Source organism: Micromonospora sp. NPDC005324, from assembly GCF_040607155.1.
GTDB classification, from domain to species: Bacteria; Actinomycetota; Actinomycetes; order Mycobacteriales; family Micromonosporaceae; genus Micromonospora; species Micromonospora trifolii.
Window position 1 is genome coordinate 1 of record NZ_JBEXGE010000039.1, and the last position, 57,671, is coordinate 57,671.

General features: G+C 69.6%; 46 protein-coding genes, 1 tRNA gene and 1 pseudogene (1 of these 48 running past the window's edge). 16 read left to right on the top strand and 32 right to left on the bottom strand.

The annotated features are described in order from the left end of the window. Nucleotides 1–156, top strand: a pseudogene (locus ABZS40_RS29810) (IS5/IS1182 family transposase); the annotation flags it as partial. A 298-nt stretch (nucleotides 157–454) separates the two neighbouring features. Here the strand turns inward: ABZS40_RS29810 and ABZS40_RS29815 are convergent. The 13 genes from ABZS40_RS29815 to ABZS40_RS29875 all read right to left on the bottom strand — a co-directional run bounded on the left by ABZS40_RS29815 (nucleotide 455) and on the right by ABZS40_RS29875 (nucleotide 15,959). Beyond that, the gene (locus tag ABZS40_RS29815; RefSeq protein WP_354946992.1) at nucleotides 455–1,051 is read right to left on the bottom strand and encodes a hypothetical protein; all 597 of its coding nucleotides are present in this window, start codon (nucleotides 1,049–1,051) and stop codon (nucleotides 455–457) included. Nucleotides 1,052–1,133: 82 nt separating this feature from the next. After that, the gene (locus tag ABZS40_RS29820; protein ID WP_354946994.1) at nucleotides 1,134–1,769 is read right to left on the bottom strand and encodes a GGDEF domain-containing protein; all 636 of its coding nucleotides are present in this window, start codon (nucleotides 1,767–1,769) and stop codon (nucleotides 1,134–1,136) included. A 99-nt stretch (nucleotides 1,770–1,868) separates the two neighbouring features. Next, on the bottom strand, nucleotides 1,869–2,681 hold the full coding sequence (locus ABZS40_RS29825) for a MarR family transcriptional regulator (RefSeq protein ID WP_354946996.1): 813 nt from the start codon (nucleotides 2,679–2,681) through the stop codon (nucleotides 1,869–1,871). A gap of 124 nt (nucleotides 2,682–2,805) precedes the next feature. Then, a complete protein-coding gene (locus ABZS40_RS29830; RefSeq protein WP_354946998.1) occupies nucleotides 2,806–3,729 on the bottom strand; it encodes a hypothetical protein in 924 nt (307 codons plus the stop codon). A gap of 380 nt (nucleotides 3,730–4,109) precedes the next feature. Next, on the bottom strand, nucleotides 4,110–4,685 hold the full coding sequence (locus ABZS40_RS29835) for a hypothetical protein (protein ID WP_354947000.1): 576 nt from the start codon (nucleotides 4,683–4,685) through the stop codon (nucleotides 4,110–4,112). A 106-nt stretch (nucleotides 4,686–4,791) separates the two neighbouring features. Then, a complete protein-coding gene (locus ABZS40_RS29840; RefSeq protein ID WP_354947002.1) occupies nucleotides 4,792–5,628 on the bottom strand; it encodes a hypothetical protein in 837 nt (278 codons plus the stop codon). 566 nt (nucleotides 5,629–6,194) lie between these two features. After that, entirely contained in the window at nucleotides 6,195–7,130 is a 936-nt protein-coding gene (locus tag ABZS40_RS29845; protein ID WP_354947004.1) for a replication-relaxation family protein, read from the bottom strand. 759 nt (nucleotides 7,131–7,889) lie between these two features. After that, a complete protein-coding gene (locus ABZS40_RS29850; protein WP_354947099.1) occupies nucleotides 7,890–10,355 on the bottom strand; it encodes a DUF87 domain-containing protein in 2,466 nt (821 codons plus the stop codon). Between the two features lie 71 nt (nucleotides 10,356–10,426). After that, nucleotides 10,427–12,217 (bottom strand): DUF87 domain-containing protein, encoded by a 1,791-nt coding sequence (locus tag ABZS40_RS29855; protein ID WP_354947006.1) that lies wholly within the window; start codon nucleotides 12,215–12,217, stop codon nucleotides 10,427–10,429. Beyond that, the gene (locus tag ABZS40_RS29860) at nucleotides 12,217–13,137 is read right to left on the bottom strand and encodes a PrgI family protein (RefSeq protein WP_354947101.1); all 921 of its coding nucleotides are present in this window, start codon (nucleotides 13,135–13,137) and stop codon (nucleotides 12,217–12,219) included. Before ABZS40_RS29860 ends, ABZS40_RS29855 begins: the two co-directional genes overlap by 1 nt. A gap of 35 nt (nucleotides 13,138–13,172) precedes the next feature. Beyond that, entirely contained in the window at nucleotides 13,173–14,090 is a 918-nt protein-coding gene (locus tag ABZS40_RS29865) for a type IV secretion system protein (protein WP_354947008.1), read from the bottom strand. Beyond that, a complete protein-coding gene (locus tag ABZS40_RS29870) occupies nucleotides 14,087–14,479 on the bottom strand; it encodes a pilin (protein ID WP_354947010.1) in 393 nt (130 codons plus the stop codon). The genes ABZS40_RS29865 and ABZS40_RS29870 overlap by 4 nt, the downstream gene beginning before the upstream one ends. Before the next feature lie 613 nt (nucleotides 14,480–15,092). After that, nucleotides 15,093–15,959, bottom strand: a complete 867-nt coding sequence (locus ABZS40_RS29875; RefSeq protein ID WP_354947012.1) for a hypothetical protein — start codon at nucleotides 15,957–15,959, stop codon at nucleotides 15,093–15,095. Between the two features lie 1,217 nt (nucleotides 15,960–17,176). Here ABZS40_RS29875 and ABZS40_RS29880 point away from each other — a divergent pair. The 12 genes from ABZS40_RS29880 to ABZS40_RS29935 all read left to right on the top strand — a co-directional run bounded on the left by ABZS40_RS29880 (nucleotide 17,177) and on the right by ABZS40_RS29935 (nucleotide 26,747). Beyond that, the gene (locus ABZS40_RS29880) at nucleotides 17,177–18,085 is read left to right on the top strand and encodes a hypothetical protein (protein WP_354947014.1); all 909 of its coding nucleotides are present in this window, start codon (nucleotides 17,177–17,179) and stop codon (nucleotides 18,083–18,085) included. Nucleotides 18,086–18,131: 46 nt separating this feature from the next. Then, on the top strand, nucleotides 18,132–19,055 hold the full coding sequence (locus ABZS40_RS29885; RefSeq protein ID WP_354947103.1) for a DNA methyltransferase: 924 nt from the start codon (nucleotides 18,132–18,134) through the stop codon (nucleotides 19,053–19,055). Next, nucleotides 19,052–19,930: a hypothetical protein gene (locus tag ABZS40_RS29890; RefSeq protein WP_354947016.1), complete on the top strand. Its 879-nt coding sequence runs from the start codon at nucleotides 19,052–19,054 to the stop codon at nucleotides 19,928–19,930. Before ABZS40_RS29885 ends, ABZS40_RS29890 begins: the two co-directional genes overlap by 4 nt. A 19-nt stretch (nucleotides 19,931–19,949) precedes the next feature. Beyond that, a complete protein-coding gene (dcm, locus tag ABZS40_RS29895) occupies nucleotides 19,950–20,471 on the top strand; it encodes a DNA (cytosine-5-)-methyltransferase (protein WP_354947105.1) in 522 nt (173 codons plus the stop codon). Continuing rightward, on the top strand, nucleotides 20,440–21,321 hold the full coding sequence (locus tag ABZS40_RS29900) for a hypothetical protein (protein ID WP_354947018.1): 882 nt from the start codon (nucleotides 20,440–20,442) through the stop codon (nucleotides 21,319–21,321). The genes dcm and ABZS40_RS29900 overlap by 32 nt, the downstream gene beginning before the upstream one ends. Further along, the gene (locus ABZS40_RS29905; RefSeq protein ID WP_354947020.1) at nucleotides 21,318–22,475 is read left to right on the top strand and encodes a site-specific DNA-methyltransferase; all 1,158 of its coding nucleotides are present in this window, start codon (nucleotides 21,318–21,320) and stop codon (nucleotides 22,473–22,475) included. The genes ABZS40_RS29900 and ABZS40_RS29905 overlap by 4 nt, the downstream gene beginning before the upstream one ends. Beyond that, entirely contained in the window at nucleotides 22,472–22,924 is a 453-nt protein-coding gene (locus tag ABZS40_RS29910) for an XF1762 family protein (RefSeq protein WP_354947022.1), read from the top strand. The genes ABZS40_RS29905 and ABZS40_RS29910 overlap by 4 nt, the downstream gene beginning before the upstream one ends. A 111-nt stretch (nucleotides 22,925–23,035) precedes the next feature. Further along, complete coding sequence (locus tag ABZS40_RS29915; protein ID WP_354947024.1) at nucleotides 23,036–23,239, top strand: hypothetical protein; 204 nt, start codon at nucleotides 23,036–23,038, stop codon at nucleotides 23,237–23,239. A 49-nt stretch (nucleotides 23,240–23,288) separates the two neighbouring features. Beyond that, entirely contained in the window at nucleotides 23,289–23,432 is a 144-nt protein-coding gene (locus tag ABZS40_RS29920) for a hypothetical protein (RefSeq protein WP_354947026.1), read from the top strand. A gap of 188 nt (nucleotides 23,433–23,620) precedes the next feature. Further along, the gene (locus tag ABZS40_RS29925) at nucleotides 23,621–24,187 is read left to right on the top strand and encodes a hypothetical protein (RefSeq protein WP_354947028.1); all 567 of its coding nucleotides are present in this window, start codon (nucleotides 23,621–23,623) and stop codon (nucleotides 24,185–24,187) included. A gap of 690 nt (nucleotides 24,188–24,877) precedes the next feature. Next, the gene (locus ABZS40_RS29930) at nucleotides 24,878–25,183 is read left to right on the top strand and encodes a helix-turn-helix domain-containing protein (protein WP_354947030.1); all 306 of its coding nucleotides are present in this window, start codon (nucleotides 24,878–24,880) and stop codon (nucleotides 25,181–25,183) included. An 85-nt stretch (nucleotides 25,184–25,268) separates the two neighbouring features. Then, nucleotides 25,269–26,747, top strand: coding sequence for a tyrosine-type recombinase/integrase (locus tag ABZS40_RS29935; RefSeq protein WP_354947032.1), 1,479 nt, complete (start codon nucleotides 25,269–25,271; stop codon nucleotides 26,745–26,747). Nucleotides 26,748–27,029: 282 nt separating this feature from the next. Here the strand turns inward: ABZS40_RS29935 and ABZS40_RS29940 are convergent, their stop codons facing one another. From ABZS40_RS29940 to ABZS40_RS29955, 4 genes are all read right to left on the bottom strand, one after another. Next, a complete protein-coding gene (locus ABZS40_RS29940) occupies nucleotides 27,030–28,523 on the bottom strand; it encodes an IMP dehydrogenase (RefSeq protein ID WP_354947034.1) in 1,494 nt (497 codons plus the stop codon). A gap of 211 nt (nucleotides 28,524–28,734) precedes the next feature. Further along, nucleotides 28,735–35,976 carry an amino acid adenylation domain-containing protein gene (locus tag ABZS40_RS29945; protein ID WP_354947036.1) on the bottom strand — a complete coding sequence of 2,414 codons (7,242 nt, stop codon included), beginning with the start codon at nucleotides 35,974–35,976 and terminating at the stop codon, nucleotides 28,735–28,737. Then, entirely contained in the window at nucleotides 35,973–36,680 is a 708-nt protein-coding gene (locus tag ABZS40_RS29950; protein WP_354947038.1) for a DUF6875 domain-containing protein, read from the bottom strand. Before ABZS40_RS29950 ends, ABZS40_RS29945 begins: the two co-directional genes overlap by 4 nt. A gap of 11 nt (nucleotides 36,681–36,691) precedes the next feature. Beyond that, entirely contained in the window at nucleotides 36,692–37,669 is a 978-nt protein-coding gene (locus tag ABZS40_RS29955) for a TauD/TfdA family dioxygenase (RefSeq protein ID WP_354947107.1), read from the bottom strand. Between the two features lie 439 nt (nucleotides 37,670–38,108). On the opposite strand from ABZS40_RS29955, the gene ABZS40_RS29960 reads away from it, so the two are divergent. Then, nucleotides 38,109–39,479, top strand: coding sequence for a hypothetical protein (locus tag ABZS40_RS29960; protein WP_354947040.1), 1,371 nt, complete (start codon nucleotides 38,109–38,111; stop codon nucleotides 39,477–39,479). Nucleotides 39,480–39,915: 436 nt separating this feature from the next. On the opposite strand, the gene ABZS40_RS29965 is transcribed toward ABZS40_RS29960, so the two are convergent. Further along, nucleotides 39,916–39,988: transfer RNA gene (locus ABZS40_RS29965), tRNA-Lys, on the bottom strand. Nucleotides 39,989–40,887: 899 nt separating this feature from the next. Next, nucleotides 40,888–41,499: a hypothetical protein gene (locus ABZS40_RS29970; RefSeq protein ID WP_354947042.1), complete on the bottom strand. Its 612-nt coding sequence runs from the start codon at nucleotides 41,497–41,499 to the stop codon at nucleotides 40,888–40,890. 280 nt (nucleotides 41,500–41,779) lie between these two features. On the opposite strand from ABZS40_RS29970, the gene ABZS40_RS29975 reads away from it, so the two are divergent. Further along, complete coding sequence (locus ABZS40_RS29975; RefSeq protein ID WP_354947044.1) at nucleotides 41,780–42,874, top strand: HNH endonuclease signature motif containing protein; 1,095 nt, start codon at nucleotides 41,780–41,782, stop codon at nucleotides 42,872–42,874. Between the two features lie 33 nt (nucleotides 42,875–42,907). Here ABZS40_RS29975 and ABZS40_RS29980 read toward each other — a convergent pair whose 3' ends face one another. The 13 genes from ABZS40_RS29980 to ABZS40_RS30040 all read right to left on the bottom strand — a co-directional run bounded on the left by ABZS40_RS29980 (nucleotide 42,908) and on the right by ABZS40_RS30040 (nucleotide 56,426). Then, nucleotides 42,908–43,645, bottom strand: coding sequence for a hypothetical protein (locus ABZS40_RS29980; RefSeq protein ID WP_354947045.1), 738 nt, complete (start codon nucleotides 43,643–43,645; stop codon nucleotides 42,908–42,910). Beyond that, nucleotides 43,642–44,601: a tetratricopeptide repeat protein gene (locus tag ABZS40_RS29985; RefSeq protein WP_354947047.1), complete on the bottom strand. Its 960-nt coding sequence runs from the start codon at nucleotides 44,599–44,601 to the stop codon at nucleotides 43,642–43,644. Before ABZS40_RS29985 ends, ABZS40_RS29980 begins: the two co-directional genes overlap by 4 nt. 755 nt (nucleotides 44,602–45,356) lie before the next feature. Next, nucleotides 45,357–46,148: a methyltransferase domain-containing protein gene (locus ABZS40_RS29990; RefSeq protein ID WP_354947049.1), complete on the bottom strand. Its 792-nt coding sequence runs from the start codon at nucleotides 46,146–46,148 to the stop codon at nucleotides 45,357–45,359. Next, entirely contained in the window at nucleotides 46,145–47,941 is a 1,797-nt protein-coding gene (locus ABZS40_RS29995; RefSeq protein WP_354947051.1) for an ATP-binding cassette domain-containing protein, read from the bottom strand. The genes ABZS40_RS29990 and ABZS40_RS29995 overlap by 4 nt, the downstream gene beginning before the upstream one ends. Then, nucleotides 47,938–48,072: a hypothetical protein gene (locus tag ABZS40_RS30000; protein ID WP_354947053.1), complete on the bottom strand. Its 135-nt coding sequence runs from the start codon at nucleotides 48,070–48,072 to the stop codon at nucleotides 47,938–47,940. The genes ABZS40_RS29995 and ABZS40_RS30000 overlap by 4 nt, the downstream gene beginning before the upstream one ends. A 36-nt stretch (nucleotides 48,073–48,108) precedes the next feature. Then, nucleotides 48,109–48,729 carry an ATP/GTP-binding protein gene (locus ABZS40_RS30005; protein WP_354947055.1) on the bottom strand — a complete coding sequence of 207 codons (621 nt, stop codon included), beginning with the start codon at nucleotides 48,727–48,729 and terminating at the stop codon, nucleotides 48,109–48,111. After that, complete coding sequence (locus ABZS40_RS30010) at nucleotides 48,726–49,136, bottom strand: roadblock/LC7 domain-containing protein (protein WP_354947057.1); 411 nt, start codon at nucleotides 49,134–49,136, stop codon at nucleotides 48,726–48,728. Before ABZS40_RS30010 ends, ABZS40_RS30005 begins: the two co-directional genes overlap by 4 nt. Further along, complete coding sequence (locus ABZS40_RS30015) at nucleotides 49,133–51,514, bottom strand: ATP-binding protein (RefSeq protein WP_354947059.1); 2,382 nt, start codon at nucleotides 51,512–51,514, stop codon at nucleotides 49,133–49,135. The genes ABZS40_RS30010 and ABZS40_RS30015 overlap by 4 nt, the downstream gene beginning before the upstream one ends. A 54-nt stretch (nucleotides 51,515–51,568) precedes the next feature. Continuing rightward, nucleotides 51,569–52,225 carry an N-acetyltransferase gene (locus tag ABZS40_RS30020; RefSeq protein WP_354947061.1) on the bottom strand — a complete coding sequence of 219 codons (657 nt, stop codon included), beginning with the start codon at nucleotides 52,223–52,225 and terminating at the stop codon, nucleotides 51,569–51,571. 51 nt (nucleotides 52,226–52,276) lie between these two features. Beyond that, nucleotides 52,277–52,957 carry a GPP34 family phosphoprotein gene (locus ABZS40_RS30025; RefSeq protein WP_354947063.1) on the bottom strand — a complete coding sequence of 227 codons (681 nt, stop codon included), beginning with the start codon at nucleotides 52,955–52,957 and terminating at the stop codon, nucleotides 52,277–52,279. A gap of 17 nt (nucleotides 52,958–52,974) precedes the next feature. Further along, complete coding sequence (locus ABZS40_RS30030; protein WP_354947065.1) at nucleotides 52,975–53,988, bottom strand: acetamidase/formamidase family protein; 1,014 nt, start codon at nucleotides 53,986–53,988, stop codon at nucleotides 52,975–52,977. Further along, complete coding sequence (locus ABZS40_RS30035) at nucleotides 53,985–55,418, bottom strand: APC family permease (protein ID WP_354947067.1); 1,434 nt, start codon at nucleotides 55,416–55,418, stop codon at nucleotides 53,985–53,987. The genes ABZS40_RS30030 and ABZS40_RS30035 overlap by 4 nt, the downstream gene beginning before the upstream one ends. A gap of 150 nt (nucleotides 55,419–55,568) precedes the next feature. Continuing rightward, nucleotides 55,569–56,426, bottom strand: coding sequence for an SAM-dependent methyltransferase (locus tag ABZS40_RS30040; protein WP_354947069.1), 858 nt, complete (start codon nucleotides 56,424–56,426; stop codon nucleotides 55,569–55,571). Between the two features lie 245 nt (nucleotides 56,427–56,671). Here ABZS40_RS30040 and ABZS40_RS30045 point away from each other — a divergent pair, with 245 nt between their 5' ends. After that, nucleotides 56,672–57,671, top strand: the 5' portion of a protein-coding gene (locus ABZS40_RS30045) for a helix-turn-helix transcriptional regulator (protein ID WP_354947071.1). 368 nt of this gene lie beyond the right edge of the window; the window shows 1,000 of its 1,368 coding nt (coding positions 1–1,000); the start codon lies at nucleotides 56,672–56,674; its stop codon lies off the right edge, out of view.

Consider the following 57,671-nt stretch of genomic DNA (forward strand, 5'->3'; position numbering starts at 1 on the left):
GAACGCACCCTCGGCTGGCTCATGCACCACCGCCGACTCGTACGCGACTACGAAGCCCGACCCGACAACTCCGCCAGCATGATCACCATCGCCATGATCGACAACCTCGCCAAACGCCTCACCACCGAAACCACCCCAACCTGGCGAGACGACTAAAACCACAACACACACAAAATACGTGAATCAGACGTCCTCTCAGATGGGGCATGGTCGAGGGCAGGCGGCGTGGTGGGCCTGGCGCGCCAGCCGTAGACCGGGTCGCTGGTCTCGCTCGACCCGCAGCGCAAGCAGCGGGCCGTGGAGTTCTCGCCGTAAGCGGCCATCGACCTTGGCAGTTCCGTGACGACGACCTCGTCAACGGCGCAGCAGACCCGGCACCTGATGGACCCGCCGTCGGGTCCGCAGCGGCTGAAGATCGGTTCGTCTGCGCTGGTGTCGGCGGCAGCGGCCGGGGTCATGCCTTGGTCCCGGCGGACGCGGGTTGGGCGTAGCGGGCGGTGGCGGCCAGCAACGCGACCAGGCCGGGGTAGGTGGCGGGCAGGTCGCGGGGTTCGGGGGTGTCGTCGACGAGCACCAGGGGGTGGTCCTCGCCGTTGAGGTGGGTGAGCTGGTAGAGCCTTCCGTCGGTGTCGACAGCGTCGACGCGGCGGACTTGTCGGGGCTCGCCCTCGAGCGTGTGAACGTCTGCGTAGCAGGCGGCCCAGGCCACAAGGCGCGTGCCCGGGGCGGCGTCGCGGATCCGGGTGATGATCGTGTCGAGGGTGCGGTGGTAAGGCGTGACCCTTGGGGTGCTGCGCAGGGTGGCCGCGAGGTGGTGCAGGAGGGCGGGTAGTCCGGCCGGGTTGTCGAGCATGTCGTCGGGGTGCGGCGGGAACTCCACGCTGCGCATCACCGGGCCCCGCGGTGGTGCGGCGGTGATCAGCGGCCAGTCGTGGACGAGCAGCAGTGTTGGCGGCTGGTCCCAGTCGAATCGGGCTGAGTCGGTGGACGCCTCGATGAGGCAGGTGCAGAGGTTGTGGACGGCGGTGAAGGACAGCACGGGGTCTCCCATCTCCGGGGTGCACGACGGCAAGGACCCCGCGGCCGGATTGGCTGCGGGGTCCTTGGCGCGTGAGGGTTGGGCGGGGCGAGGTTCAGTGGCGCTGCCGGTCGCGGCTGCGCACCGTCGCGGTGCGGTGGGGCAGGTACTCGCGGACCCGACCGTCGGCGGTCTTGGCCTCGTACATCGCGCTGTCGGCTTCAGTCAGCAACTGCCGTGGGCTGACGTTGGCGTGGTGGGTGTGGGTGTAGCCGACCGACGCTGTCACGGGCAGGTCGGCGTTGACCACGAGGATCGTGCCGGCGGTGATCGCTTGCCAGGCGGCGTGGGCCGCGGCGGCGGTGTCCTCGCGGGTACCACGGACGAGCAGCGCGAATTCGTCGCCGGAGAGCCTCGCGGCGATTCGCACGTTCCCGGTGAGGCTGGTCAGGCGGCGGCCGACCTGGTCGAGCAGGTCGTTGCCGACTTCGTGGCCGAGGGCGTCGTTGACGCTTTTGAAGTTGTTGAGGTCCAGCAGCACAACCCCGACCGGTGTGTTGTCGGCCAGGGCGGCGCGCAGCCGGGTGTGGAACAGCCGCCGGTTGGGCAGGCCGGTGATGTCGTCGTGGTTTGCCATCCAGCGAGCCCTGATGAGGGCCCGCTGCTGTCCCCATAGCGCGGGGGCGGCGACGGCGAGGCCGGCGAGGACTCCGCCGGCGCAGGTGAGTATCTGTTGCACGGTTTGCGACACTGGTATGGCTCCTTGTCTACGAAGGAGCACCGGGGGCGGGCGAGCAGCGTCCAACTTCACGCCCGCCCCCGGGCTGCCTGATGTGTGAGGTGTGGCCGGCTACTGGGCTGCGGGGGCGAGTTGGAAGGTCGCTGGCTTGTCGACGGTCTGCACGGCCGTGCCCGCGGCGACCAACTTGATTGCCGCGTTCACGACCGCGCCGGGGCGGGCCTTCAGCACGCCGGTGCCGGCCTCGGCGGCGTCGATGAGCTTGCACAACTCGCCGGTCTTGTAGGCCCGGTCGGGGTGCGCTTCGAGGATGTCCAGCACCGCCGCGCGCAGAGAGCCCTTCGCCCGGTGGCTGCGCCCAGGTGCCGTGGTCGCCGCGTCCGAGGTGGCGGCAGCCTCCGCTTCGCTGTCGTCGAGCGCGCTGGCGTGCGGTGGGTCGTCGGCGACGGTCGGTGCGGGGTCGTCGTCGACTGCGGGCGGCTCGTCGGCACGAGCGTGCGGGTCGGCGGCGGAGGTGGGAGGTTCGCCGTCGGCAGCGCTGTCGGGCGGCGTGGTGGGCTGTTCGCCGGGCTGCTCGGTGTCGCTGGTTGCGCCGGGATCGTCGTCAACGGCGTCGCCGGTGCTTGGCGAGTCGTCGGGTGGCGATTCGGGGCCGGAGGAGGTGATCGTTGGTAAGGCGGTGCGGCCGGCGCCGACGGTGGCGTGGCCGGATTCGGTCAGCCGCCACACGGCGCGCTTGTCCTCGCCTTGGACGCGTTCGGTCTGTCCGGTCCCTTCCCAGACGCGCAGCTTGGCCGTGGCTGTGGAGTAGCCGAGGCCGGCGTGCTCGGCCACGGCGGCGGCGGTGGCGTCGCCGAGATCAGCGAGGGCGGCGAGCACTTTGAATAGGGCGTGCGGTGGCACGGTTTCCGGTTGGTCGGACATGGGCGTCTCCTTGTCGTGTGAGGTCAGCACTGATCCACGCTTCGATCGCGGGACGAATCAAGTGCGATGGCCGGATCTGCGGACGAGCGAGATCCGGCGGGGCTCGGGGCGGGGGCGCCGCCGGTTAGAACGGCGGATCGGTGACCGCGGGGGGTTCCTGCCGAGGCGGCAGGTGAGTGGCGGCTCTGGCGCGCAGCCGACCTGCCAGAGCGGTCAGGTGCAGGCGCATCCGGGCACGCCGCGGCATGCGGGTCCAGGTGTCGTCGGTCCAGAACCAGCGGTGGGCGCCGATGCTGTAGTAGCCGTCCCGATCGGGGTGGCAACGCTCGTCGAGATCGAGGACGATGTCGCCGCTGCCGGTGTCGCGTTCCTCCAGTAGCGCCGCGATGTCACCGTCGAAGCGCAGCAGTGGGTATTCCCCGGGCATGCTGCCCATCCGCCACCGGCCGGTGAGGTCTTCAGCGATCCGTCGGGCGGTGATCGGGTCGAAACGGCAGACGAGACCACCGGCGTCCGTGCTGCAGTCGTCGGCCACCAGGGCCGGATAGCTGTGATTGCGGACTTGCCGCGAGGAAACCATCACGGGCCGCCAGCGCGCGTCGGGTGGCGCGATGTCGCCGCGATAGTCGAAAGACTGCACATGTGCCGCGTCGAGAGCTGCGACGGGCCACACCGGGGTGTCGATGGCCAGCCAGTTGCGCTCGAGGTGGCGCGCGCCGCGCAGAACATCGATCAGCCGCCGCTCGGCGGCGGTCGACGAGCCCAACGGCAGGTAGAGGTGTTGTACTCGCTGGCGTTCAGGGCTAGCGGTGGTGGTGCGGCGCCAGGAGGCGCTGAAGGCGATCTGCTCGTCGCCGTCGTGGGTGTACCAGACGGGGACGCCGTTGGACCGGATGTGTGCGCGCTCGCCGTAGCGGGTGAGGCTCAGCGCCGGGCCGTTGACCTCGCCGGCGGCGATCTGCCCTGCGGTGAGGCGATGGGTGGGGCAGGCGAGGGCGTGCTCTGCCAGGGGCAGGACATCCTCGATGCGGAACCACAGTCGGGACATGGTGAAGAAACCTCCGTGAGGGTGTGTTGGGCGGGAAGAGGAATAGGGCGGCCTGTCTCAGGCCGGTGCTGCGAAAGCCCCATGCCCGGGGCGCCTGGCACAGCGGGGCGCGAGCTGCGGCGCTACCGGTGCGAGCAGCACGGGCGCGGCCCTGCCAGTGGCGGCGCGCTGAGGTGCGCAAAGAGGCCGGCAGCGGCGATGAGTGCCACCCGGCATCGGGCCGCGGGTGCATTCGCGTTGACTGCGACTGCTTTGGCCCGTGGTAAGAGCATCTGGCGTGACTCTCTTCCGGACGCGGCCGAGGCGCGGGCCCGATCGGCTGAAGTGCCTTGCTGATGGAGCGGTCGAGCGTCCGGGCTGGGTTGGTTGGCCGCCGCAGGTTAGGCGTGGATGGTGCTGAGCAAACGGCGCACATCGGCCGAGATTCCGCGGTCTCGGATCTCAGCCGGCGGGTCGTCCAGCACGACGCTGGTGATGGTGGCGGCGCCGCGGTGGCGCAGGACCTGGTAGTGGCGCCCGTCGACGTCGCAGGCGGTCAGTGCCCGTACCGGGATGCCGTCGTCGGTGCTCGGTAGTCCGAGGGCGGTGGCGTCGCGGCGGCCGGATTCGCTGGTGTCGAGTCCTTCGCCAAGGAAGGCCAGGGCGAGGATGGGCCCGATCTGGGCGCGGGTCCACGCCCGCAGTTCGGGGGCCTTGGCGGTGGTCATCACTGCGGTGATGGTGCGAAGGCCGAGCCAGTAGGGCACCGTCGCGCGGGCGCCGGGCATCGTGTGCATCCGCCAAATCGACGAGTCGATGGGCAGTTCGTCGACGTAGAGGCTTCCCACGCCGGTGTGGGCGGTGGATTCGAACACGCCGAGCAGCGCGGGGAGGGCGTCCCAGCCTCGCTCGTCGGCGAAGGCTTCGACAGCGGTCAGCGCGGCCGTGATGGCGGCGGCGCGACGTTCTGGGTTCAAGGTGTGTCTCCTTGGCATAGGTGGGTGGGGCAGGAACCGGCGCCGCCGGGCGGCGCGCCTGGGGTCCCCTGGGTGCAGGGATCAGGGCGCGCCGTCCGGACGGCTGTCATGCGGTGGTGTCGAGGGCTACCGCGAGGAGCCGTTGGCCGGGCTCGAGGGTGTCGAGGTGGCGCAGGGCCTGCTCGAGGTAGGTCACCCGGTGGGAGAGGGCATCGCTGAGCGGGGCCAGTTTGTGGCCGTCGATGGTGAGCATCGCGTCGCCGACGACGGCGCTGGCTGCTCGGTGGTGCTGGTAGGCCATCTGGCCTGCCTGGTACATCTCCAGTTCTCCGACGCCGGGTTGGCCGGGGCCGGGGGTGACGGCCGCGTGCAGACGCATGGCGTTGACACGGGGTTGAGCGTGGAAATCCGCCACCGCACTGTCGTACGGGTACTTCTGCGGGTCGGTCAGGTGGCGGGTTTCGAAGGTCGGCCACGGGGTGGCCGCCCGGGTGCCATGCACCGCCTGCTCCCAGATCTGGTAGCGGATGGCGGCGCCGATGGCGGCGGCGTGACGCATGCCCTGCAGGTCGAGCAGCCGCAACGGTCCTCCCGCGCACGGGATGGGACGGCCCTTACGCAGGCCGATCATCTGGCGGCGCTGCCACGGCCGCAGCTGCGGTACCGCCCAGAACAGCGGGGTGAGGGTGCCGGTGACACCGAAGTGGGTGCGCAGCTGGTGCGCGGTGAGCGCTTCGGCGGGCACCTCGTTGGGCAGGCAGATGACCATCGTGGCGATGGTCGGCGGCGGCGTGACCGTCGCGGGCACGATGGTGATGGTGGCCTTCGCGGGGGCCTGTGGGCGCGGCTGCGCCTGGGCGGCCTTCGCGGGGGCCTGTCGGATGGGGGTGGTGGGCACACGGCTGCCGTGAGCGGTCAGTGGGGTGCCATTGGCAGCGGACATGGTGAGGTCCTCCTTTGAGTGGGGTGATGAGGTGTCGGGGCGCGCGGATCTGACCGGCTCACCGGGATCGTGGGTCGGAGTCAGGTCGGCGGGCAGGTCGCGCGTGGGCGCGGAGGTGACCAGGCCACTGGGTTCGTGGGTGAGGTCGGTGGTGCGGGGCGCGTGGTGCGCTGGTGCGGGTGGTTGGGTGCGACCGTGGGGGTCGCCGCGGGTGCGCGTGCCGACCGGCGTAGGCGGGTGGGCGTGGCGTACCGGATGTGCGGCGAGGATCCCTGCGGTGGGACCGAACCGGGTGGAGATATGTGGGTGATGTAGTGCCGTGAACGGTAGCCCGGGGCACTCACAGCGGCGGTTAGCCGCCGCAGCCGTCGGCAGGTGGGTTGACCTGCACTGTGAGAGATCAACAGCCGCTGCGGGTGTTTCTGGTGTGAGTGGCTGTGAGTCGCTGTGAGTGGCGGGCCCGCTCACAGACGCCCCGCTGAGACCAGAGCGCCCCGGCCGCCGATGAGGGTGCGGGTGGGGCGGTGACCTGCGCTGTGAGCGGCTGTGAGCGAGCCGGCGAGCTGTCAGACGTCGTCGGGACGGTGGGTTGTCAGTGGATGAGACGGGGTGGGGATCCGGGTCGGCCAGGCGAGGTCGGCGATCTGGTCGACGTCGGGTGCGGGTTCGCCGAGGTCGGCCAGGTCCAGCAGCCGGCGCGGCGCGTCGTCCGCACCGACGACCAGCCAGACGGCATCGGCCGCGCAGGCCCCGTCAGGCACGCTGTCGCGGGCAGCGGTGGCCACCGGCACCGGGCTGCGCATACCGGTCAGCAGGTCGTGCAGAGCGCGTTCTTGGGCGGTGTTGGGCAGCCAGAACAGCACCGGCCAGGCGGGGCCGCCCATGGCGGCGTGGACGGTGTAGCTGCTCACCTTGTTCAGCAGCACGCGGGGCCGCTCGAGGCCACTGTCAAACTCGGCGAAGAACGCCACTCGACGGTCTCCTTCGCTGAACACGCCGTGCCCGTCCGGACGAACCGGGGAGAGCAGTGTGGTGTCGAACGCGCCTGGCTCAGCGCACCGTTGCTCCGACCACCACCGCTCTAGCTGCGCCTGCGGGGCAGTACGTGCCCGCCCGGCGAGGTCGGTGAAGAACTGGTTGACCCCCAGCAGGTGATCCAGCGTCCGACTGGCGGCCAGTCGGCGCTTGCGCACCACCGTTTGCCCGGCTCGAGGCGGTGTGTGGTCTCGGGTCGCGGCGACGCATTCCGCGCCGATCTGGTCGAGGACGTAGTGCCAGGGATACGAGCCGCCGCCGGCCCGCAGCGGCCGGAACCGGTCCACGAGGCCGAGTTGGTGCAGCTTCAGCAGCCGCCGCTGGGCGAAGTCGAGCGACCCGAACAGGGCATGGCTGATCTGGAACGTGGTGAGAACCTTGTGATCGGATAGCCAGTCGAGAAGCAGACGATCACGATCGGTGAGTTGAGCTTGGACACGCAGAACACGGTCTTGGCTTTTACGCATGGCGATTACCCCCACAGGAGAGACCCCTGAGGGTCTTTTGCAGCAGAGCGGATTGGTCGGCGCACCGGCGGTGCGCTGCGGATGTCGCCCGTCGGGGCGGTCGGTCTCGGTATCCGCCTCTACACGCACACCCACACCGCCCCCAAGCCGTGGCGCGGCACCGACGCCAACACGAGGGCCGCTGGCGGGCCGTTGACCGCGGCAGGCCGAGGTCGTCGCGGTCTTCGGTGGTGGCGGGGTGCCGAGGTCTGGGGTGCGGACCTGCGGTCGGTGACGTGGCGGGTGTGGTTCTGGCCGTCGCGACGGCGGCGGCGTCGTGCTGGCCACTGTCGACGCCGGTGACGGCGGTGAAAGCCCCTCGTGCGGTGGCTCGTTGTGGGGCGAGGTGTTGCCTCGGTGCGCCCTCCGCCGGGTGCGGCAGGTGGGTTGTCCTCGGCCGGCGAGGGTGCCGGGACAGTCGGTGAACGGTGAGCGGTCGGCCGGCCCTGTACAGATGGGTCGGCGGTGTCCAGTGTGGCTCGGATGGCTGGCATTCGGGAGTCGATGATCGCGCTGACATGTGAGTGTCCTCGGGAAGAGAGAAGTCGATGGCGCCTCGGGTGAGGGACCTGTAATCGCGTAGTAGTGCTGTCTGGGCCAGGGACGTGTTGTCCTCCTTTCGCGAAGCTGGATGCGCTGGGCGTCGGCGACGAGGAACCCGGATCCGTCATCGGCCCGCTGGGTGCCCGTGGTCGCGCCTGCGGGGCAGGGGTGCGCCCGTCAGGGCCGGCGCGAGGGGTGGCCAGCTGTTTTGTCGTTGCGGGTGTCGCCGCCGCGTCGCCGGCTGTCGTCCTTGTTCGGCTGCGACAACTGCTCGACGAGATCGTCGATGGCGCTGGTGTCCTGTGGCTCGACCTTGCGCGCAGCGGTCTGCCGGATGACGGTGGCGGCACCGACGACGGGTTTCGGGGGACGGGTGCGCATGGTGAACGCCGGAGCCTGGCGCCCATCGGTGATCAGGCGGGCCACCGCGGTGTAGGCATCAAGGTGGGTCAGGTCGTGCTCGTCGAGTTCGGGCAGGGTGTGCCTGGCCAGCACGGCGGCGTCCTCCGGCGCGCAGGAGAAGTAGATCTTGTTGCGGGCGTTCGCTGACGCGGCGGCGAGGAGGTCCTTGGGGAACTGGGCGAGGTCCTGGTGGGACAGGACCAGCGACAGCCGGTACTTGCGGGCCTCGGCGAGCATCGTGTCCAGGCTGTTGGCGAGGGTGAGGAAGTTCTGCGCCTCGTCGATGATCAAAGTGGCGTCGCGGCGCTGGTCGGGTGCGATGCGAGCGCGGGCGGTGGCGGCCTGCCACACCTGCGCCAGGATCAGCGAACCCAGCAGTTTGCTGGTGTCCTCCCCCAGTTGGCCCTTGGGGATGCGCACCAGCAGCGCCCCGCCGTCGAGGATCTGGCCGATGTCGAAGCTCGACTGGGGGAAGCCCATGGTGCGTTTGACGAAGTCCCGGAGAAGGAAGGCGCGCAGGCGGGCGAGGACGGGTCCGATGACCTGGGCGCGTAGGGCGGGGTTTAGTTCGTCGTACCACTGCCAGAAGCCCTGCAGTCCGGCCGGGTCGTCGAGCTGGACGGTCATGGCGGAGCGGAACTGCGCCGAGTTGAGCAGCGGTGGGATGTGCTGCAGGGTGACGTTGGCGTGCCGCAGCAGAGTGAGGCAGGCCACCCGCATGACGTCGTCCATGCGCGGTCCCCACGCCTTCGAGAAGATGCTCCCGAAGATCGACACGAGGTTGTCGACGACCAGGTCGGGATCGTCGCCCGATAGGGGGTTGATCGTCGGCGGGTTGGGCTGATCGGGGTCGAAGAGCACCACCCGGTCCGCCACCTCGGCGGGTAGCCGGTCGAGGATGTCCAGGACCAGGTCGCCGTGCGGGTCGATGACGACAGTGCCGCGACCGGCGATGATGTCGTCGACGGCCATGTTCACCAGCAGCGTTGTTTTGCCGCTGCCCGTCGATCCGATCACATGGGTGTGGTACCGGGCGTCCGGCACCGCGAGGGCCACGGCGTGGCCGTCGACTTCCGCGTCGCCGAGGACCTTCTCACCGCGACCGCCGGAAGACACCGCGACCGGTGCCGGCATCGACTTGGCCCTTGCGCGGTCCAAGCCGGGCACCGCCAGGTCGCGAGGAAGAGAGGCGAGCACGGCCAGCTCCGGGGTGCAGGTGAGAAAGCCTGCCCCAAGGCGCCGTTGGGCGATAACCGCAGCTGGCGACGACATGCGCACGCGGTGGGTGACCCGGTTGCGGCCGGAGTACACGGCGAACGCCGCCGCGATCGTGTCCGCTGTGCCCCGCAGTCGCGGACGCTGGTCGGTGTTGGCGCGGTGGGTGTCCTTACCGACGGCGTAACGCACGGCGGTCTCCCACAGCGGGTGGGCGATCTTGTCGAGGATGGCGCGCACGTCGCGTTCCACGCTCGGATCCCGGCGGGCCGTCGGCGTGGCGCGGGTGGTGCTGGCGGAGCGCCCGGGTAGGAACGCCTCGATGAGCCAGAGCAGCGGGGCGGCCGGGTTGATGGTGGGCAGGGCGGTCGTGCCGTCGCGCAGCCGGCTCGCGGCGCGGCGGGCCCGTTGCACGCGGCGTGTGGTGGCGGGGCGGGTGAGGATCTGCACGCAGGCGTGCTCGTCGGCGCGCAGGCTGGAGCCTGCGGACATCAGGGCGCGCAGCGGGTCGTTGTCGTGGTCGGTGCGCAGCGGCAGCCATTCGGCGGCGGTGGGCAGCAGGTGCCCGCCCACGGCGGCCGTGTCGAGAGGGATCGGTGGGCCGGGGTTGTCATCGGTGGTGCAGGCGGCGCCGGGCCACGCGGCGCGCACGGCGGCTTCAACGGCGCCGGGTGGGACGGTGCCGGGCACCCACACGCCGATCAGCAGCCGCCGCCCAGTCCAGGTGTACTGCCACACGACGTGCGGGCTGCCGTAGAACAGCCGCCGCCGCCGCGAGGGGGTGAGGGTGCCGGCCAGGTTGGACCACAGCGCGGCGCTGCTGTGCGGGTCCACCTCGGGTGGCGGGGCGATGGTCACCAGGCGCGCGCCGTCGGCGTGATGGCGGTGTCGCCACATGGCGAGGAGGTTGCGGGCCGCCACGAAGGCGACCAGCGCGCTCGCGGCGACCGCGAGGAGCCACGGTCGCTGCGCCGCCCACTCGGCGGCGTCGAGCAGGAATCGAGTCGCGCCCGTGGGGGGCGCGATGCTTGTGGGCGGGGCGATACCTGTGGGGGGTGCGCTGGGTGCGGGAACGGTGGCGAGGTGGGCGGTGAGGTTCACAGGTCCTCCTCGTCGTCGAGGCCGGCCAGGTCGCCGGGGCGGGTGGTGGCGAGTTGGTGTTCGCTGTCGGAGGCGATCGCCTCGAAGCTGGTGCGGTTGGTGCCGGAGATCAGCAGGCCGGTGCCGACGCGGGCGGCGAGCAGCAGCCGGCGTTCGCCGGCGGTGAGGCCAAACGCGTCGCCGATGGCGTCGATGGCCTGCGGGGCCTGCTTGAGCAGCACCTGGGTGGCGGCGTTGGCGACGACGGCTTGCCCGAGGTCGGTGCCGAGGACGTCGGCGACGTCTTGGGTGATCACGGCCAGGCCGGCGTGACGTTTCCGCGCGGCTTTCGACATGCGGAACAGAAAGCGGGCGCCTTCGCCGTCGCGCATGAGCAGCCACGCCTCGTCGACCACGACCAGTCGCCTGGTCTCTGACCGGCCGGGTGCGTCGACCTGCCGCCAGATCGCGTCGAGGGCCAGGAGGGTGCCGACGGTGCGCAGTTCGTCGGGCAGTTGCCGCAGCGACCACACGACCAGGTGCCCGTCGAGGCGGGTGGTGGAGGGGCCGTCGAACAGCTGGGAGAACGATCCCTGCACCCACGGTGCGAGGCGGGCGGCGAGCTGCCCGGCGGCCGGATCGCTGTCGTCGTCCAGGCGAGCGGCGAGGTCGCGCAGCAGCGGCGCGGGCCGGTGGTGGGTCGCCGGGTCGGCGGTGATGCCGGCGTGGCGGTAGACGGCGAGGATCGCCCGGTCGAGCGCCGCGCGTTCGGCCGGTGGCGGTTGGTGGCCGACTAGGACGGCGATGAGGGTGTGTAGGAACAGCCCGCGGCGGGTCAGCACGTCGGGTCGGGTGTCCCCGGCGGGCAGATCCAGGGGGTTGATCTTCACGCCGGTGGCGCCGAGGCGCACCACCGTGCCGCCGACGGCGTCGGCGAGGCGCAGGTATTCGTCTTCGGGGTCGATGACGGCGATCTGCACCTGTTGGTAGAGGTTGCGCAGGATCTCCAGCTTCACGAAGTAGCTCTTGCCGGCGCCGGAGCGGGCTAGGACGACGGAGTTGTGGTTTTCCTGCGCCCAGCGGTCCCACCACACGATGCCCTGCGAGTCGGGGTTGACGCCGTAGAGCACTCCGCCTTCGGCGGGTGGGTCGCCGGGCAGCGGTGCGGGCAGGTCGGCCGAGGCGAGGGGGAACGCGGCGGCGAGGGCTTGGGTGTCCATGGTGCGGCGCATCTGCAGCGAGTCCGTGCACAGGGGCAGGGTGGTGGTCCATCCGGCGAGGTGGCGCCAGGTCGCGGGCTGTACCTCGATGAGCGTGGACGCGGCGGCGGCCTTCACCTGCGCGCAGGCCTGCAGTAGTTCGTCCTCGGTGCGGGCGTGCACGGTCAGGTACAGCCCGACGCGGAACAGTTTCGCCGCGCCGCGGGCCAGGCGCTGGGCCAGGTCGGCGGCGTCCTCGGCCGCCGCCTCGACGTAGGGGTCGGGCAGCTTCCCGCTCTCGGCGCCGGCCCGACGGGTGGACTCGAAGCGGGCGCGCTGGTTGCGCAGCCGGGACGCCGCGATCGGTGCGGGCAGCGGGTCGATGTGCAGGGCCAGGTCGAGGCGGCCCGGCCAGGACAGCAGCGGCTCCAGCCAGGCGTGGCCGACCTCGGCGGGGTAGCCGGTGACGACGAGGGTCGCGGCGTACCCGTCGCCGACGCGCAGCATCCGCGGGGTCACCTCCACTGAGGCGGGCGTGACGGCGCCCGCCAGCGACGACGGCGGGCGGACGCCGCCAGTACCGGCGCGGGGGCGTTTACGGAGTTTCATCAGCGTGCCTTCTTCCTGGTGTCGGGGCGGGTGTCTGGGCCGGTGATGACGGCGTCGGGGGCGGCGAGCCCACCTGGGCGAGAGGGCCGGTACGGGTCGGCCGCTGCGGCGATCGCCGCGGTGACCGCCGCCCCGTCCAGGGCGCGGGTGGTGACCCCGAGGCCAGACAGAGACCGGACGGTGTCGTCGGCGCGTCGGCGCGCCGCGTGGTCTCCGCGTTCGCCCGCGCTGCTGCGGGTGACGATGAGGACCTGTCGGCGCAGCGGATCCCGCCGGGTCGCGAGGTCGTCGAGGAAGCTGGCGTGATCGGCCGCCGCGTCTACCAGCGCCGGGTGAGGCAGCGATTCCACGGCCTGCGACAGCGTGTTGGCGGCGGAGTGCAGGTCGACCGGCTGCGCGGACACGACGATCTGCGTCGGCGTGGACAGGCTGTTGAGCCAGCGGCCGAACGTGTCGACCAGGGCGGCCTGCTCGTCGGCGGTGCGTAGCGCCAGGTTGACGCTGGTCGCGGCGACCATCGCCGCCCGCGCCCCGCCCAGGTGGATTTCTCCCTCGTCGTCGATCGCGTCGGCGGGCAGCGTCAACGGTGCCGGCACCATGACTCTGCTCTTCGGTGCCTGGACCCAGTCCGGCGTCGTCGACGTCGTGTCCGTCGTCGACAGCGCCCGGGGCGCCCGGGCGTGCCGGACGGCGGCGAGCAGCCACACGTCCAGCGGCAGGCCGTCGCGGCGGCCGACGGCGACACCGAACACGAGGCCGCCGAGGACCACTGCGGCGCCGACGAGGACCAGCGCCGGCACGAGGTGGTGCAGGGCACGCCACGCGCCGTAGAAGGCCAGGGCGGCGACGGCGAGGATCGCCAGCTGACGGAAGGTCAGCCCATAGAGCACCTTGTCCGGGGCGTCCACGTCGGATGGCATCCGCGCACGGCCTGCCTCGGTGCGGTCGATGGCGGTCATCGGCGCACCGCCCTCAGCCCGCGGCCGAGGCCGGGAATCGAGCGGGTGGCCTGCTGCACCACGACCACTCGCACCGCGGCGCCGATCATGTTCGCGCCGCGGCCGTTGCCGGTGGAGATGAAGCTTTTCATCATCGCGGGCACCCGCAGGGTGGTCCACAGCATGACCATCACGACGAACAGGTTGATCACCCCGCCCGGGTCGACCGGCAGCCCGAGCACGGGCAGCAGGTTGTCGGGGTCGGTGAGCATCCACTGCCCGGCGTAGAGGGTGAAGCCCTGCACGATCGGCACCGCGAGGGTCCCGGCGTAGGCCTTCCACCACATTCGGGCTATCGCATCGGTCTGCGGCAAGGCGTGACAGGCCAGCACGAGCGGGGCGAACGCTGTCAGGACGAGCACGGTCGCGAAACGTACGATCACGCTGAACGCGGTGGAGGCCAGCAGCACCGCGATGATCGCCACGCAGACCACGAACAGCAGCACCGCGGTCTTGTCCTGCCCCGCACTGATGTGCGTCTTGATTGCCCGCAACGCGCCGTCGCTGTCTCCCTCAGCAGTGGTCAGGGCGCCGGTGAGGGCATTGGCGAGATCGATGAGCATGCCGCACCACAACTGGCTGAAGTGGGCGGCGACGAATCCCACGATCAGCCGAGGGAGCAGGTCCTTGACTGTGTATTGGGAGCGTTCGTCGCCGCCGCCGGTCATGGTGAGCACGCCGGCGGCGACGAACGCCAAGACGAACACGGTGTCCACGACGAGGATCGAACGGCCGGTCAGGGCCTGCACCTGCGGCAGGGCGGTGACGTCCGGGGTGATCAGCAGCGCGCTGCTGATCACCCCGATCAGGGCATCGAGGGTCGCCAGGATTGCCGCGGCGAGCCAGTCGAGAATCTGGCCGAGCAGGTAATTCATGACGGCGGTCCGACGATGCCCTTAACGACCCCAAGCAGGATCGGGGCTAGCACGGCGAGGCCGTAGCCGATCAGGGCGTTCTTCAGCGCGCTCTTGGCCTTGTCGACCTGCGCGGGGTCACCTCCAGCGGTTGCCCAGTAGACGCCGGCGAGGACGAGGAAGAGGGTGGCGACGGCCGCGAGGATGCCGATCAGCCATGCCTGCAGGTTGGCGATGACGGTCGGCAGGTCGTTCGCCGCCAGGACAACTTCCACGCCGGTGTCGGCGTACGCGGCGGCGGGCACGGACAGAAACAGCAGCACCTCGCCGGTCACGGCGGCAACGCGGCCGACCTGACGGGCGGTGCGGGAGCGGGTGAGGGCACGAAGACGTGCCGGAATGCGGGACATTGAGCGTTCACCTCCGGCCCCGGCCGGGTGAGGGCGGGGCGGTTGTCGGCGGTCCGGGTGGGTGGACCGCCGCCAGAGGGGCGCGGGCGCGGACAGCGCCTCGAAGCACGACCGTCCCCGGGAGGAGCACGTCCTCCCTTATCGGGTAGCGATCTGTTCGGTGTGGTGTCAGCGCACCAAATTGCGCGGCACCCGGAGACGTCCGGTGCATGGGGCGGCCCGGTGTGGGCCCGGCCCTCTGGCGGCGGGCGGGACCGTCACGCCCACTTGATGGCGGGTGAAGTGGTCTCGCACTTGTAAACCGCCGCCTGTGTGCTCTGGCGAACGCCTGTCGTTCTCACAGCGACTCACACGGACTCACAGCCGCTCACACACAGCAGGTCTTCTCGCGCCTGACCTGCACTTTGTCGATTTCTGCTCCGAAGGCCGGTTCTCTGAGTCGAGATGATCTGGGCGCCGGTGCTTCTTCCCCGGCGCTTCATTGGGTGGAGGCGTTCCCGCGACAGGTTCTCAAGCCCTGTCCGGGGGATGCCGTCGGCGCAGCGTGGACATGGCCGCGGCGCCCGCACCGGGGATCCGGTGGGGCGCCGCGAGAACGCGTGCGGGGCGGGTCTCAGGCGGCGGCTGCCGCCTGACTCGTGTCCTGACGGGCAGGGCGGCGGCTGGCAGCACGCAGTTTGCTGCGCCGTTCAGCCTGTGCGGCGAGGGCCTTAGCGGCCTGTGGGGATGCCGTCCCGGTGAGTAGGCCCGAGGCGAGGGCTTCGGCGATGCGGGTATCGATGCGCCCCAGTCGCATCCGTAGGGCATCGGTGCTCAGGCCCCGCAGCGCGGCGATCGGTTCGATCGCCCGCCGGCCGAGCCGCACGTCGATGTAGGACTGCTCGTCGTCGGCGTCGAGGATGCCGAGCCGTACGGCGCGGTTGATCAGCACGTCGGGATGACCGTAGGGGATCTGAGGGGTGCGCGGGCCGATGACGTGCTCGATGTCCTCGACGGGCGTGAACTCCGCGGCCTGCTGGCGCAGCTTGTACCCGGCGCGCCAGCCGGCGCGGCACAGCCCGGCGTACGGGGCGGGCCGGGCGAGATCCACGTGATCGCGCAGCGCTACCAGGAAGCCGGAGAGGACCTCCGCCTCGATGTCGTCGGGGTCGCCGGGGTAGCCGTTGCACAGCTGACGGGTGTAGCGGCGAAGCGCCGGCAGGGCCATACCGACCGCGCCGATGACCCACTGCGGCCCGTCCAGGCGGGCACGGCGGATCATCTCGGCCCACACCGCGTCGCGCGCCTCGAAGGACGTGCGATGCGCCAGCAGCCAGTCGCGCACCGCCAGCACCGTCATGACACCCGCCGGTAGGCCGACGTCCGGGCCGAGCTGGTCGAGGTCGATCGACAAGGGCGCGGGGTCGCAGGTCAACGCCGTGAACGCCACCTCGGCGGCGTCCAGCGGGGACTGCGGCCACTGCGTTGAAGTCGTGCTCATGATTGCCACTCCTCGGAGTCGATCTCGGTGTCGCCGCCGATCTGGGCGACGTCTGAGCAACCGATTACGTCATGCGTGGCTCACAGACGCTCACAGCGCAGGTCAGCGCTCTTCTGCCGCTGTTAGAGGTGCTCCTCACTCCGGTGAGGTGGCTGCGCGTCGGTGCCGCCTTCGGTGGTGGCGCTCGTTGTCGCGCGACCCGCTGACCAGGGCTGTGAGTGAGAATCCAACCCATGCGGCCCCGGTTTTCACCGCGCTCCTCACAGCGGCAGTCTTGCCGCTCACAGCCGCTCACAGCCGCTCACAGTGGCCCGTCGTGCCGCTCACAGCCGCTCACAGTGGCCCGTCATGCCGCTCACAGCCGCTCACAGTCGCTCACAGCGGCCTCCCGAGACGTCTGTACGACGACGGAGTCATCGACACGTCGTCGCGCCGCGTCCGGGTGTCGTCCGAACGGCGTCGGGGCGGGTCCCCGCAATCCTGTCCGGCACGGACGTGGCCGTGGCCGAAGTGACATGACGACCGCGCGCTCAGCGTGTCATCAAGGCCATCTTCCGAGCGCCGCCGCCGTGGCCGGCACCCCCCTGCCACAGTGACAATGTCAACGATCGACCTCGATTCCTTTGGACAGATTGACAACGCCTGCGACCAACAGGTTGCCGCGGCGGCGCCGCGACCGTCGGCGATGACACCGTCCCATGGCAGGCGGTCATCCTGGCATTGAGCTTTGTCGTTGACATTTTGTCCGCAGATGCTTGTGAGCAGGACGTTGACATCGGTCACGCGTGCGTGCGGCATTCGACGGCGCGGTGCCGGACGCGGTCGCGGCCACGCCGTCGCTGGCCGGCGATGACGCCGCCTGTGGCGCTGCGGCGCGTCAGCCCGGCCACTTTGTCGGACAGGGCAAGGACGGCTTTAGGGCTGTCACCACGGGTCGCATCAGCGCGCTGCGGACAGTCTGTCATCGGCTCATGTCATCGCCGGTAGTCGATGGCCAGGCATGACGCGGTGCGGCTGCGCTGTCGTGTGCCTCGCTGCCAAGTCATCGCCCACGGGGCGTCTGTGCGGTGGGCGGGAGGTATCCACCGGCGGCGGCGCGCAGCACGGTCGCCGTCGTGTTGTGAGCGGCTGTGAGTTTGACAGGCGTTCGCCAGAGCACACAGGCGCGGGTTTACAAGTGTCAGCGCACTGCATGCGCGGCGTGGAGCCGACACCACATGAGCGAGCACACGCCGCAGAACCACCAGCACCCCATCCACCCCGTCGACCCGCGCGCGGTCGACCCGACCCTGATCGACGTGGTCGCCGGCGACCCGCCGGTGCCTGTCACCGTGTGGCGCACCGCCCACGACCCGGCCGACGCCGGGCGTAGCCTCGGCGCCCGGCTGGCCTACCGGCTCGTCGCCGCCTACACCCGCCCCGGCGAGGTCGTGGTCGACCTCACCGCCGATCACACCCTGAGCGCCGTGTGCGCCGCGGGTGGCCGGCGGCACCACCCGGGCTGGTTCACCGACGCGTCCAATCTGATCATCGGACCGGCCACCCCGCCGGCGCGAACCGATCCCGCCGCCCTCGACGGCGACGGCGACGGCGACGGCGAGGGCGAGGGCGAGGGCGACGGCCTTCCGGACATGACCGCATGGTTCGGCGACGACCTCACCGACGGGCAACCGCCCACCGATCGCACCACCGCAGCAGACGGTCTCACCTCCCTCGGCGAGGCGACGAGCCTTGTCGTGGCATGCTGGCCCCTCGATGCCGACGGCACCACCAACAGGGTCCGGCTGGCGTGGCTGCTGAGCGCGTGCGCGCGGCTGCTGCGCCCCAGCGGCTGCCTCGTCCTGGTCGTCACCGTCCCCACCGCCACAGCCGGCGGCCCGGAGGACTTCACCCCGGTGGCCACCGCCGCCGCGCAGGTGGGCCTGGGCTACCTGCAGCACATCGTCGCCGTCGGCGCCGACACCGACGGCGACGCCTTCGTCTACCACGTCACCGACGAGGAACTGCTCACCCTGACCCATCCGCAGTGGGTGGCGCACGTGCGGGTCCATGCGGACCTGCTGGTGTTCTCGCCCGCAAACAAGGGGCGCGAGCAGGGACACGACGGCGGTGAGGGCCGTGGCTGAGCACACTGCTTCTCCCTTCGACTCGCAGGAGCCGACCCAGGACTCAATGCTGGGCGATCGTGCTCAGCGGCGCCACCCCGCGCAGCCGGAAGGTCTGTCGGTATGGGCGACCGCCCAGCGGACCGGGCCGGTCCAACGCCGAGGCCGGTATGTGCCTGAGTCGGTTAAACACCCGGCCCGGATGCTCCCGGCGATCGCCGCGCACGCCGTGCACGCCTACACCCAGCCTGGGGACCTCGTCCTCGACCCGATGTGCGGGATCGGCACTACCCTCGTCGAGGCCATCCACGCCGGCCGCGACGCCATCGGCGTGGAGTACGAGCCGCGCTGGTCCAACATCGCCGACGCCAACATCACCCACGCCCACCACCACGGCGCCACCGGACGGGCGTCGGTGGTCCGCGGCGACGCCACCCGCCTGTCCGCCCTCCTGCCCGCCGCCCTGACCGGACAAGTCGCCTTGGTGGTCACCTCCCCGCCGTACGGGCCGACCGTGCACGGCCTGGTCCGACCCGGCGAGGACGGGGTCGCGAAGTTCGACAACGCCTACAACGACGGCGCCGACCGCGGCAACCTCGCCTACCGCGACCTCACCGGCCTCGCCGACGGGTTCGAGCAGATCCTGCGCGGCTGCGCCGGCCTGCTGCGCCCCGGCGGCACCGTCGTGGTCACCGCCCGACCATGGCGCAAGCACCGGCAGCTGGTCGACCTGCCCAGCGCCGTGATCGCCGCCGGCGTCCGCGCCGGCCTGACGCCCACCGAACGGTGCGTCGCGCTACTCGCGGCAGTGCGCGACGGGCAACTCGTCGCCCGGCCATCGTTCTTCCAACTCCAAGCCGTGCGCAAGGCCCGCGCCGGCGGCACCCCGCTGCACCTGATCACGCACGAGGACGTGCTGATCTTCCGCCGGCCGGCCGGCGACCCGGGTTCACCAAGCCCGCACACCCCCGAGGGCGGGGTGATCGCGTGAACGCACCCACCCACCGGTACCTGAGCCTCGGCGCCGGAGTGCAGAGCTCCACCGTCCTGCTGTTGGCCGCACGCGGTGAGATCCCTGCCTTCGACGCGGCGATCTTCGCGAACACGGGCTGGGAACCCACTGGGGTCTACGCCCATCTGCGCCGACTGGAGCAGCTGGCCGCAGGATCGGGAATTCCGGTCGTGCGGGTCGCGGCGGGTGACATCCGCCGCGACGCCCTCGACCCGGCCCACCGCTTCGCCTCGATGCCCCTGTTCACCCTGGGACCCAACGGTGAACGAGGGATGGCGCGCCGGCAGTGCACGGGCGAGTACAAGATCAAACCCATCAAGGTGGAGGTGCGGCGCCGCCTCGGCTACCCGCACCCCACCCGAGTCCCCGCCGGTGTGATCGCCGAGATGGCGATCGGGATCAGCCTCGACGAGATCGGCCGGGCCCGCGACGCCGACGTCGCCTACATGCGCAACACATTTCCGCTGCTCGACCTCGGGTGGCGACGCCAGGACTGCCTCGCCTACCTCACCGCGCACGGGCTGGGGGACACCCCTCGAAGCGCGTGCATAGGTTGTCCGTTTCGCACCGACTCCGAGTGGGTGCGGCTGCGCCGCGACGACCCGGCCGGGTGGGCCGACGCGGTGGCGTTCGACGCGGCGATCCGCCACGGGTCGGCGCGGGCCAACGCCGCCGGGCAGCCCCTGCGGGGCCAGTTCTTTCTGCACCGCCAGCGCGTCCCCCTCGACCAAGTCACCCTCCGCCCCAGAGGTGAGGCGGGAACGGATGTGCCGGGGTGCGGGCCGTGGACCTGCCCGCACACCGACCCACCGATCGATTCGGCGGCGACGCCGAGACGGGAGGTGCGCCATTGAGCAGCACCTCCCTCCCCGCATCGGATCGGTCTGCACCGGCTACGGCGGCCTCGACATGGCCGTCGAGCTGGTGCTCGGCGGCCAGCTCACCTGGTACGCCGAAACCGACCGACACGCCGCCACCGTCTGCGCCCACCACTGGCCTGACGTACCGAACCTCGGCGACATCCGCGCCGTCGACTGGCACACCGTCCCGCGCGTCGACATCCTTACCGCCGGATTCCCCTGCCAGGACATCAGCAACGCGGGCAAGCGCGCTGGCATCACCGGAGCGCACTCCAGCCTGTGGAGCGCTGTCGCTGACGCCGTTCGCGCGCTTCGACCGCCGATCGTCTTCGTGGAGAACGTCGCCGCGCTCCTCCGCCGCGGCTTCGACGTCGTCGAAGCCGACCTGGCCGCGCTCGGGTACGACACGAGCTGGACATGCCTACGCGCATCCGACGTCGGCGCCGCTCACCGCCGGGATCGACTGTTCCTGCTGGCCACACCCCGAGAGCTATGGGCCGGGGGTGCGGACGTTGCCGACGCCGTGCGCCCGTGACGGCAAGGGCCCCGGGCACCAGTACGGGCTGCCCGACCTGATCGAGCCGTCCGGCTCCACCCATGGCCTGCTGCCTACCCCCACCGCGGTGGCGTACGGGTCGAACAAATCCCCGTCCACGGGAGCGGTTCGCCGGCCCAGCCTGGCCGGCATCGCCGGGCAGCTTATGCCCACCCCGACGGTGGCCGACAGCCGATCCTCGGCCAACGTCACCGCCCGCCGCGTCACCCCAATCGATCACCAGGGCCGGACCCTGACCGACGCCACCCGGCTGCTGCCCACCCCACGAGCCAGCGACACCGGCACCCCCGGACGTAAGGCGGGGGCCGGTTTCCGGCCCCCGCTGTCGCAGGTACTGCTGCCCACCCCAAGGGCCACCGACGGAGCGAAAGGTTGCCCGGGACAGCGCGGCTCACACGGCGATCTCACCCTGCCGTCGGCGGCGGTTCGAGTTCCCACCCGCACCCTGCCCACTCCCCGCGCGTCCGACGGACGCGGCCCCGGACGCCACGGCGACGGGGGCGCGGACCTGCGCACCACCGTCGCCGGTCTCGGTCACCTCGACGAGGACCGGTGGGGCGGCTACGCCGCCGCCATCGCCCGCTGGGAACTGCTGCTCGGCCGCCCCGCGCCAGGGCCCACCCAGACCGGGCAGCACGGCAAGCCCGTGCTCGCCCCACCGTTCGTGGAATGGCTGATGGGCCTCAACGCAGGGCACGTCACCGACCCGGCGCTGGGCCTGCCGCGCACTCTCGCGCTGCGGGTCCTGGGCAACGGCGTCGTCCCGCAACAAGCAGCAGCCGCGCTGCGGCTACTGCTGTGCCCGCACCGCTGGCAGGCGCCGTCATGACCCTAGACGACAACGCGGCGAGCCTGGCCGACTACCAGTACCACCAGGGAGGGCCGGTCACCCTCTACCTCGGTGACACCCGACGGGTTCTGACCGCCATGTCCGACGCGTCCGTGGACTGCGTCGTCACCTCACCGCCGTTCTGGGGCCTGCGCGACTACGGCACGGGCCGCTGGAGCGGCGGCAACCCTGACTGCCCGCACGACGCACGGCGTCGGGTCGACGGCGTCACCTGCCAGCGATGCCCTGCCCGATGGTGCGATGCGCAGTACGGACTCGAACCCACGCTCGATGAATACGTGGACCGGCTGGTCGACGTATTCGCCCAGGTGCGGCGGGTGCTCACCCCCGGCGGCACGTGCTGGCTCAACCTCGGGGACAGCTACAGCAGCGCCTCCGGCGGCGCACCCCAAGCAGGCCAGCCACAACGCGCAGGCCGCCGACCGGCGCGCCCCCGCGCGCAGGACACCCTGGCGGCGAAGAACCTCCTCGGCGTGCCCTGGCGGGTCGCGTTCGCGCTGCAAGCCGACGGCTGGTGGCTGCGCAACGCGATCATCTGGTCCAAGACCAACCCGATGCCCGAGTCCGTCCGTGACCGCCTGTCCACCACCTACGAACTGCTGTTCCTACTCACCCCGTCACCCACCTACTACTTCGACCTCGACCCCATCCGGATACCCCTGATCCACCCAAGGGCCGCCGACGGAACCCGAATCATCGGCGGCGCCCGCAAAGGCGCCACCGGCGGAATCGGCGCGACCGCCCGCCGCCGAGGCGCGAGCGCCTACGGCAGCAAGTACAGCGCCACTGACACCACCGAGCCACGCGCCGCGGCGGGCAACCTCAAACCGCTCGGACACGCCCACACCGCCGCGCACCAGAAGGGCCGTAACCCCGGGGACGTGTGGCGCATCGCCACCCGCCCCTACCGCGGCTCCCACATCGCCCCGTTCCCCATCGACCTGCCACTACGGGCGATCGCCGCCGGCTGCCCAGCCGGCGGCGTGGTCCTCGACCCGTTCTCCGGCGCCGCCAGCACCGGCCTGGCCGCGATGCAACTCGGCCGGCGCTACATCGGCATCGACATCGCCGAGCAGTTCCACCGCGAGGCCATCACGCGACTGCACCCACACCTGGGGCAGGACACGAGGTGAGTCTGCGCCTCGTGCCGGTCACCTTCGCCCAGGCCGGCCAGTTCATCACCGACTGGCACCGCCACCACCGCCCACCCCGAGGACACAAATTCTCGATCGGCATCGCCGAGGACGACGTTCTCGTCGGGGTGGCGGTGGTCGGCCGGCCCGTCGCGCGGATGCTCGACGACGGCCACACCCTCGAAGTCACCCGCGTCGCCGTCGCCGACACCGCGCCGAACGGCTGCAGCATGCTCTACGGCGCCGCCTGGAGAGCCGCGAAAGCCCTCGGCTACCGACGGTTGGTCACCTACACGCAGCAGGGCGAGTCCGGAGCCAGCCTGCGGGCGGCTGGGTGGTGCATCGTCGCCGCCCGGCCGCCCACACTCGGCTGGTCACGCGCTGCCCGACCCCGCAGCGACCACGGCGTCGATCATATCGCCCGACTCCGCTGGCAGCCGCCGCCCTGACCCTGCCACCGGCCTTCCCAACGCCTCAACCAGCCACCCCGTGGTGGGCGCCCGTCGAGATTCGATGAGGCGCCCACCAGCTGCTGCCACACACCATCGAAGGAACGTCTTTTGTCATCCTTGATCTCTGCCATCTCCACTCATCCCCTGCTGACGCGGCGTGGTCTCGCCGCGCTAGCGGCGATCGTCGCGTTCGTCGCCACGAACCCGGCGGCGCTCGTCGCCCAAGACGGCCTGAAGGCACCTGCGGTGCCCTGGCACGCCATCGACGCCTTATTCATCGGCGGTAGCACCGCCTGGAAACTTCGGCCCTGACGCCGCGCGCCTGGCCGGGCAGGCCCGCCGACGGGGCCTGTGGGTGCACATGGGCCGAGTCAACAGCCTGCGGCGCCTACGCCACGCCACCGCCATCGGCTGCCACTCCGCCGACGGCACCTACCTCGCCTTCGGACCCGACCAGAACCTGCCGAACCTCCTGAGCTGGCTGCAGACCGTCAACAACCCATAGCCACGTCCTGTCGCACCGCAGGCCGGTGGCCGAGGCACCCACGCGGGCCGTAAGAGCCACAGCGCCGGAAACGCGCACGGCCAACCTCGAATCCGCCAAGAGCGGCGGCGCCTACGGCAACGACCGACTTCGTGTCGACGGCGGCTGTACGCCGGACCCGACAGCACGATGCTCACCGAGGAGAACAAATGTCCGACTCCTACCGTCCCGACAGCCTGCCACCGATGACTGGAGCGTCGGCGCGGCGCGCGTCGCGCAACCCGCGCCGACGGAACAACCTCAACGGGCCAGTCGTCACCGTACGACCGGCGACGACCCACCTCCCTACCACGACGGAGGCCCAACGACTACGACGGCGGGCAGCGAATCAACTCGCCGCCGGGCTGACCGGCGCCGCCCGGACCGGCCGCCCGGGCCTCTTCCCCGTGCTGGTCCTGACCGCACCGATAGACGAGAATCCCCAGGCAGCCACGATCATCGGCGAGGCTGTACAACTCGTCGCCGCACCGCCACCCGCTGCAGTAGTGGTAGGCCGGAACCTGCGCGGCGACCCCGTTGCGGTCGTACTTCACAGCGACCGGTGGAGCCTCGTCATAGAAACCCATCCAGCGGCGGCGCGCCAACCGGCGGTCAGCTACGCGTTCATCGACGGCTCCGCCGGGCAGGTTCTCGCACTTTGCTTCGATGACCAGTGCGGCGCACTCGGCGTCGCCTGGACCGATATGACCCACCACGTCCTGGCGATGACAACCTGACCACCCCGGCCGGCCACACCAAGACCCGGCCACCCCGCCCCCGCCGACTCCAGCGCAGCCCCACGGACAGGCTCCGCAAGGCAGGCGCGCGGGGCGGGCGCCACGGACACCCGCGCTCTAGGGCACACCCAGCATCCTGGCCGGTGTAGGAGCGCATTCCCCGGCATCGTCGGCGTCACCCAAGCGGCATGGTGCCAGCTGCCCGAGCGCGGGCGACCGCAGTACGCGGCGGCGTCGATCGATGAGGAAGCGACGACTGCCTGTAGGCCAAGCACGGACCTTGGATACCTACTCGACCACCACTTCTGAGCAGGCGCCGCTGACGAACCAACGGACTCGCCGCCGCCTGACCGTCGAGGCCGCGCGAGGAGATCCCACCGCGCCCAGCGCAAGGGGCACCCCACCGCAGCGGCTGCTCCTTGCTCCCGCCACCGGCTGGCCACTCGGCTGACGGGCACCTACCTGATTCCGGCAGGTCAAACCGGCACCACTCCAGCTTCGCACCGTTACGACCTGCCGCGACCCCTGTCCCGGCCTGACCAGCTCAACGCCAGCGCGGCGACACCTGCCTCGATGGGTAGGCCCGTCACCCAGGCGGGCTACCGCACAACAGCGCGCCAGGCCACGCCGCAGCCGCCTAATCCCGGTCGGCGGCCAACGTCACCCCAAGTGCCCGAAAGGACCCATGCCATGACCACGCCCAACCACAACATCACCAACCGCCCTAGCCCGAAAAATGGGCAACCCGACAGCGCCGTTTGGACCGTCGAACGGATCCACGACCTCGGCCTGATCACCGACATCGCCACCGCTGCGGAAATCTTTGGCCTGTCCCGCGCCACCGCTTATGAACTCGCCAAAAACGACCAGTTCCCGGTCGCCGTGCTGCGCTTCGGCAGCCGCTACCGCGTACCGGTCGCGGCGATCCTGCACGCCCTGCACCTACCCGCGGGCGATGAGCAACCGCCCGATCCGCCCGCGGCGGCGGTGACTTGACCGGCCGCCGAAGTCACGCGTCGATCACCCGGTACGAAAATCCGCAGCCACCGGCTGCCCCACAACCCCGAGGAGCCACAGCACCATGGCGCAAGGATCCGTCTACAAAATCTGCAGCTGCCGCGACCCCAACGGCAAGAAACTCGGCACACGATGCCCGCAGCTCCGCCGCGCCGGCGGCGCTTGGAACTCCCATCACGGCAAGTGGGGATACCAACTCGAACTGCCGAGAAGGCCCGACGGGACCCGCCGAGCCTCGCTCCGCCGCCACGCCTTCGACGGCCGCGACGACGCCGCCCGAGACCAGGGGCAGGCCATAGCGTTGCTGGCGCTCGCCGGCGACGACGCCGCCCTCGCGACCGAGATCGCCGACCTCCTGCAGCAGGTCAAGGCCAGAGCGCCGATGCCTGACCGCGACACCATCGCCAAGCGGGTCAACGCCGGACTTCCCACCAGCGTCGACATGACCGTCGGCGAATACCTGCGACAGTGGCTGGAGTCGCGGCGCAACATCGAGCCGAGCACGAAGCGCGCCTACGGCTGCCAGATTCGGGTGCACCTCATCCCGCACCTCGGCGCCATTTCCTTGGTGAAGCTGCGGGTCGAACACATCTCGGCGATGTTCACCGCGATCACCGACCGCAACACCGCCATCGAGGTGGCCAAGCAGAGCGAGGACCCGCAGATCCGCGCCACCGTCCGCGGGATACGGGCCACCGGATCGGCGACCATACAGCGTATCCGCGCCGTCCTGCGCAAGGCACTCAACGACGCGATGGCACGCTCCAACAACCGGCTCATCGACTTCAACCCGGCCAAACACGTCGAACTGCCCTCCGGCAAGCGACCCAAACCCCGTGTGTGGACGGACAAGGCCTCAACAAGGTGGCGCGAGACCGGGGAGAAACCCAGCCCTGTCATGGTGTGGACCCCCGCTCAGGCCGGGGCCTTCCTCGACTACGCCCAAGATCACGACATCGCCCTCTACCCGGTGTTCGTGGGCATCATGCACCGAGGGATGCGCCGCGGTGAGGCACTCGGCCTGCGTGACACCACCGTCGACCTCGACGACGCCCTGGTAACCATCGACCTCCAACGCACCACCGTCGGCTACGAAGCAGTCGACAAGAAAGTCAAGTCCGAATCCGGTAACCGCACGTTCGCACTGGACAGCTTCACCGCCGCCGCGTGGCGAACCTACCTCGCCCGCCGAGCCCGCTGGCGGCTCGTCTCGGGCAGCAAATGGCCGGACACCGGCTTCTTCTTCGTCCAGCCCAACGGGGAGAAGTGGCACCCGGACGCTGTCAGCAAGCGCTTCGACAGCCTCGTGCGCGACGTCGGCCTGCCGCCGGTCCGGCTGCACGACCTGCGGCACTGCGCCGCGACCTACCTGAAAGCCTCCGGCGCCGACCTCACCGACGTCAAAGAACTACTCGGGCACTCCACCATCACCATCACCAGCGACACCTACACCTCCGTCATCGTCGAACTCGAAGTCGAACGCGACAAAGCCGAAGCCGCCGCCGCGCTCGTTCCCCGCCGCCCACGCCCACGGGCCGCCTGACCAATACGATCAACCCCTCCACCATCGGGCGTGCTGCGACCCATGGCAATGCCGGGTGCGGCCGACCAGTGTCGACCGACCGCATCCGGCTCGCCGCCTGGGAGGAGGAATTGACGCCGCTCTTACAGCCAGAGCACGCTACACCCGCCGCAGACCTCGTTCGGGCTGCGAAGTGACAGCCGTAGGGCGGCGCGGTGCTGACCACCGCGACCGCCGGGATGCTCCAACGGTTGGCCGCCGACCGCGACTGGCTCTAGCATCGGTCGATCCGCTGGTGCTGGGTCACACGATGGCGTTGGGTCGATCGCGTAGCCGCACGTCTTCGCTGTTTTGCAGGTAGCTCTGGTGTGAGACCTCAACGAGGGTCGCGGTGTCGTGGAACCGCCGAAGGGTCGTCGAGCCGCAACTGATCATCGTGGAGGTGATCTTGGCGAGGGTGACGGAGACGTTGTCGTAAAGGCTGCCGGCGAAGGGGACGTACCCGTCGACCCCCTCTTCGAAGACGAGGGTCTTGCTCTGCCCGTAGCGGGCGGCGTTGCGGGCGCGCTGGCTGCCTTCGCCCCAGTATTCCTTGAAGAGTTGGCCGTCGACTTTGACCAGGGGCGACGGGCTTTCCTCGTATCGGGCGAAGTAGCGCCCGAGCATGAGGAAGTCAGCGCCGAAGGCTAAGGCGATGGCCATGTGAGAGTCGTGCAGGACGCCGCCGTCGGAGCAGAGGGGGATGTACTGGCCGGTCTCCTGCGCGTACGTGTCGCGTTCGCGCACGACGTCGGCGAGGGCGGATGCTTGGCCGCGACCGATGCCTTTCTGGTCACGGGTGATGCAGATGCTCCCTCCGCCGATCCCGACCTTGATGAAGTCGGCGCCGGCCTCGGCGAGATATCGGAAACCTCGCCCGTCCACGACGTTGCCGGCCCCGATGCGAACCGAATCGCCGTACCGCTCGCGGACGAACTGCAGGACTTTGCTCTGCCAGGTGGAGTAGCCATCGGAGGAGTCCAGGCACAGGACGTCCGCCCCTGCGGACACGAGGGCCGGGATTCGCTCGCGGTAGTCATGGGTGTTGACCCCCGCGCCGACCATGAAACGTTTGTCCTCGTCGATGCTTTCCTTGCGGAACTGCTTGTGCAGCTCGTAGTCCCTGCGCAGCACGATCGAGGCGAGCCGGCCGTCCTCGTCGACGATCGGCAGGACGTCCTGACGGGCATCCCAGATCAGGGTGTTCGCATCAGACAGCGATATGCCCGTCGGAGCGGTGGCGAGGCCCGCCGCGGGGCGCATCCGAGACTCGACGCTGTCGCCGAGGTCGTGGCGGTGGACGTTGAAGTCGCTGGTGGAGATCAACCCCAGGAACGTCCCGCCGGGGCTTCCGTCGTCGGTCACGACGGCGACGTCGCGTTCAGCGGCGGCTAGGAGGTCGCCGACCTCTCCGAGGGTGGCGGTCGGCTTGATGTTGATGTCGCTGTGCCGGAAACCGGCCTTGTGGCGCTTGACCGCGGCCACCATCTCGGCCTGTTCGGCGATTGGCTGGTTCTGGTGGATGAACGCTAGCCCTCCGCACTGGGCCAGAGCGATGGCGAGCCTGGGCGAGGACACCGCCCCCATGATCGCGCTGACCATGGGGACGGCGATCCGCAGTGGTGAGGTTTCCCCGACTCGGTGGCGCACAACGGGAGCCGACAGATCCACGTGCTCCGGCGTGCACCCGTCGTCGGTGAGGTTGGGCAGCAGCAGGTACTCGCCGAAGGTGCGGGAGATCTCGGGCAGGATCTGCACTGCTTTTACTCCTTGAGAGTCGGGTGCCGCACTTTAGTGCGGGCGACCGAGCCGATCGGAGAACGCTATCAGGCAAGTGAGCCTCACCCGAAACGCCCATTCCGTCGGTGTCGTGTCGCAGAGTGCCACCATGTTGAATCCCGTTCAATAACGAGGGACAGCGCACCTGCCATAACGTGTCCAAGATGCGAGTACGCGGCGCTGCGAATGATCATCGGTCGTCGGTGCCGCCCTGGCAATGATCCGGCAGAAGTGCGGTGATCTGTTCAAGTCCCGGACGGGCGAGCATGCTCTCGTGGTCGCCCACGACCGTGGTCACCTGCACGTCGGTGCTTCGGGCCTGCCACGTCTCGGTCGCGTTTTCGGTTCCGGGGGTGACGGTAGTCGGCAGGATCAGCCGCAGTTGCGCTGTCTGACCGGCTGGGCGCCAAGCGGTCAACGCCGCGTGGCAGACGAGCCGGACTCGCAACTGGTGTAGCAGTGACTCGTACTGGCCGGGCCACGCCGGTGAGGTGGCGGCCTCGGGAGCGAAGATCGCGGCCAGTGCGTGGGCTCGGTCCTCGATTCCCAGGGCTTCGGTGGCGTCCAGGGCGTCTGTGATTGCCTGTCGCGGCTGGTCCGGCAGGGCGTGGCGCATCAGGGCGAGCTGCACGTGGATGAGGATGGCTTCGTCGCCGTCGACGGGTTGCTCGGCGTGGGGCGGGTCGAGCAGGAGCAGGTCGGCGACTCGGTGGCCGTCGCCGTCACGCTGTGTGTGCTGGACCATCTCGTAGGCCAGCACCGCGCCGAGACACCATCCGGTCAGGGTGTATGCGCCATCGGGTTTGATGGCGCGCACCCGATCCAGGTACGTCTTTGCCATCGCTGGCATTGTTTCTGCGGCGGTGGAGCCGTCGTGGGGAAGGCCATAGCAGTCCCAGCCAGGGCCGAGGGCTGCGACCAGTTCCGCGTACCAATCGACTTTTCCGCCGACGGGATGGATCAGGAACAGCGTGCGTGCGTCTTCCTGCACGGGGTCCGGGGTGAGGGAGATGAGACGGGCGGCTGCCTCCACCTCACGGGCGAAGCGGTCGGCCATCTCCTCGGCGTCTGCCGGAGTGAGAAGTCCTGGGTCGATCAGGAATCGGCAGGACATGACGCCGTCGGGGTCGGCGGCCACCGTGAGGTCGATCGGCGTGGGCAGGACGTTGCTGGCGGCGATGGCTGCTCCGGCCGGGCCGAGGGCGGGGCGCAGGACTCGGTCTGGCCCTGCGGGTTGGTGGTGTCCGAGGTAGTTGAACGTGATTTGCGGGGCAGCGAGGGCGTCCAGCTCGCGCCCGAGCGGTGACCCGGGGTGCAGGTAGCGGGCCTGTCCGAAACCAGCTCCACCGTCGGGGACTGTCGAGAGCTGCCGCTGGAAGTCGGCGGCGACATCGATGAGCCGTCCCGGGTGCGTATCGGTGGCGGTGAGCAGGGCCGGGTAGAGGGTCGTCAGCCATCCGACGACATCCTCAAGGCCGGCGGACCCGCTGTGGGAGCGTCCGTGGCCTTCGAGCCAGACGTATAGGTCCGGGCTGTCGGTGAGGGGTGCCAGCGCCCGCCGGAGCGCGGCCAGCAGGATGGCTTGAGCGCCGACGCCGCGGAGTTGGTGGGCGTCGTGGCGCAGGTACACGCCGGCGTAGGTCGACAACCGCCGGTGCGCCCGGATCCGCGCGCCGACCGGGGCCGGCCGGCCACCCGGGCCGGTGCCGCGCAGCGCCGGCTTCACCGCCGTGGCCAGGTCCGACCAGTGGGGTTCTGCTTCCGGGCCCACCCCGGTTGGGGTCGTTACGTGGGCGGGCAGGCCGGGTGCGTTGGCCATGGGCAGGGACTGTCCGGCGCGCAGCAGGCGGTACGCCCGTTCGATGTCGTCGACGAGGATCTGCCAGGACACCGCGTCGATGACGAGGTGGTGGGCGATCACGTACAGCCAGCGCTGCGGGCCGCCGGTCTCGTGCACGATCGTGACCGATGCCAGCCGCCCGGACGTGATGCTCAGGTCGTGGTGCAGACCCTCCAAGACGCGGTTCAGCCGGGTTGGCGTCTTATCGTCGCCGGACGGGGGGAGGGTGTGATCGCCGAGGATGTCGCCGGGCGCAGCCTCGTCCAGGACGGCGGTCCACGCGCCCCCGTTATCGGTGAAGCGGGTCCGGAAGGCGTCATGGCGTTCGAGCGCCCACGTCACGGCGGCGCGCAGGCTCGACAGGTCGCAGGTGTCGGGGAGGGTGAAGAGCCGTGCCTGGTGGAAGTGATCCGGATCGGCGAAGGCTTGGGCGAAGAACCATGCCTGGATCGGGGTCAGTGCGAGCCCGGTGCCCTTGGGGCGCCGCACGGCGGCCGAGGACGCGACGGCGGCGGCGTCCTCGTCGGGGGTGTTGAGCAAGCGGTCGAGGGCGCGGACGGTCGGCGCGGACACGAGCTGCGCGACGGTCACCTCAACCCCGAGGTCACGGGCCCGGGCCGCTGCCTTGATCGCCTGGAGCGAGTCGCCGCCGCAGGCGAAAAAGTCGTCGTCAATGCCGAGGTCCGGGCGTTGGAGTTGCTCGCCCCATGCCTGCAGGAGCCGGGCCTGGCGGTCCGTCGTCGCCGTGGTGATCGGACTCGGCGTCTCGGCCGGAGCAATGAGCGCGTTCAGGCAGTCCGGGCGGAGCTTCCCGGTCGCGGTGCGAGGAAGCTCGCCGACGACGACGTACTCCGCCGGGGTCATGTACGGGGGCAGGCGCTGCGCGGTCCAGGCGCGCAGCAGGTCTGGCAGGCCCAGATCGGGGCGATCCGTCGCGACGAAGCCGACCAGCCGCCCCGCGTCGCTGCGGCCCTGCACCGTCACTGTGGCGTCGTTGACGGAGGGGTGCTGGAGCAGGCAGGCGGTGACCTCGCCGAGCTCGACCCGGAATCCACGGATCTTCACCTGGTCGTCGAGGCGTCCGAGGATCTCGAACTGGCCGGCGCTCAGGCGTGCCCGGTCACCGGTCCGGTAGAGCCGATGTCCGGCCAATGGGCCCTGCTGGAGGGTCACAAACCGCTGCTGAGTCAGGTCGGGCTGACGGTTGTAGCCGGCGGCGACACCGGAGCCACCGATGCACAGCTCGCCGGCGGCGCCCACCGGTAGAACGTCGCCGTCCGTGCTCAGGACGAACATGCTGTTGTTGGTCAGCGGGAGACCCACGCTCACCCGAGAACCCGCGCCCGGCAGCGGCGGGTACAGCCGCGCGACGGAGCACCAGACGGTGCCCTCGGTAGGGCCGTACTCGTTGTCCAGGGCCACCTCGGGCAGCCGGCGGGCATGTTCGCGCACGTCGTCGGGTCCGCACGCCTCACCGCCGATAGCCACGACCCGCAGAGGTGACTGCCATCCGGTGGGCACCGTGGTGAGCAGAGCACGGTAGAACGACGCGGTGAAGTTGACGTGCGTGACCTGGTGCCGGTCGATCAGCGCCCGGATCTGGTCGGGGTCGTGGACCTGCCCGGCGGTGTCCGGCAGGACGATCGTGCCGCCGCTCCAGAGAGTCCAGAGCATCATGTGCGGCGCGACGTCGAAGATTGTCGGCAGGGTGATCAGCGTGCGCGTAGACGCCGGCGTGACTGCGCCGTGGTGGCGAGTCCGGGCGTGCACGGCTGCGGCGGCGTTGGCGTGTGTGGTCACGACTGCCTTCGGGGTGCCGCTGGACCCCGAGGTGTAGACGAGGTAAGCGGGATCGTCTGGACGCAGGTCGGGTGATGCCGGCGGCATCGCGGCTAGGGGTGCGGGGCCGTCTGCAAGGTCGTCGGCGTAGAGAAGGGCCGCGCCGGGCGGCGGCCACTGGGTGTCGTCGTCGTTCGCGGCCTGGTGGGTGGTGACAATGACGCGCGCCTCGGCGTCGGCGAGCATCAGCGTCGTCCGCGCCGGGGGCTGGTCGGAGTCCAGGCAGACGTACACGGCGCCGAGTCGCAGGGTGGCCAGGATCGTGCTGATCAGCTCGACGCCCGGCTGGCAGGCCACCGCCACGACGTCACCGGGCCGCACCCCGAGAGCGGTGAGGTGTTGCTGGAGCGCCCCGGCGTAGAGGTCGACGTCCCGATACGTCCACTGGGTGCTGCCCTGTTCGAGCGCAACGCCGTCCGGGTGGGCGGAGGCGGCCGAGTCGAAGCCCGCGTGCAGGGTGCTGAACGCTACGGCGTCGAGCGGTCCGCTACCGAGAGACAGGATCCGGGCGGTCTCAGAGCGTCCCAGCAGGTCCAGGTCACGCACCGGCCGGTCGGGTGTCTGCGGCAGGACATCCAAGATTCGCTGGTAGCCGGTCAGGAGCTCCTGCGCGGTGTCGGTATCGAACAGGTCGCTGTCGAACTCCCACAGGATGCTCATCCCGGGCCGGTGCTCAGCCGCGCCCGGGATGGGCGGGTCGGGCACGCACACGACGTTGAGGTCAGCCTTCGCGGTCCGGTTGTGCTCGATCACCAGTTGTCCGCTCAACGGCCCGACCTGGAAGTCTGGCCGAGGGGTGTCGTGGAAGGCGAACATCAGGTTGAACAGTGGATTGCCCGGATCGCGAGGCACATCCAGATGCGCCAGCAGGTCCAGCAGCGGCAGTTCCTGATGGTCCTGTGCCCCCAGCAGAGTGGTCATGGTGCGACGGAGCAGCTCCGCGGTGCTGCTGTCGGGGTCGACGCCCAAGCGAAGCGGGAGAGCGTTAACGAACATGCCCAGCAGGTTCTCGGTGCCGGCCTGCCGCCGGTTGACCAGAGCTGAGCCGATCACCATGTCCCGCGCTCGGGTGTGCTGCCACACCTGCACGGCGAACGCGGCCAGGAACACCGCGAACCTACTCACCCCGTGCTCGGTGGCCAGCACGTCGAGGCGGTGCACGGTCTCGGGTGGGATGTGGGCAACCAGCCGGTCGCCGCGGTAGGTCCGCGCGGCCAGCCGGGGCCGGTCAGAGGTGAACGTGGCCCCCTCCAGCGGGCACCCGTCCATCCGGGCCCGCCAGTACGCGACCTGGTCGGCGTAGTCGCTGGTGTCCTGCCACCCCTGGTACCAGGTGGCGTAGTCGCGGTACTGCGCGGGCAACGCGTCGAGGTGCGGGACTTCACCGTCGACGATCGCCCGGTAGGCGTCCCGCAGCTCGGCCAGGAACAGCTGCGCTGACCAGCCGTCATGGGCGAAGTGATGCTCTACCTGCAAGAGCCGCCATGACTGCGGCCCCAGCCGGAACAGGTGCCAGCGCACCAGCGGCAGCACCGCCACATCGAAGCCCGCTTGCACCGCCGCCTTGATCCGGGAGGTCAGCTCTGCCGCTTGGTCGTCGTCGCCGAGGTCGCTGAGGTCGACCAGGTCTACCCGCGCGGCCCACGGTTCGCGCACGACCTGGGTCGGCCCGGCGGGAGCGTCGTGGAAGGTGCTGCGCAGGATCTCGTGACGGTCAACCACGTGGGACAGGGCCGCCTCAAGGGCGTCGACGTCCAGCGGACCGGACATCCGCAGGGAGAACTGGGTGCTGTAGGCCAGCGCGTCGGGCGCCAGCTGCGTCAGGACCCAGATCTGGCGCTGCTGGCCACTGAGCGGCCAGGCGCTGCCGTAGAAGCGCTCGGGCTCGCCAGCACCCGGGCGTAGCGGCGGCCGGCTGGAGGGGCTGCCCGCCCGGACCAGCTCGGCGATCTGGTTGATAGCCGGTGTGGCGAACAGTGAGCTGATCGGCACGTCGACGCCGTGCTCGTGGGCGATGACTGCGGCTAGGCGGATCAGGACCAGTGAGCTGGCCCCCAGCATCGTCAACGGCTGGTCTACGGGCACCGTAGGCGCGCCCAAAAGGTCTGCGGCGGCCCTCATCAGGTGCTGCTGCAACGGGTCCGTTGGAGCAGCGGCCACGGTCCTGGCTGCGGCGAAGAGCGCCGGGTCGGGCAGCGCCGCCTCGTCGATCTTGCCGGCCGGCGTCCGAGGCAGTTCAGGCAGCACCACGTACGCGGAGGGGACCAGGTAGGCCGGAACCCGACTGCGCAGGTACCGGTCGCAGTCGGCCGTCAACGGACCAGACCCGGCCGGCGGGGTGTCACCTGCGGGCGTGGAGACCGGGCCGTCCGCTCCCGAGCGCGGCACCAGGTAGACGACGAGGGTGCTCGACCCGGCGCCGTCGGCGCTGGCTCGACCGACGACGTGAGCCTGCACGATCTTGGGATGACCCATCAGGACGGTCTCGATGTGACCCGGCTCGACGCGATGTCCGCCGACCTGAACCTGCCGGTCAGCACGGCCGAGGAACCTGAAGTCCCCCGCCGGGCTCCGCTCGGCGAGGTCACCGGTCAAGTAGGCCCGCTCACCAGTGACGAGGGTGACGAATCGCTGCGCGGTCAGCGCAGGGTTGTTCAGGTAGCCAAGGGCGAGGTTGGCGCCGGTGATGGCCAATTCGCCGGACCGGACGGCGATGTCGCCGGCATCATCCAGCAGCAGGTAGCCCGTGTTGCGCACCGGCAGGCCGATGCTCATCGGCGATTGCTGCCCCGTCGCCGCGTCGTAGACCAGGCCGTAGCTGGAGCAGACGCATGCTTCCGCAGGGCCGAACTCGTTGACCAGCGAGGTACCGGGCAGCAGAGCGGCGTGCCGGCCGATCAGAGCTGGGCTCCAACGCTCACTGCCGATTCCTACGGCCTGGAGCGTGGACGGGGGCCGCTCTGCGGCCCGATCCAGGAACACGCCGTACAGCGACGCCGGGTAGATCAGGTGGGTGATCTGATGCCGGTGCACCAGGTCCACGGTCGCGGCGACGTCGGCCAGCCGCGCCGGGTCGATGATCAGGGTGCCGCCGGTCAGCACAGTCCAGAACAAGACGCCGGTCGGCACGTCGAATGCCGGTGAGTGCAGCAGGAGCACCCGCCCGGCGGGCCCGTACTGGTCGACGCGCGCCGCGGTGGAGTTCAGCAACGCCGCGTGCGGCACCACAACCCCCTTCGGCGTCCCGGTCGACCCGGAGGTGTAGATCACGAACGCCGGGTCTGCCGGCGCCGCAGTCTCGTCCGGCAGCGGCCGGACGCCCGGCTGCCGGGTCAGATCGGGATACGTACACACCGGCGCATCGGTCTCGGCCCGCAGCTGCGCCTCCCGGCTGGCGCTGGTCACGACCAGGACCGGCCGGGCCTCCCCGAACACCTGACGCAGGTAGGCGTCGGGCGCGTCGGGATCCAGCGGAAGGTAGACCGCGCCGGCGGCGAGGACGCCCAGCACCGTGGCAACGAACTCGGGGGACCGTTCGAGGACAATCGCCACGACGGCGGGCCGGCTCGGGGTCCGCGCGCAGGCGAAGCGCACCGCAGCGGCGACCGCGTGCGCGTTCGACGCCAGGTCCTCGTAGGTCCACGTCTGCGACGGGGCGATGATCGCCGCCGTGCTCCGATGATCGCGGTAGGCGGCTTCCAACGCGGTCGCCAGCGACGGTGCCTCAAGCGCTGCCGGTGCATCGATGGTCACGACGATTCTCCCGAATTCAGGGCGGCGCGGACCTCGGTGATCCGCGTTTGTAGGCCCGCTTTGGCCGCCGGGCTGAGCCGTGCGCCGACGTGTCGGCGGAAGGCATCCAGGTAGATCAGCCGGTCGGAGAGCGGGGTGTCGGGCTGATCGAGGAACATGAGGTCGTGAGGCGTGATCGCGCGTACCGCGAACATGGGCGCCGGGCAGCGCATCACCGGCAGGTCAGGGTTGTGAACACTGCCGACGGCGCTCGTGGGGTGGAACTCCCCGAGCATCAGCCCGCGCTCGACGAACCACGGCCGCGCCAGTCGGTGGCCGCCGTCGATGAAGTCCGCGGCGTCCTGCGCCGGGAGCCCGGGGAAGAACCCCAGCAGCGCCGCCGACTGCCGATCCGCATCCGGGGTGAGTTCGTCGAATAGCTGCCCCAGGACATAACCGGCCTCAACAGCGTGCTCAAATGACGTGCCCGTGAGGGCGATCGCGACCAACCGCACCGTGTCCGCGCGCATGGCGGGCGCCAGCCGTGGGCACACCGCGCCGGGCCGGCCCAAGTCTGGATGAGGGCGGACCACGAACTGCTCCAACCAATCCAGCCCCTGCTGGTACATCGGGTACCGGGGAAAGAGGTCAGCGGCGCCGGCCGCGCTGGTCAGGGAGCCAGGTTCGACGCGCGCTCGGCGATTGGACGTGGTGTGGCTCGGCATTGACGCGGCCCTCACCGGCCGCGTGCTTCCGGAGACTCTTCGCCCGCGAAGTTCGCGACCAGCGGCTTCCCGGAGATGGCATGTGACGTGAATCCGTCGGGGCCGGTGGGCCGGTCGCCGATGATTGTTACGCGGTGCAGGACCCGCTCGACGCCGTCCAGGTGGTCGATGTCCGGGGCTGCCAGGTGCGCGGTGGCCCGGTTGTCCCAGAACGCTACGGACCCCGGCTCCCAACCGAACCGCACCGTGTACTCAGGCCGGGTCACCTGCTCGAACAGTAGGGCCAACAGGGCGCTGCTCTCGGCCGGCGACAGCCCCAGGATCCGCGCGGTGCGCGACGGGTTGACGAACAGCGCGCGCTCTCCGGTCTCTGGATGAACCCGGACCACCGGGTGCACCGCGACCGGCGCGTCGTCGCCGATCATGTCGATGATCTTGCGGTCGACCGGGTGGGACGGATCCATCCGGTAGCCGGCGAAGAAGTTGTGCTCGGCTGTCAGGCCATCGCACAAATCCCGCATCGGGGCCGACAGTCCGTCGTAGGCGGCCACGAGGTTGGTCCATTGGGTGTCGCCGCCGAAGGGCGGGACGGTCTCGGCCCGCAGGATCGAAGCCGCCGGAGGATTTACCACGTGCGACATGTCGGTGTGCCAGCCGGTGATGCCCGAAGCCCATCGGAGCCGGTAGTGAGCTTCGTAGTCGACCCCGTACATGTCCCGGTCGATCTGCGGCGAAATCGTCAGGATCTGGGGGTACAAGTCGAGGGATTCGTTGCTCTGGGAACGCGATCGGACTGTCAGCGTCCCAAATCTCTGCCCCAGGGCGATGTGCGCAGGATGGTTCAGATTTTGGTTGCGAAAGAACAGGACCTTGTGGGCCAGCAGTTCCGCCCGCAGGTTCTCGATTGTGGCGTCATTGAGGTCGCCGGACAGGTCGATGCCGCCGACGTACGCACCGATGTGGCCGGCGGCTCGGCGCACGGTGAGCATGTCGGCCACGTCTGCTCTTGGCATGATCATTTCCCCTGTTTGTTAGCTGAGCGACGTCCCGATGACGTCCGGAAAGGGTCTGCGGCGCGAGTTCGGACCGATGTTGTTGGCCTCGATTCAGTCGCGCCGCACTTGCTCTCGTCCTGAAATTCAGGTCGTCAAGCCACAGCCACGGTGCCGGCGATCCCTAATTCACTGACCTCGGCCGAAAACAGCGGCGATATCAACCTCGGAAGCGGCTCCCGCTGCTGCGACATCAGCTTCGGTCGTTGGCTCTTCCCGGGCTAGACAGGGAAGCGGGGTGCCGGGTGCAACCGGTGTACGCAGCGAAACGGTGTAGGACACCCGCTCGGTGCGGGACACCTCCGGGAGTCGGACAGGAGCCGAAATAGTGCTACCTTCGGGCACGCAAACGAGCCACAAAGGACTTGAGGGCGACATGACCGCGTCGCACGAATCGCCGCTGCGTACCCATATGACTGCCCTCGGGTGGAGCCCTGAGCAGCTCATCGCCAGGATCAATGAGGTACGGCGCAAGCGCGGCGCATCGGCCCTGCACGCCAAGAGCGCCTACAAATGGGTGCAGGGCCGCCAGCCATCGGCGACGACCATGGGCGACATCGTCGCCGTCCTACACCTGCATCGAGGATTGCGTGTGACGCCCGCCGACTTAGGCTGGGATGGACCCGGCCGACGGTCCCATGCCCTCGATGACCCATACAACGTCACCGCCGGGGAGCTGTTACTGGCCAGCCAGGGAGACGACATGAAGCGCCGCAAGTTCGTGCTGCTGACCGGATCCGCAGTGACCGCGTGCGCCCTGGACCTCCTCCTGCCGGCAGCGCAGAACCTCAGGTCGGCGCTCGACGGCGATCGTGTGTCCACGTCGCTCCTGGCCAACATCGAGGCGTCCGTGCGGCGTAGCCGCGAATTGGACGACACCGAGGGCAGCAGGCCGGCACTCGTGTGGGCGGGTGGCCTGTGGAGCACACTCGGGCAAGTCGTCACCCGATGCTCGTACGGGGATGCCGAAGGTCGGCAACTTCACCGTCTCTACATCGAGATGTCCGAGACATACGGCTGGATGCTGTTCGACGCAGCCGAGCACGCGCGAGCTCAGCGGGTATACCTGACCGGGCTCCGGGTGGCCCGCGAGGCACGCTCCGATCCCGCGCTGCATCAGGCCACCGCGAACCTGCTAGCCTCGGCCGCCTACCAGGAATCCTGGCTGGGCCACCACACCGAAGCTGGCACGCTGATCGCGATAGCATCCGGCCGCAGCGACCTGTCGAGCCGTGTGCTGGCCGTGATCGCCCAGCGGGACATCACCATCGCCGGGCGCCGAGGCGACGTCGACGGCGTCAAGCGAGCTACCGCCCGCGCGCACGAGCAGCTCGGGGACGTCAGCCGTGGCGATCCGCCATGGTGGTCTGAGTGGCTGACCGCGGCGGCAGTCGACGGGGCGACCGGTCGAGCTTGGTTGGCTCTTAGCCGGCCCGACGACGCGGCCTCCTACCTGGCGCAGCGCGCCAACATCGCCACGAGTGCGTACCCGAGAGACCGCCTGCTCGCCCTCTGCGACCTGGCGTACGCCCGGCTACAGGTGAGCGATCCCGTAGCCGCGTGCGAACCGCTCGACCAAGCGCTGGACCTGACCGCAATAGTCGACTCGCCTCGGGTGGCGGGATACCTGGACGACGTGATTCGGCAGCTACGTGACACGAGCTGCGATCACGCGAAGGCCCGCGATGTGCTGAGGAAAGCCACGGTCGAGCACCGGCGTGCTTCTGGGCAAGGACCACTGGGCTAAGTCAACTCGGTACGCACGCCGCCCTGCCCGAACGGCTGTGCACCCGTCGCCGGCACATTGCTCCCCGTCGGAGAGTCGTCAAAATGCCCAGCTCACGGCCCAGTCGCCGTCCCTCGGGTACCGGACGGAAGACCCAGCGAGCCGACCGAACCGCGGCTAGCGCGGTGGCGCAGACCGCCAAACGGCCAGTCGGCGTTTACGTCAGCCGCCATCTCTGCCCAGGTAGCCACGCCGATCGCCTGATAGAGGCCTGGCCGATCGCCTGATAGAGGCCTGCACGTGTTGAATCGGACACCAGGTCGGAAGAGAGACGCTCGCCCAGGTTAGGCAGGCAGTACCCCAAGCGACCCGACGCCCTCCGGACGCCAAAATCCGAAGATCGTCGGTAAGCGCAGTCATATCAACGCCAGCATTCGCAGTTCAGAGGCTACATCTGTGGGCCGCCGGGGGCTCGAACCCCGAACCTACTGATTAAAAGTCAGCAGCTCTACCGATTGAGCTAGCGGCCCGCCGCGCCACAAGGTTACCCGAGGTTCTGTCGAGTAGCCGCGCGACTTAACCCTAGACGTGCTCCGGCCCTCGTCAAGGCACAGCACGCCGCGGCGCAGACGGTGGCACTCGCGCAGCTGGGTCCTCCCGGTTCGCCCGGCCGTAAGTGCTCGCTCCCACACGCCTGGTTGATGGCCTCGGACGGCGAGCCACGCAGCATGTGCAGAATCTGACCCGTCCCCGTACTGCAGCAGTGCGCTCGGTTCAGCGAGCCTGGATCGTGCCGGTTGCTGTCGATGGGCCGTTCAACGCAATGACCGCCCGGCAGTTCGCGACGCGGCAGAAAATCGTACTGATCCGGCGGGGCCGGATCGCCGTGCGCGGCACCGCCAGGCTTTACGACCGGCCCGCGCCGGGACAGCAGGGCAGGCTTCGTCGCGAACATGGCCTGGTCGGGGATGCCGGTGGCGGCGGTCGGGTTGATCGCGGCAGTTCTCCGCGGCGGGTAGAGGCGGCGATCATCCAGCGCACGCCTGTGCGAAGTGGGATCGGCCAAGCCCTCGTTGATCTGGAAATGGGTGGCAGCCAAGATGTTATGCCGCGCGTCCGACCGGGTGCACGCCCTTCTCCGGGAAGCCGGAGTTGTTGCTGGCCAGCGGCTGGTTCAACATCCGACACCGCCGCTCCAGCAGCCGCTCGATTGTTGAAGATCACCGACCGTCGAAGGCTTACGTTGTCGCCTGCGGCTGCCGCACGATCTCCGGTTGCTCACACAGCCCCGCCGGGACAGGTTGCGGTGCCCCTACCGGTCGGCCCTGGGGTGCTAGTGCCTTCATCGCAATCTCCTGGCGGCGTGCCAGGGCAGGGCTGTTCATCCTCAGCGCGTCGGGACGGCCGAGCCGCCCGTCGGCTGGCGTGATCATTCAGGCGAGAGGAGTTTTAGGTCCGCGGTCATGCAGGCGGCGACGTCCGCGTCGAGCTGCCGGCCGTGGGCGAAGGTCCAGCCGCCTCGGCGGAGGTTAGCGATGGTCTGGGTGAGGGCGCGCCGTGCGTAGACGACGCTCTCGTCGCTGCAGAGCACAACGTCGCCCTGCGCTGTGGTATGGCTGTTGCTCACGGCTTCGCCGAGCAGCGTCAGGCAGTTGCTGGCGTCGTCGAGGACTCCGACGGCCTCCCACTTGTCGTGGTCCCCCTGCGTGAGTCGGTCGTGGTTGAGGCTGACACACCGCACGGCTTGGGCGAGCGACGCGATGAGTCGGCCGGTAGCCGCCATGTTGAGCACCGCGGGGGAAGCGTTGGTGACCTCGCGTTCCTGCGCGTCATTCGCGTGCCTGAGGTGGGTTACGAGGCCGGCGATGTCAATTGCGGGAAGGTGTGACCGTACGAAGGTGTCTTCACGGATCCCGAGGGTCGCGGCGTTGGTGGTGACAAGTTCGGCGAGGACGCTCTGCGCGGTGCTCGCAGAGATGTCGAGGCCGTGACGTTGGCCCTCGTCGCGCAGCCGTTCGACCGTCTGCTGGAACTTGGTCATTCGACGCACGCGTCCTCCTCAGGTGGTGCTTCATCGCACGGTAGTAGGTAGCTGCCTCAGGAGCCAGGAGGCCGTCCACGCGGCCACCGTCGATCCAGAAGAGATAAGCCTGACTGCGACTGAACCCCGGAGCCTGTCCGGCTGGCGTTGGCGTCCTCGACCGAGGGGCGACGCGACCGGTGGAGCGCTGTGCTTCTGAGGGTGGAATTGGCGCAGCCCGGCGCTTACGCTCTGCTTTGACTCGGTCACGTTTCGTTTCGACGGGTGGGCTGGAGGGCTTATGAGCAAGCGGAAGTACCCAGCTGCGGTCGAAAAGGCGCTGTTCGTCTTGAGTCGCGGCTACTGCTACGCGCCTACCTGCAAGAGCGCGGTCTTCGAGATCGATGATGAGAATGACCCGTGCATCGTTGTGCAGATCGCTCACATCTGCGGTTATCCGAACGGCCCTCGATATGATCAGAAGTTGTACGAATCCGGACGGGTTGACCATTGGAGCAATCTCATCCTGCTGTGCAAGCCTCATCACGATAAGGTCGACGGGATCGAAACGAGAAAGAGGTACTCGTCAGACCTCTTGCACAAGTGGAAAAACGACCGAGAGTTGGATCTGCAGGAGAGCCTTGAGGGTCTGGGTAAAGTGACGCCGGATCAGGTCCGTGAAATTTTCGTCGACGTCGTAACCGACACTCGCGAACGAATTCTTGCTGACACCCGCGAGCTGATGTCGATCAGCAGGGCGACGGCTGACTTAGTTCAGGTGCTAGTGGACGAAGCTTACTCGCGTCCCATGCTCGACCCGAACACCGTCAGCGCACTTGAAGACGCCGCCCGCACCCTCGCCTTGGCGGAGAACGCGCCGCTGATGCTCGAATCCGCGCGATCACTGCAACTGCCTGAGTATGCGGTCCTTATGCACCAGGCAGGGCGTGAGCTGCAGCTTCCAGAATACGCATGGATGGTCCGCGACGCTGGACAGCGACTTCAGTTGCCTGAATACGCGTGGATGGTCCGCGATGCCAGCCAGACACTCCAGCTTCCTGAATACGCGCCCATGCTCGCGGAAGCGGCAGGCAAGCTTGCTAGCGCCACTGCGGAGGCGGCCAGTATCACTACCGCGGTCAACAGGTTTGAGTATTTCGCAGAGTCAGTGGCCGAAATGGAGCGAGTAGCGCAACAGGCATCGCGCGCGGCTGGCCACATCCAAGCCCAGAAGCACATCGTGACCGCCCTTCAGCAGGCATCGCAGAACCTCGCCTACCAACGGCAGAAGGGAACCCCGGGAAGCCGGTTGAAACTTTTTTTAGCGGGATCGGCTTTCGGAGCGGCTTTCATCCTGGCTGTTCTTGGGTACTTCTGGTTTGGGACAGGCAAGTAAACGGCGCTGACGACGTTCCTGGGCCGGTCGGCATCAAGCGTGCGTGAGCTGGGCGTGAACGGCAACGCTGTGGTTAAGGCGCAGCACCACCCTCGGATCGCGCATGGCGCTGTCGAAGTTGTCTAGATCGCTGGTGGTGAGCCCGGCGTTGATGAGTTGCTCGCGCAGGTGTTGGGCGCGGTGGCGGTAGCGGGTGCATCCGGGTCCGCCGCCGCGGCTGGTCTCGGTCAAGGTGGCGGCACAGACGTGGTCCATGCCGAGGCCGATGAGCAGCCGGGCGGTGTCGTCGGCCGACCGCGGCACAGCGGGCGCGGCAGCAAGGTGATTGACCGCCAGGACCACTGTCTCGACGACGCTCGCGGCCTGTTCGGGGGCGCTGTAGATGACCGGCGGTACGTCAATGATGCTGGCGAGGATGAGCCATCCTCCGGGGCGCAGCAGCGCGGTCAGGAGCGCGAGAGTGTCATCGCGGTCCGGGCGCTCGGCGAGTACGACGTCGAAGCCGCCCGGCTCGGCGGGGTAGTGCGCCGCGCCGGTGCGCGTGTGCACGGTGACAAGGCCGCCGTGCGGTCCGACCACACCGGTCACGTACCGCCGGTCGGCGTCTCCGGTGAGGTCGAGAACCCGCTGCCCGGCGCGGACCCCAACCCGGCTGATCTGGTCGGTCAATGTCCGGGTGAGCGTCGTACGCGCCGCCGCAGGCCACTGCTGCCCTTCGGGGAGTCCGTCGACGTGGTTGTCGGGGTCGGCGGGGTTGATGGCGTCGGTCATGAGGCTGCGCTCCCATCCTCGGTTTCGGTCGGAGGAACATGTCCCGGGTCGGTGATGCCGACTGTGTGGCTGGCGGCGTGTCGTGCCGCTTCATCGGGTGAAGATTGTTGCCCCAGGCTGTGGTGGGTGTCGTCGGTTTCGGCGGAGCTGTCCTGCTCCATGGCGGCGAGGTGGCTGATCATCCGCGCCGTTGCGGGATGCGCGGGGTGAGCACGTCGGTGCGCGGTGATGGTGTCTGCGAGCAGGCCGCGGGCGCGGGCTCGGTGGCCGAGCTGCTGGAGGACGAGGGCGAGGCTGGCCTGCGCGGCGAGGGTCGGATGGGCGTCGGGGCCGGCGGTGGCGGTGAGTTGTTCAGTGAGGTGGCGGTAGAGGTAGTAGGCCTGCTGGCGGTGGCCTGCGTACCGGTGGGCGGCGGCGCGGGTGTGCAGGGCGGCCAGCGTCTTCGTGGCGGCGGGGCCGTGTAGATGGGTGTAGGCGTGGTGGGCGTAGGTGGCCCAGCGGATCGCCGATGCGGGGTGTCCGAGGCGGAGGAGCACATCGGCCTGCAGGTGGGCGGCGGCGGCGTGTTCGGGATCGGCGGGGGCGGCACCGGGGTCGACGGCGGCGAGCGCGGCGTGCAGCAGCTCGCGGGCGTACGCGGGGTTGGTGGCGGCGACCGTGCGGGCTTGTTTGAGGTGCCTGGGGGGCCGCGTGATGTCGATGGCGACGGTCCGCCAGGTGATGTGCAGGTCGGCGGGTTGGCGCCCCACGGCCACGCGGCTGATCACCCGGCCCGCGTAGGCGGCTGCGGCCTCGCGGCTGTAGGCAACGGTGGCGGCCGGCAGGATGCGCGGTGTGTGCTGAAGCACGGCCCGGCCAATGATGTCGACGATCCGTGCGGCGGGCAGCGGCGAGCGTGAGCAGCCGGGCGGGCAGTCATAGCCCGCACCTGCGGTGGCGGTAAGGATCACGGTCATGCGCTGGCAGCACAGACGGCACCACAGCAGGCCGGGAGGCAGCGACAGCAGAACTTCGCCGTCAGTCTCGCTGTGCTGGTGTTGTCGCGCAGCGGCCACGACCATGGGGCTGCGGGCCGCGTGCTGCTGGCCGGCTGGCCGCGCGGGGATGGTGCTCACGGTGTTCGGGTGCTCCCGGGAAGTCGGCATATCGGCGGTCCTTGGCATGGCGGCGCTCAGCTGCGCGTTTCGGAGGGCTCACGTGACGCGTCGTGCGGGCTGGTAGGTGCACACGACGCGTTGCTCGGGCCGGGGTGGGTGGCTCGCCGCGTGCTGTACCTGGCGGCGGATCGGCTCGGGGTGCTTGCGGGCGAGGCGGGGTGCCGTGGCAGTAGTGGTAGGCGGCGAGGCCGGTATCGGCGCAGTCGCGGTATGTCCCGGCGAGCCGGATGTGCATCCGCTGTCGCGCCGTGTCTGCCTCGCCACTGTTGCCGTCGTCGGCAGCGGTGGGCGCTGCGGTGACGGCGGCATCAGCGAGTTGGTGCGGGGAGCCCACGGTGTCCTTTCTTCGTCCGGGCGGCAGGTGTGGTGGCCGGCGGCGGCGAACGGGGGAAGCGCCGCCGCCGGCCACGCCGGCGTCCCGCCCCTTCTGCGGGCGGTCGGCCGGCTCGGCCGCCGGGAAGGTCGGCGGCCGTCGCGCCCCGGTTGGCTGGCTGCCGAGGCCGAGCCGTTCGGGGCGTGGGATGCGGGCGTGGCAGTGTTGCCACGCCCGCGGGTCAGTGGGGTTTGCGGGCGGTCGTGGCGGCGAACTCGTAGCCGCGCACCAGCACCGTTGGGTCGGTCATCATGTCGCTGAATCGGTCGAGGTCGCCTGCGCTGAGGTTGGCGGCGAGGAGCTGCTCGCGTAGTTGCCTGGCGTGGTCGGCATACAGGCGGCAGCCCGGGCTGCCGCCGGCCCAGGTCTGCGCGACCCAGCGGGTGCGGACCTCATTGAGGCCGACGTCGAGCAGCAGCCCGGGAACCTTTTCGCCCCAGTGCAGGTCGACGCCACGCTCGGCGAGGACGTCGAGGATGGTGTGCACGATCCTCACGATCAGATCGGCGTCGCCGGCGGTGGGGGCGTAGGGGACGGTGGTGCGGGCGTAGACGATGTCGCCGAGCACGAGCCGCCCGCCGGGGCGCAACGCGGTCACCATCTGTTCGAGCAGCCGTGCGCGGGTGGGCAGGTACGCCAGGACGCAGCGGGCGGTGATGACGTCGAGGCTGCTCGCCTTGACGGGCAGACGTTCAGTGCGCAGGTCGCGCTGGTAGACGTTCAGCTCGTCGCTCGGGCTGAGGAAGGTGGTGTCGAGGTCGACGGCGCTGACCGCGCCGGTGGGGCCGACGCGTTCGCGTAGGTGCCGGGCGACGGATCCGGCGCCGGCTCCGACGTCGAGGGCGTTGTGTCCGGTGCCGACGCCGACGTGCTGGAGGTCGTCGATGGTGATCGGGTCGAGCATCTCCTGCAGCGGCTGCAGGTGGGTGGAGGTGTTACGGAACTGGTAGGGCTGCGTCGCGGTGGTGGTCATCTCACGGTCCTCTCCTCAGTCGCGGTGATGGGTGCGAGGGTGCAGGGCTGGTCGGGGCGCGCGATGTACCTGCTCTGCCGGCGGGGCGTCATCAGGCCCGTCTGCCGCACGGGCGTGGTGTCGTCGGCGGTGGTGGATGGTTCCTCCCACCAGCGGCGCTCGGCGTGCGTGCGGGTCAGCAACAGCCAGTAGTCCGACAGCTGCCAACCCAACGGCGTGTGCGTGGCCCGTTCGTAGGCCAGCACCTGCCCGGTGCTCGGCTGCAGAATCAGCAGGGCTCGCTCGGTGCCGTTGGCGCTCATGGCCGCTACGCCGATACCGGTGCGGCCGGCACGGTCCACCAGGGCTGGGTAGGCGGTCAGCCCTGGGGTGTGCGCCAGTTCCGTCACCGCGAGTCGGCGCCCGGCTGGTCCCGGGCTGCGCCACGCGGCCAGCCGGGCGAGGCCATGGATGATCCGGTCACCGCCGCCGTGGCCAGCAAGCACGTTTACGCTGTAATGGAAGAAGTCGCTGGTGGTGAAGGCCCCCGACACAGTCAGGAGGGTGAGATCTCCCGGCAGCCAAAAATCGTGCATGACGCCAGGCCAGGGATCCGGAAAGTCGCTGGTCAGGGCTGCGCCGGATTTATCGTCGTGGTACCAGCGCACCACGTCGCGCGTTGCCGGCTCACCCTCGTCGAGATGCCAGCTACGCAGCCGCACCACGTCGAACCGACCGCTCACCCCGTCGCAGATCTCCGGTGCGATCCGCTGAGCCAGATTTTGCAGCACGCCGGGTGCCGCCCGCGGGTACGCAAGGACCGTCGCCGGCGGCATGGCGGCGGTAGCGGCCAACTCAGCCGATGGCGCCGGATCCGGCACCGCGCAGCCGGCCTCGACGCCCATCAGGGCTGACACATCCGGCTTCGCCGGGACGAGGACGCCGGGGAAGGCCAGCGCCAGGGCCATCACGGTGCCGCCCGCAGCGGCGACGCCGCGCCGGCGCGGGGCCGTCGTCGGTGCGATGGACGCCTCCTCGCCTCCCGCACCGGGGTAGAGAGCGGCGACGGTCGGGTCGGCGCGCACGGTGTCAGCGGGTCCGTCGGTGTGGCGGCGGCCCTGGTGCAGCACGGTGATCCAGTCGGCCAGGGCCGCGACGACGCTCAAGTGCTGTTCGACGAGCACCACAGCCATCCGCCGCGGCAGCGCGCCGAGGACGTCCAGAAGACGGGCGGTGTCGGTGTCAGTGAGACCGGCGGCGGGCGCGTCCAGCAGAAGCACACGGGGCTGTCCAGCCAGGGCAACGGCCAGGTCGAGCATGCGGCGGCGCCCGTGTGGCAGGACCGCGGCGGGGTGGTCGGCGTACTCGATGAGGCCGACGAGGTTCAGCAGCTCCAGGGGCGTGCGCTCGGGCTGGTAGCGATGGTGCCAGCCGCCCATGCGCACACAGTCGAGCACCGACAGCCCGGGGTAGACACTGGCATGTTCAGCAGTCCGTCTGATGCCGTTGCGCGCTCGCCACGTGCCTCCGCGGCGGGTGATGGTCTGCCCGTTGTAGATGATGGTGCCGCTGCGTGCGCGGGTGGTGCCGGCGAGGAGGTTCAGCAGGGTGGACTTCCCGGCGCCGGTGGGGCCGATAACCGCATGTCGGTCGCCGGGGGCAACGCTGAAGATATCCAGGTCCAGCACGGTCGACCGCTGGTACTCGTGCCGCAGGCCCCTCGCGGTCAGGCCAAAGCTGAGAGCGCGCTCGACGTCAGCAACACTGCGCCGCGAGGGCACCGGCTCCGGATCAATGCGGTGAATGATCTTCACGGGGTGCTCCTCACGGGTCGGACCGCGCTGCTGCTCGCGTCGCCGGGCGTGCTGGTGCAGGCGGCGGTGGTGAGCAGGACAGCCGTCGACGCGAGCGCGGCGATGCGGCGTCGCATCGGTGTGGGCGTCATCGTGTGCTCCTTGCCGGAGGGTTCGAGGGGTGAAGGTCAGGATGTCGGCGGGCTGCTCGCTGCGGTGGCTTTCGCGGGCGTGGTCCTGGTGCGCGTGAGGACGTGTTCGACGAGGGCGATGAGCAGGTCGCGGACGCTGTCGCGGTCGCGGGCGTCGATGGTGACGACGGGCACGTCCGCGGTGATGGCCAGGGCGTCGCGGACTGCGTCGGCGGGGTGAATCTGCCCGTCGGGGAACTGGTTGACGGCGATGACGAACGGCAGGTCGGCGTTCTCGACGTAGTCGAGGTGACGGAAGGATTCCTGCAGCCGGCGGGTGTCGACCAGGACCACCGCGCCGACGGCGCCGCGGGCGATGGCGTCCCACATGAACCAGAACCGGTGCTGCCCGGGCGTGCCGTAGACGTAGACGGTAACGCCGTTGATCTCCAGTCGGCCGAAGTCCATCGCGACGGTCGTGGTGGTCTTCGCCGGCGTGTGGGTCGTGTCGTCGGCGGTGTTCGCGGTGGTCATGACCGCCTCCGTGGTCAGCGGCGCGATCTCGGACACCGCGCCGACCAGGGTGGTCTTCCCGACGCCGAACGGGCCGGTGAGCACGATTTTCAGCCGCGACGCGTCAGCAGGCGCGCGCACCGCCACGGCGCTGGACGTGCTCATCGGGGACCGTATCCGCCGGCGGCGAGGGTGCCGGCGAAGGCCGGGGTCAGCTGGTCGCGGACCTGGACGGCGAAGCGGTGCAGCTCCTGGGTCACGAACGCGAGGTCAGCGTTGGGTTTGGTCAGCGTGAGCAGCGACGCGCCGCTGCTGACGGTGACCAGCAAAAGGAAACCATTCTCCAGGGTGGTGATGTTGCCTTCCACCGCACCGCCGTCGAGGTCGCGGGCCGCGCCGTTGACGAGACTGGTCATTCCTGCGGCGATCGCGGCGAGCCGTTCGGCGGCCTCCCGGTTGAGGGTGTCGGTCCAGGCCAGCAGCAGGCCGTCAGCGGACACCGCCACGGCCCGGCTCACCCCGGGGATCCGGGCGAGGTTGGTGCTCAGCAGTTGGCTCAGGTGCCTGCTCATGGTTGACCTTCCGCGGGGGAGTGGCGGCCGAGGCCGCGTTGGTAGGCGGCTGCCACGTCGGCCTGCCGCTTGGAGGGGCGCCGGGGCGGCTCGGGGTCGGGCGGCGGCGGCGGTGTGAATACGGCCATGGGCCGTCGCACCGGCAGGCCGCTGATCGTCCTCTCGGCCTCATCCGTCGTGGCCAGGTGAGCTGGGCCGGGGTCGGCTTGCAGGTGGACGGTGGTGCCGTCTTCGAACCACGGCGATGGTGGAGGTTGCCGCCGGGCTGCCTCGTTGAACACTGGGGTGGCCTCTCGCTGCATCGCCCACTGCCTGCGGGTGATCGTCGGCAGCGGCTGGGTGGGGCTGTCGCCGACCAGGGGGGTCTCCGGCCGGCGGGGTGCGGGGATCGGCGCCGGCTGCCGGGGCGGAGCGGGGCGGGGCAGGGTGAGCGTGGAGGCGGGGGTGCCGCCCGGTGCCCGGCGCCCGGCGATCGCAGGCGCGGGTAGTACGGCCGGTGGCGCGGGCGTGATCAGCAGCCGCTCGGCGGGGATCTCCACTTCGGCGACGGTGCCCTGCTGCTGTCCTGGCAGCAGCCGCACCGACAGTCCGTGTGCGGCGGCGAGGACCGCGACGGTGGCCAGTCCCTGGCGGCGAATGTGCTCGACGTCGATCTGCGGCGTCGGCGCGGCGAGCTCGACGTTCAGCCGCGTCATCAGCTCAGGGGCGATGCCGGTCCCGGCGTCGACAATCTGCAGGATCACCCGGTTGCCGAGCAGGTGTCCGGTGATCAGCGCGTTGCCGGGGTTGTAGCGGGTGGCGTTGTCCAGCAGCGATGCCACCAGGTGCACCAGGTCGTCGACCATGGACGGCGGCACCATGATCCGGTCGTCGACGACGCCGATGTCGACGCGCAGGTATTCCTGGATGAGGCCCTGCGCCGCTTGGGCGACCGTGACCAGCGAGGCCGGTTCCGAGCGCACGGTGCCGACGGAGCGGCCCGAGAGCACCAGCAGACTCTGCGTGTTGTGCAGCAGCTGCGCGGCGAGGTGGTCCAGCGCGAACAGGGTGCTCAGGGTCGCCGCGTCGGCCTCGTCGCGTTCGGCCGTGTCGAGGGCATCGAGCAGTCGTCGGGTCATGCTCTGGCAGCGGCGCCCCACGGCCTCCACCGCGGCAGAGGCAACCCTTCGCTGCCGGGCCAGGTCCGTGGCGACGTGGTGGGTGACCAGGGCGAGGCTGTCGAACGCTGCCGTGACGTCGTCGATCTCATCGCGGCGTGCGCCGGCGAGCAGCGCGGCCGGCGCGGGCGACATCACCGCCGCCGTGTCCGTTGGGTCAGCGTTCGAGGCCCGCCGCACGATCTCTGGCAGGTCGTGTTCGGCCATGCCGGACACGGCGTCGCGGACCCGCCGCAGCCGCCGCGTCAGCGTCCTGCCCTGGCGCACCGTCGTCACCGCGGCCAGGGCCACCAGCGCGACGGCGACCGCGCCGAGCACCAGGGTGCTTGTCCACTGCCCCTCACGCCGGCGGTCCACGTCAGCGGCGATGTCCGCGTCGATGCGGGTCCGCAGCTGGTGCAGCCGATCGCGTCGGTCACTACTGGCGCGCGTCCAGGCGCCCGCGTCGACGCGCGACCGTGATCCGACAGGTGTGCGGGCCACGTCGTCGTCGAGGCGCTGCGCCGTGAGGATCTGCGGGCCGGTCGACGCCTGATCCAGCCACATCCGCCACTGCTGGGGGGAGCGCTGCCCTGCGGTCAGCAACGCCTCGTCGTAGGCCGCCCGCGTCGCCGCGAGGTCCTGCTGCGCCGCCAGCGTCAGGACACCGGTAGTAGCGGCCAGAACCGACTCCTGGTGGATGCCCGCGAACTCCGAAGCCCGCGACACCGCTGCCGCGACGCGCAGCCGATCCGCGAGGTTGCTGTCGGCGCCCCCGACCTGCCCCACGCTCTCGCGGATCATCAGGCCGTGGGCGACCGCGACGCGGTAGCGCGCCAGCACCGCCGAGCGCGACACCGACCGGCCGCGGATCTGCTCGCGCAACGCCGGCAGCAGCGCAAGCTGCGCATCGAAGGGCCCGCACAACCGGGTGGTGTCCCGGTCGCCGGTTAGACGGCTGCGGCGTTGCCTGTAGCCCTCGATCGCTGCGTCCGAGCGGCTGAACTGCTCGAGCAGCGGGTCGACGCGGAAATCGGCCGTCAGGAACTGCGCGGCGAGGAAGCGTTCGCGGTCAAGCTCGGCGAGCGCGTCACCCGCGGCCGTCGAGGCCGCGACCAGCGACTGCAGCCGCTCTGCGGCGATCACCTGTCGGCCGGTGGACACCACCGCCCACATCCCGAAGACCAGCGTCGCCACCAGCGGGATGACCAGCAGGAGAGCTAGCCTCCTGGCAACGGGCACCTCAGCTCCATCCTCGCGTCGATCGCGCAGACGCCACGCCGCGACCTGCGCCGGTCATCGGGCATTCCTCGCGGGTGCGCTCTGCGTGGCCAGGGCGGCGGCGTTGGCCGGCCAGGCTTCGTGCCGCGGCCGCGGGTTACGGCGCAGGGTGGCGATAACCGGTCCGTCGGGCAGAGCGACCTGCGGCAGGGGCTGGTAGCCGTACCGCTGGTACAACTCAGGGGTGCCGGTGAGGGTCTCGGTCCAGGACGGCAGGTCGGTACGGCCGAGACGCGCCTCGTGGTGAGCGAGCATGGCCGCATCAAGGCCGCGGCGCTTCCCGGCCGGTGTGACGGCCAGGATCGCCAGGTGGTAGTGCGCCTCGGTGGTGCGAACCTGGGTCAGCAACTGGTCGAGCAGCTTGAACCGCTGCGCATGCGCTCCCGCGGCGACGGTGAGACGGTCGTCATAGTTCGCCGGCGGCGGGAGGTCGCGATAGCGGTTGAAGCCGACGGCGGCGGCGCTCAGGTCGTCGGTGACCTGGATGTCGCCAAAGAAGATCGCGTGTTCCAACCAGATCGCCGCGACGCCGGTCAGAACCTTGATGCGGATCGTCGACTCGGGCACCAGCCAGGCCGCGAGCGGACCGGTGTGCAGGGCCTCGGCGACGACAGCGGCGACCTGCTCCTGCTCCGGCCAACGGGCGGTGCGGATACGCGGGGTGTCATTCATCAGACCTCCAACAACAATGGGACGGGGCCAACGAGCACGGCAGCGCTGGAGTTAGCGGTAGGCGGCCGTTGCGAGATCACCGACGGCGGCATCGACCGCTGCGGTGATCTCGCAAACCGGGCGGTGGTGCTGCCCGGCGACCACCCGCAGCCGGGCCGCAACCGCGGCGGTGTCCTCACCGAGATACAGGTGAGAGGTCAAGCCCAGGGTCACGACGAGCCCCGCGAGCGCGGCGGTGTGATTGGTGGGCTCATGACGCCCGGCCGCGAGGTGCCGCAGCCGGGCCCGGGCGACGACCGCCCACCGGGTATCCGTCGACAGGTAGCAGTCGATGCGGGCGAGGCCGCCGAAACGGCGGCGGACCTCGTGCCGCAGGATTCCCGCTTCCTGAAGGCCCGCGCGGGTGCGCTCGTACAGGTCCTCGGCGAACCCGCGCAGCCACGGCCGCAGCGGCGGCGCGGACCGGGCCTGACGCAGCGACGCGATGGCGGCATCGGCGACTAGGTCCCCGACCGGCTGGTCCAGGTGCAGCCCCACACACTGCTCACCGTCGGAGCCGCCGTCTCCGGATGCGAGACCGACGCGCCCGGCGAGGAACAGATCGATCAAGACCGCGCCCGCCAGGCCGACAGCCAGAGCCTGCCGGTACAGGTGCGGCTGGCCGGTGTCGTCGTCGTGCCCGAGCAGGAACAACTCGTCACGCAACGGCAGAGGAGCACTCGCCGAGGTCATCGCCGCAGCCCCGTCCTCTACCGCGGCCCGGCGGCGTGCTGCCGCAGCCGGGCGTGCGCCCCGTCGTACGCCGCGCTCGGCCCCGGCAGCAGGCTCTTGTCGACGGCGGCGAGGACGGTGTAGTTCGGGTCGCACACGTTGCCGATCGGCGCCCGGCCGGCCTGCGACACCAGCTGGTAGGCGTCCAACTCCTGCAGGCCGGTCAGGTCGCTGGCCCAACCGACGAGATCCCGGTGAGCGATGCGGTAGGCGTCCTCAAGAGGCCGCGCGCACCCGATCGTCATCAGGTCACGGTCGGTCTCGATGCGCGGCCACACCGTCGACACCCCCTCGATGACCTCGACGACCAGCGTGGTGACGGTGGCGATCTCCACCCCGACGCCGCAGGCTTCCCCCTCGCCCTGGCGGGCGTGCCCGTCACCGAGAGCGAGCAGCGCGCCGGGCACGTTCACCCCCAGATAGAGGGTGGCCCCGGCGCGTAGCTCCGGCGTGTCGAGGTTTCCGCCGTGCAGATCCGGCACGATCGTCGAGCGGACCTCGAACGCCCCCGGCGCGACACCGATCGTGCCGATCATCGGCTGCAGCGGCAGGTCCACGCTGTGATCGCTGCCCGTAGCGTGAAAGCGCACCGTCTCGGCGGATCGGTCGATGTCGTACACCCATACCCGCTCCTCCAGCGGGGCCTGCAGGGTGGCGGTATGCGAAGTGGAGGTCAGCGCCCCGAAGTGCGGGAACGTCGACGACACACCCCACTCACGCGCAGGCTCGATGTCCACGAGGTGGATGGCGAGGGTGTCGCCGGGCTCGGCGTCCTCGACGAAGAACGGCCCCGACACCGGATTCAGGTACGGCATCTGGCACACCCGCGACGGCAGGTCGGCCGGGCCGCGCACCAAACCACCGAAGCAGTCCTCGGTGTGCACCCGCAGGGTGTCGCCGCTGCGCACCCGGGCCACCGGCTCCCGGCCACCGAAGGTGTACGCCAGCTCGTCGCGCGCCGGCCGGTAGGTGAACGGGCTCATGCCGCTCACACCCGCTCCACGTGACGCGCCGACGACTGCGCCTGCCCGGCGGCCAACCCCGACAGCTCCGGTCGACGGCCCGACAGGTACAGGCCCGCGAGGACTAGCACGCCGAGGGCGAGCCAGGCCAGGCCGAGGCGCTGCGCGGCGATGTTCGCATTCACCACGACGTAGGCGAGGATCGCGAACCCGATACCGGGCATCACCAGGTGCTTCCACCAGTTGCCGCTGCGCTGGCGGATGAGGTGATGCACCACCACCGAGACGTGCAAGACCAGGAACGCGACCATCGCCCCGAAGTTGATCAGCGACGACAGCAGCGTGATTCCATCAGCGCGGGTCGCCATGTACAGGCCCAGCGCCAGGGACACGGTGCCGGTGAGCAGGGTGGCGTTGATCGGCACGTTGCGGCGGATCGACACCTTCGCCAAGAACGCCGGCAGCTGCCGGTCGCGGGCCATCGCATACAGCAGCCGGGACGTGGCGACCTGCGCGACCATCGAGTTCGGCAGCCCCCACGCGATCGCCGTCGCCACCGCGCACAACGTGGCCAACCAGCCGCCACCGGCCACGGCGGCGGCGTCGTAGAAGGCGGTGCCGTTTGGGTCGCCATTCGACAGGAGACCGGCCGGGTCGGGGACGAGCATCGCGGCTAGCCACGTCTGCGCGATGAACAAGACCCCGGCCAGGATCAGGACGGCAGCCATGGACCGGCCGATCTGCCGCGCGCCGTCGCGGGTCTCCTCCGCCAGCATGCTGATGCCGTCGAAGCCCAAGAAGCTCAGCACGGCGATGGATACCGCTCCCGCAACCAGCGACCAGGTGAACGTGTCGGCGTTGTAGAAGGCATCCCAGCTGAACCGGCCCTTACCCGTCGCGAGCGCCCAGCTGCCAATCCCCAGGAAGATCGCCAGAACGATCAGCTCGCCGACGAGCATCACTCGAGTCACCACCGCGGTCATCCGAATACCGACCGAGTTGACGACCGTGTTCACCGCGACGAACCCCAGCAGCCACAACCACACCGGCACCGCCGGAACCGTCGCGTGCATCGCCACCGACGCCACCAGATACAGCAGCCCCGGGACGAGCACGTAGTCGAGCAGGATCACCCAGCCGGCCAGGAACCCGACCGGCGGGCTGATGCCCCGGCCGGCGTAGTTGTAGACGCTGCCCGACATCGGGAACGCCTTGACCATCTGCGCGTACGAGAACGCGGTGAACACCAACGCCACCACACCCACCGCGTACGCCAAGGCCACCATGCCACCGGAGCCGGCGTAGACACTGCCGAAAATCGCCATCGGCGCAATCGGCACCATGTACACCAACCCGTACGCGACCAGATCCCGAAACCGCAGTTGCCGGCTCAACTCCTGCCGGTAGCCATAGCGGGCCAAATCCTGCTCGTACACAACGTCCTCCGCGGGTTCAGGCATCAGTAGAATGAAGAAATGAGCTTGCTAAATACGCCGACCGGGCGAAGCAGTATTTCGATACACCCATCCGCCCTCGCTGCTTCGCGAGTAGCGCTTGCGGCGGCCGTGTTGACCGCGTCGCGGAATGGGGCATTCCTGACGCGCGATCAATCAGTCTGTTGGGATTCCGGCTGCAGCTTGCGTCCCGGCTCCGGTAGCCGACCCTTCCGCGGCGCCTGCCCAGGCTGCCACTTGCGACGTCTCACCGCATTTGTGACGTAGGCCTGCCGCTTGATGGGTCGGTTGCCAAAGTGGAATCCTATGGACCCCCGGGTCGAGCAATTTCCAGTTGCCGAATAGCCGCTCCAAAGAGCTCTGGTCACACTCCTCGGTCGGCATGTAGAACGGGGACGTCGATGTCTCGACGGCCGATTCGGAGGTAAGAGTGATCGGCAAACCGTGGGATAGCACTAATCGGGATGCTGGAGCAACCGCCCGTCGCACGCTCTCTAACGCCTGTACGATTTTTGGGGCGTTGACAGCTAGCGGGGATACCCCGGAGACGATGACAGCCACCGGCAGATTTGACTCGAATCCAACGGCTGCCGCCAATCGCAACAGACGGGATAGGTTGCCAATTCCACCCAACACGGCGTGCACGTTCCTGGTCCTCGCAAGGATTTCACGGGCGTGCGCCACCACGGTTGGGTTGTAGTCCACGTAGCAAACGCGGATGTCCCGGGCAAGCGAGGCAACGACCTCGTGCGTGGCTCCGGTGGTGGGGAGCCCGGAGCCGAGATCGATTATTTGTCGAATACCCGCATCCGCCACCGACGAGACGGCTCTCCCGAGGAAGGCGCGGCTCTCCTGCGCCCATCGGCGCAGGTTCGGCTCTGCCGCGAGCCATCTGCGGGCAACTTCACGATCGACTGGAAAGTTGTACTGCCCTCCGTAGAGGAAGTCGAAGGCACGTGCGTGGTTCGGGACCGTGGTGTCGACGCTTTCGGGTACCCACCGGCTCGCAAGCACTGCCCCCTCCTAGCTGCCACGACGACAGTCACCGGACTGCTGTTCTGTAGGCAGCGTGCCCGCCGGCCCTCCTTTCCAGTAAGCCGTTGGGCTAAGTAGGTTGGCTCGCTAGCGCAACCGGCGTCACGATGCCTAGCGCGACTAGCATCCGATGCCTAGCCGGGCTAGACAACACAACGACGTGTCTAGATTTGCACCTCGGTGAGGACTAATCTGTCCAGTAGGCGAACCGAGCAGGGGGCATTTTGAACGTCAACGACGAGTTGGACAATGGGATAAGCCCGACCATATGGGAACACCAAGAGATGCGCACTGCATTAGCAGCGCGTGACCTCACCGCTGTGTACCAGCGATTGCAGCGCAACGGCGTATCCCAGCGCAAGATTGCCACTGCGGCCGGGCAGGCACCCTCTGAGGTGTACGAGGTCCTCAATGGCCGGCAGGTCATGTCCTACAATGTATTGGCTCGGATAGCAGACGGCCTGGGAATACCGCGCGGGTACATGGGGCTTGCCTACGCCGAATCCAATGGTTCTCCCCTGGACATAATTGCCTCGGCCTGTTCGCCTGATGTTGGCGAACGCGAGGAGACACGGCGGCTACTGTCATACGCGGCAGAAGTCACCCTCGGAGTCGGTGAGCAGGAGTTGACGCGCTGGTGGCAGATGACTCCGCAGCCAACTCCCATTCCCCGTCGAATCGGCGAGACGGACGTGGCCCACTTGTTGGGCGTGACCCAGATAATGCGAGCGATGGACTATCGCCATGGCGGCGGCGCTTGTCGCGACGCTGTACTGGCACAGGTGTCTTGGGCGACTCGACTGCTGCAATCGAGCTGCACCAGCGAAGTGTCTCGGAATTTGTTTAGGGCTTTAGCCGACCTGCACAACCTCGCGGGTTGGACGTCTTTCGACGTGGGTCTCTATTCTGCCGCAAGGGCGCATTTTGCACACGCTCTCGAGCATGCGAAGCGCGCGGAAGACAGCTCGCTTGTCGCGAACGTTCTTTACAGGATGGGTAGGCTACACCTCCATCGCGGTCTCTATCGGCAATCTCTACGGTTTTTTCAGCTTGGGCAAATAGCTGCTCAGGATTCGGGCTGCGAGTTGACGGTTTCGATGCTCTGCGCCAACGAGGCGTGGGCGATGGCTCTCGCCGGCGACGAGGCACAGGCCGAGAAGTCCATAAGGAGGGCACATGACGAATTCCACCGGGCCGGTGGAACTCAGGCTCCCTCGTGGGTCA

Coding starts and splice junctions, on each gene's coding strand:
- ABZS40_RS29815 (WP_354946992.1), bottom strand. CDS start 1,051: ATGGGAGACCCCGTGCTGTCCTTCACCGCCGTCCACAACCTCTGCACC.
- ABZS40_RS29825 (WP_354946996.1), bottom strand. CDS start 2,681: ATGTCCGACCAACCGGAAACCGTGCCACCGCACGCCCTATTCAAAGTG.
- ABZS40_RS29830 (WP_354946998.1), bottom strand. CDS start 3,729: ATGTCCCGACTGTGGTTCCGCATCGAGGATGTCCTGCCCCTGGCAGAG.
- ABZS40_RS29840 (WP_354947002.1), bottom strand. CDS start 5,628: ATGTCCGCTGCCAATGGCACCCCACTGACCGCTCACGGCAGCCGTGTG.
- ABZS40_RS29845 (WP_354947004.1), bottom strand. CDS start 7,130: ATGCGTAAAAGCCAAGACCGTGTTCTGCGTGTCCAAGCTCAACTCACC.
- ABZS40_RS29855 (WP_354947006.1), bottom strand. CDS start 12,217: ATGAAACTCCGTAAACGCCCCCGCGCCGGTACTGGCGGCGTCCGCCCG.
- ABZS40_RS29860 (WP_354947101.1), bottom strand. CDS start 13,137: ATGCCATCCGACGTGGACGCCCCGGACAAGGTGCTCTATGGGCTGACC.
- ABZS40_RS29865 (WP_354947008.1), bottom strand. CDS start 14,090: ATGAATTACCTGCTCGGCCAGATTCTCGACTGGCTCGCCGCGGCAATC.
- ABZS40_RS29870 (WP_354947010.1), bottom strand. CDS start 14,479: ATGTCCCGCATTCCGGCACGTCTTCGTGCCCTCACCCGCTCCCGCACC.
- ABZS40_RS29875 (WP_354947012.1), bottom strand. CDS start 15,959: ATGAGCACGACTTCAACGCAGTGGCCGCAGTCCCCGCTGGACGCCGCC.
- ABZS40_RS29880 (WP_354947014.1), top strand. CDS start 17,177: ATGAGCGAGCACACGCCGCAGAACCACCAGCACCCCATCCACCCCGTC.
- ABZS40_RS29885 (WP_354947103.1), top strand. CDS start 18,132: ATGCTGGGCGATCGTGCTCAGCGGCGCCACCCCGCGCAGCCGGAAGGT.
- ABZS40_RS29905 (WP_354947020.1), top strand. CDS start 21,318: ATGACCCTAGACGACAACGCGGCGAGCCTGGCCGACTACCAGTACCAC.
- ABZS40_RS29920 (WP_354947026.1), top strand. CDS start 23,289: ATGGGCCGAGTCAACAGCCTGCGGCGCCTACGCCACGCCACCGCCATC.
- ABZS40_RS29925 (WP_354947028.1), top strand. CDS start 23,621: ATGTCCGACTCCTACCGTCCCGACAGCCTGCCACCGATGACTGGAGCG.
- ABZS40_RS29930 (WP_354947030.1), top strand. CDS start 24,878: ATGACCACGCCCAACCACAACATCACCAACCGCCCTAGCCCGAAAAAT.
- ABZS40_RS29935 (WP_354947032.1), top strand. CDS start 25,269: ATGGCGCAAGGATCCGTCTACAAAATCTGCAGCTGCCGCGACCCCAAC.
- ABZS40_RS29950 (WP_354947038.1), bottom strand. CDS start 36,680: ATGCCGAGCCACACCACGTCCAATCGCCGAGCGCGCGTCGAACCTGGC.
- ABZS40_RS29955 (WP_354947107.1), bottom strand. CDS start 37,669: ATGCTCACCGTGCGCCGAGCCGCCGGCCACATCGGTGCGTACGTCGGC.
- ABZS40_RS29960 (WP_354947040.1), top strand. CDS start 38,109: ATGACCGCGTCGCACGAATCGCCGCTGCGTACCCATATGACTGCCCTC.
- ABZS40_RS29970 (WP_354947042.1), bottom strand. CDS start 41,499: ATGACCAAGTTCCAGCAGACGGTCGAACGGCTGCGCGACGAGGGCCAA.
- ABZS40_RS29975 (WP_354947044.1), top strand. CDS start 41,780: ATGAGCAAGCGGAAGTACCCAGCTGCGGTCGAAAAGGCGCTGTTCGTC.
- ABZS40_RS29980 (WP_354947045.1), bottom strand. CDS start 43,645: ATGACCGACGCCATCAACCCCGCCGACCCCGACAACCACGTCGACGGA.
- ABZS40_RS29985 (WP_354947047.1), bottom strand. CDS start 44,601: ATGACCGTGATCCTTACCGCCACCGCAGGTGCGGGCTATGACTGCCCG.
- ABZS40_RS29990 (WP_354947049.1), bottom strand. CDS start 46,148: ATGACCACCACCGCGACGCAGCCCTACCAGTTCCGTAACACCTCCACC.
- ABZS40_RS30000 (WP_354947053.1), bottom strand. CDS start 48,072: ATGACGCCCACACCGATGCGACGCCGCATCGCCGCGCTCGCGTCGACG.
- ABZS40_RS30005 (WP_354947055.1), bottom strand. CDS start 48,729: ATGAGCACGTCCAGCGCCGTGGCGGTGCGCGCGCCTGCTGACGCGTCG.
- ABZS40_RS30010 (WP_354947057.1), bottom strand. CDS start 49,136: ATGAGCAGGCACCTGAGCCAACTGCTGAGCACCAACCTCGCCCGGATC.
- ABZS40_RS30020 (WP_354947061.1), bottom strand. CDS start 52,225: ATGAATGACACCCCGCGTATCCGCACCGCCCGTTGGCCGGAGCAGGAG.
- ABZS40_RS30025 (WP_354947063.1), bottom strand. CDS start 52,957: ATGACCTCGGCGAGTGCTCCTCTGCCGTTGCGTGACGAGTTGTTCCTG.
- ABZS40_RS30035 (WP_354947067.1), bottom strand. CDS start 55,418: ATGCCTGAACCCGCGGAGGACGTTGTGTACGAGCAGGATTTGGCCCGC.